This window comes from Staphylococcus sp. HMSC13A10, from assembly GCF_001808005.1.
Lineage (GTDB): Bacteria > Bacillota > Bacilli > Staphylococcales > Staphylococcaceae > Staphylococcus > Staphylococcus pasteuri.
The window spans coordinates 1-57671 of record NZ_KV791823.1; the positions used below are offsets into that span (position 1 = coordinate 1).

Sequence of the window (57671 nt, forward strand, 5' to 3'; positions counted from 1 at the left end):
GCATAACTCCCTCTAACGAATCAATTCGTAAGAGGGAGTAAAAAAAAGTAGTAAACCTCAAGTGTCTAAAGGTTTACTACTTTATTTGAACGTCGTTTCCAACGTTAGTCTTTTACGGGCATATAAAAGGGGATTATAAAAATGACCAATACATAAGAACGAAATATATGTGGGGGGAAAGTTCTTTTTGGTATTGATAATCATTTTCAAATATTATTATACACGACTGAGAATCGTTGTCAATTAGAATCCTGAAAATTTTATGATTTATTATTAAAAGGATTAAGAAATCCCTCAACCAAAGCATTTTTGCTTAAATATCCCTACAAAAATAGTTCTCAATACTGATAATAACACCATTGAAAGTATGATAAAATTTAGTTAACAACATAACTCGTTATGACAATACATAATAATGCGTTGAACTCTTTCAATTTACCTAAGATTATTACGTTTTAAAGTAGGATGTATAAACAATACTTTTATATTTTACTTAATAACAAAAGACATTGAAATGAGGCCACTTTGACATAAACAAAAATAATCACATTAACTTTTACATATTTATTAATTTATGATACATATTTATAACATACAAAATATTTATTTCAAACATATATAGTCATATTAAGAGGTGCAAAAATGACAAATATTTTATTAGTAGAAGATGAACAAAATTTAGCTCGGTTTATCGAACTTGAATTAACACATGAAAATTATCAAGTTGATATTGAAAATGATGGTGCCACTGGTCTCGAAAAAGCACTAAATAAAACATATGATCTTATTATCTTAGATTTGATGTTACCAAACATTAATGGACTTGAGATATGTAGACAAATTCGTCAAGAACAAACCATACCTATAATTATTATTACAGCTAAAAGTGATACTTATGATAAAGTCGCTGGACTGGATTATGGCGCCGATGATTATATTGTTAAACCATTTGATATTGAAGAATTACTTGCTCGTATTAGAGCAATTCTGCGACGCCAACCTCAAAAGGATACTATTAATATTAATGGTATTGTTTTAGATAAAGAAGCATTCGAAGTAACAGTTGATGGTACACAACTCGACTTAACTAAAACTGAATATGATTTATTTTATATCCTGGCAGAAAATAGAAATCACGTATTACAACGTGAACAAATATTAGATCATGTTTGGGGTTATAATTTTGAAGTTGAAACCAATGTAGTAGATGTTTATATCAGGTATTTAAGAAATAAACTCAAACCTTTTGGTAAAGATAAAGTGATTGAAACCGTTCGCGGTGTTGGGTACGTGATACGATGATGAAACAACGAAAACTCAAATACAAATGGATGTTAATTACAACTTTAATTACGTTTGTCACAATTGTTCTATTTTGTTTAATCATCATCTTTTTTCTGAAAGAAGCACTACATAATAGTGAATTAGATGAAGCAGAGAAAAGTTCCAATGACATTATCAATTTATTACACTCTAAGCCACCAGAAGATATATCTGCACTAGACTTAAACGCGTCACTAGAGAATTTTCAAGAAGTGTCTATATTTGATGATAAAGGTAAAAAATTACTTCAAACAACTAGTGAAAATTTACCTACAATACCTTCAAATGTAGGACTATCACATCCAGAACGTGTAAAAGTCGTTAATTATAAAGGCGTTGACTACTTAGTCATCACCGAACGCATTCATTCCAAAAAGTTCGATGGTTATAGTATATTGGTTCATTCATTAGAAAGTTATGAACATCTTGTTCAATCTTTATATATTGTTGCAATAGCATTTGGTTTAATTGCGACATTTGTCACAGCTATGGTGAGTTACATTTTCTCATCTCAAATTACAAAACCAATTGTCACAATGTCTAATAAGATGAATCAAATTCGACGTGATGGCTTCCAAAACAAACTAGAACTAACTACCAATTACGAAGAAACAGATAATCTAATATGCACATTTAATGAAATGATGTTTCATATTGAAGAATCTTTTAATCAGCAACGTCAATTTGTGGAAGATGCGTCTCATGAACTTAGAACGCCACTACAAATTATCCAAGGTCATTTAAACTTGATTCAAAGATGGGGGAAAAAAGATCCTGCAGTATTAGAAGAATCTCTTAATATTTCACTTGAAGAAATGAATCGTATTACTAAACTTGTAGAAGAATTACTTTTATTAACAAAAGATAATGTAAATAGCGGACAATCTCAAGAAGAACTTGTAGATATTAATTCTGAAATATTATCTAGAGTTAAATCTTTAAAACAATTACATCCTGATTATACTTTCGATATCGATTTAGATGAGAAGCCGATTAAACTTCAAATGAATCGACATCAATTTGAGCAACTCATTTTAATTTTTATTGATAATGCGATGAAATATGATAATGAAAATAAATATATCCAAATACGCACTCAATTAAAAAATAAACAAACGAGTATTGAAATCACTGACCATGGTCTTGGTATTCCTAAACAAGATTTAGAATTTATATTCGACCGTTTCTACCGTGTTGATAAATCACGTGCACGTAGTCAAGGTGGTAATGGCTTAGGCTTATCAATTGCTGATAAAATTGTTCAATTAAATGGTGGATTCATTCAAGTCGAAAGTGAAGTCAATCAATTTACAACCTTTAGAATTATCTTCTAAAAACAAATCATTAAACGTTGACTTTATATCATTGATTCTTATATTTAACTATTTAAATTCAAAATGTATATTAAGCAACCGTTCACCCAATCAATTCATATATTTCAATTAATTCAGAACCAAAATTATCTTGGTTCTGTTTTTTTACAATAATAGGTAAATCCACTTTAACAAAATTTGAAATAATGCTATTATTGTGTTGTAAGCGTTTCAACATTTTTGTGGAGGGTGGAATATGACAAAGGACAAGAGAGAAGTTACAGAGGCACCTGTAAACTTCGGCGCAAATCTAGGGTTAATGCTAGATTTATATGATGATTATCTACAAGATCCTTCATCAGTACCCGAAGATTTACAAGTCCTATTTAGTACAATTCAAACAGGGGAAGCTCATATCGAGGCTAAACCAGCCGCAAATGGCGGTGGTTCACAATCTGGTGACAGCACAATTAAACGTGTCATGAGATTAATCGATAATATTAGACAATACGGACATTTAAAAGCAGATATTTATCCAGTCAATCCTCCAGAGCGTAAACATATTCCTAAATTAGAAATAGAAGATTTCGATTTAGACCAAGCCACTTTGGAAAACATTTCAGCTGGAATCGTATCAGAACATTTTACTGATATTTACGATAATGCTTATGAAGCCATTGTTCGTATGGAAAAAAGATACAAAGGACCAATTGCGTTTGAATACACGCATATTAATAATAATAAAGAGCGTGTATGGTTAAAACGCCGTATCGAAACACCTTACAAAGCTACATTAAATAATCAACAAAAAACAGAATTATTTAACAAATTAGCTCATGTAGAAGGATTCGAAAAATATCTACACAAAAACTTTGTAGGTGCTAAACGTTTTTCAATCGAAGGTGTTGATACGTTAGTTCCAATGTTACAACAAACAATCACTCGTGCTGGTGAAGAAGGTATTACTAATATTCAAATTGGTATGGCACACCGTGGTCGATTAAATGTATTGACTCACGTTTTAGAAAAACCTTATGAAATGATGATTTCAGAATTCATGCATACTGATCCAATGAAGTTCTTACCAGAAGACGGTAGTTTAGAACTAACAGCTGGTTGGACAGGCGATGTTAAATATCACTTAGGCGGTATTAAAACAACTGACTCATACGGTATTGAACAACGAATTGCTCTAGCAAATAATCCAAGTCATTTGGAAATTGTAGCACCCGTTGTTGAAGGTCGTACGCGTGCTGCCCAAGATAATACTCAACAAGCCGGTGCACCACAAACTGACTTCCATAGAGCGATGCCAATTATTATTCATGGTGATGCTGCATATCCAGGTCAAGGTATTAACTTTGAAACAATGAACTTAGGAGATCTTGAAGGTTATTCTACAGGTGGTTCATTGCACATCGTTACAAATAATAGAATTGGTTTCACTACTGAACCAACAGATGGTCGCTCAACAACATATTCTACTGACGTTGCAAAAGGCTATGACGTGCCAATTTTACATGTCAATGCTGATGACGTAGAAGCAACAATTGAGGCGATTGATATTGCAATGGAATTCCGTAAAGAATTCCACAAAGATGTCGTTATTGATTTAGTTGGTTACAGACGTTATGGACATAATGAAATGGATGAACCTTCTATCACAAATCCATTACCATATCATAATATCCGCAAGCATGATTCTGTAGAACTTGTTTATGGTAAGAAATTAGTCGAAGAAGGCATTATCAGTGAAGACGAAATGAATCAAATCATTGATAACGTTCAAAAAGAAATGCGTGCAGCGCATGACAAAATCGACAAATCAGATAAAATGGATAATCCAGATATGGAAAAACCTGAGGCATTACAACAACCATTGCAAAGTGATGATAAAGAATTCTCATTCGATCACTTAAAAGAAATCAATGATGCAATGTTAACTTATCCTGAAGGTTTCAACGTTCTGAAAAAACTAAATAAAGTTCTTGAAAAACGTAGAGAACCATTTGAAAAAGAAGATGGCTTAGTTGATTGGGCTCAAGCTGAACAACTTGCTTTTGCTACAATTTTACAAGATGGAACGTCAATTCGATTAACTGGTCAAGATAGTGAAAGAGGTACATTCAGTCACCGTCATGCGGTACTACACGATGAAGAAAATGGGGACACATATACTCCGTTACATCATGTACCTGACCAAAAAGCGACATTCGACATTCATAATTCACCATTATCAGAAGCAGCAGTTGTAGGTTTCGAATATGGTTATAATGTTGAAAATAAAGGTAGCTTTAATATTTGGGAAGCACAATACGGGGACTTCTCAAACATGGCTCAAATGATGTTTGATAACTTCTTATCAAGTGCGCGTGCAAAATGGGGCGAACGTTCAGGTTTAACATTGTTCTTACCACATTCTTATGAAGGACAAGGTCCAGAACATTCATCAGCACGACTTGAAAGATTTTTACAACTTGCAGCTGAAAATAACAGTACTGTAGTTAATTTATCTAGTGCAAGTAACTACTTCCATTTATTACGTGCACAAGCAGCAAGTTTAGATTCTGAAGAAATGAGACCATTGATTGTAATGTCACCTAAAAGTTTATTACGTAATAAAACAGTGGCTAAACCAATTAATGAGTTTACATCTGGTGGTTTCCAACCAGTTCTTGCTGAAGAATATGATGCAAATAAAGTGAAAAAAGTTATTTTAGCGTCAGGTAAAGTATTTATAGACTTAAAAGAATATTTAGCTAAAAATCCAGATGAGTCTGTATTACTTGTAGCTGTCGAAAGATTATATCCATTCCCAGAAGATGAAATTAAAGCTATTTTCGATGAATTACCAAACCTTGAGACAGTGTCTTGGGTACAAGAAGAACCTAAAAACCAAGGTGCATGGTTATTCGTTTATCCATACCTTAAATCACTTGTTGGCGATAAATATAATTTAAGTTATCATGGAAGAATCCAAAGGGCAGCACCAGCTGAAGGTGACGGTGAAATCCACAAACTTGTTCAAAATAATATTATTGAAAGTAGCATTACTAAATAAATAGGGGGAAATTTAAAATGCCAGAGGTTAAAGTTCCAGAATTAGCAGAATCAATTACAGAAGGTACCATTGCAGAGTGGTTAAAAAATGTTGGAGATAGCGTAGATAAAGGTGAAGCTATTCTTGAATTAGAAACAGATAAAGTTAACGTAGAAGTTGTATCAGAAGAAGCAGGTGTATTATCAGAACAACTTGCTAACGAAGGCGACACAGTTGAAGTAGGTCAAGCTATCGCAGTTGTTGGTGAAGGTAGTGGTAATGCATCAAGTGGTTCATCAGATAATCAAACTCCACAAAATAATGATGAAACTAATAAAGACGATCAACAAGCTAAAGAAACAACTCAACAATCAAATGATAATAATCAATCATCTGATCAATCACAAGATGATTCATCTAATAACCAATTTGTTAAAGCAACACCTTCAGCGCGTCGTCATGCACGTGCAAATGGCGTTGACTTAAACGAAGTGGCTGGAAAATCAAACGACGTTGTAAGAAAAGAAGATATTAATAACAATCAAAACCAACAACAATCATCACAAAGTGATAACAAACCTTCTGGTAATGAAGCTAAAAAATCAAGCGACAAACCATCTAAACCAGTTATTCGTGAAAAAATGTCACGCAGAAAGAAAACAGCTGCTAAAAAATTATTAGAAGTATCTAATAACACAGCAATGTTAACAACTTTCAATGAAGTTGATATGACTAACGTTATGGATTTACGTAAACGTAAGAAAGAACAATTCATTAAAGATCACGATGGTACTAAATTAGGTTTCATGTCATTCTTCACTAAAGCTGCAGTAGCTGCACTTAAAAAATATCCTGAAGTTAACGCTGAAATTGATGGCGAAGACATGATTACTAAACAATACTATGATATTGGTATTGCCGTTTCTACTGAAGATGGATTACTAGTACCATTCGTAAGAGATTGTGATAAGAAAAACTTCGCTGAAATCGAAGAAGAAATCGCAAACTTAGCTGTTAAAGCACGCGACAAAAAATTAGGCTTAGACGATATGGTTAACGGTTCATTTACTATTACTAATGGTGGTATCTTCGGTTCAATGATGAGTACACCAATTATTAATGGTAGCCAAGCTGCAATTTTAGGTATGCACTCAATCATTACACGTCCAATTGCAATCGATAAAGATACAATTGAAAATCGTCCAATGATGTACATTGCTTTAAGTTATGACCACAGAATCATCGATGGTAAAGAAGCAGTAGGATTCCTAAAAACAATTAAAGAATTAATTGAAAATCCTGAAGATTTATTATTAGAATCTTAATTTTATATTCGTAAATTGAATAAAATAAAAACAACGGGGATTCGTTTCTCCGTTGTTTTTTTATAATTAATACTATAGTTGTATATCACTTTTAAATGTTGAATGATAATATGATTTTAATAATGAAATTAAGTAATGAATGATAAGGTGAAAATGATGAATACAGATGCTATTGTTGCGGATAAAATATATAAAACGATAAATCATAAAGAAATAATAAAGGGGATATCTATGTCTATCCCTCAACATACGATTACGCTTATACAAGGACATAATGGAACAGGCAAAAGTATTACTTTGAAAATGATTGCCCAACTTTTAAAACCTTCAACTGGATCAATTAATGTTAATGGTACTGTGAGTTATGTTCCAGATGCATTTCCTCCTTATCTTAATTTAACGATAGCTGAATATATTAAATATCTGATTCATACATATAACTTAAACAAAAATGACTCATTTCTTAATACTGCATTAGATAAATTTCAATTAACTCCATTTTTAAATCAAAAAATTAAAGATTGTTCAAAGGGAACTCAACAAAAGGTTAATATATTACAATGTTTATTAGCGGAAGCAGATGTATACATTTTAGATGAGCCTTTTAATGGACTAGATGATAGTTCTCTAAACTATTTAATTCATATATTGAATAAATTAAAACATACTGCAACAATTATTTTAACTTCACACGAAGCGCATATTCATAACAATATTATCACTCATATTTACAATATCGAGACCAATCAATTAACAAAGCTTAGTGACAAACAATATCATTATAAAATTATAACTATTCAAGCAAGTGATGAATTAAAATTCAAGCAATTCTATAGTGAAATCGCTCAACAATTCAAATTAACAACACTAGAAAATGATAAAGATGATATTTTCAATATTAAAATTGAAGATAAACAAATGAATGCAATACTTTTGGAATTAATCAAAGCTGGCTTTCCAATTAAAAAGGTAAAAGAGGAGAGTGACATTTAATGACAATGTTCAATTATCAATTTAAGAAATTGATACGATCTTATACCTATATTCCTCCTTATGCATTATTTATCGTTTGGATTATTCTGTTATATGTATATAGTGGGCAACCTGTACTTTCAGCATACGCTTCAGCCACTATCATATTGTTACCAGTTGCCGCTTGGTTAACTATTAATAATTTTAAATTAGAGTCAAATACTGAAAGACAATTACTATTTATTCAAAATCAATCTAAATTAAAGTATCTAACTAACAAATTGATATTCAGTTTTATTATTATGATTCCACTGATTTTGTTTTCTATAATATATCCAATAATATTGCACAGTTTTTCTGAACATCTAACAATATCCAAATTATTTTTAGGTCTTTATCTACATATACTTGTCATAATTATAGGAATGATCATTGGAGCCGTTATTAATACTCAAAACATATTATCAAAAAGATATAGTTGGTTACTTTTAATATTGATTGTTTTATTATCAATATTAAGACAAACAGTAATTCAACATTATCCAATATCAAAATTCATTTTATGGATAATCCCACCAATTGGTGATGTTATACAATATTATCAACTATCCTTAACTGAAATTTTATCAACTGATTTTTTATTATTAAATATATGGTTTGTGATATATATTATTTTAAGCTCTACCTTACTTTATTATATTTTCTCTAAAACCGAGTATCTATAAAAGAACGTCCTAATACTGTTTGAATTTAACTGTTAAAAGCATAGCTTACTATGTCGCTATTAACATCATTCAAAGATTAGGACGTTTTATAATTATATTTTAATAAAGCATGAAGACTTCAATAATTGCTAAAATAAGAAACACAACAAAAGCAATTAGAAAATATTTAAAACTTGGTTTTTGTTTATTTTGTAAATTTGTAAAAACTTGTATACCTGAATAAACAGCAATTAATACAGTAATTGCAAATATAATCCACATACTGGACATATGATATGCCTCCTTCACTAATCTCTATATTTACATTTTAATATACTTTCTCGATAATACCAAAATGAATTTTTGTTCAAATATGAAAAATTAATTACAAACAACTTTACACTTGGTGAATATTTTGAATTTTATACACGTTTCAAGTTATTTTCTAATAGAGTTCATCATATAAATCATGGTTAAAATACGTTATAATAATAGAGTAAAGATAAATGATTAGGGGTGTCAGTAGATGAGCGGAATTAGAAGCGTCACGTTAGGTACAAGTGACTTATCTAAAACGAAAGAATTATTCGAAAATATATTAGGTTTAAATTCATCTGAGAAAGGCGACAACGCATTAAGATTTGGCGATGCTGATTTAAATCCAGGAACACGTATACATTTTGTTGAAGTTCCAAACAATGACTATCAAAATTCACATATAGATAGTGTAGGATTAAGAACACCGTCAGATTCTGGTTTGGATGAATATCAAGATATATTAAATCAACATCAAATATCTTTTAGCTCAATTACTGAACTCAATGGTAATATGCATTTTAACTTTGAGGATCATAACCAACAATTGTTTGATATCTATTCTAACGAACATAATACAGGTGTCCCTTTAGGTATGCCATCATTTGAAAGTACTGTAAATCCATTACATCAAATTCAAGGTTTAGGACCTGTTATTCTTAAAGTGAATGAATTATCTATTACAGCTTCAATTCTTAATAAAGTATTTGGTTTACATATATTTGCTGAATATCTTCCTTCTGAAGAAGCTACTCAAGCCATTCAAGTATTTAAAATAGGTGAAGGTGGACTTGGAGGCGAGCTTCATTTGTATGAAGCAGAGAACGAAATTACTAATCAAGAAAATGAAATGATAGAACAGGTTGAATTTTCAACAAATAGTAAAGCTGATTTTGAAAATGCTAAACAAACTTTAAAAGAAATTGGCATTCCATATCAAACATTACAACAAGATGATTCCGAATCATTAAGAATCACGGAAAATAGTGGTATTTCTTTTATATACACACTAGATAAATAATTTAAATATTCATAAAGGTAGGGAACAATAGATGTTACATGAAACGTGGAAAGAACGCACACCAATTAAAAAAGTTGAGGTTACGAATACAGATGCTAAAAAATTTACTGTATCTGATATGTTAACTGTTGGTAAGCAATATGATGTAATAAATGAAACAGAAGAATATTATCAAATCATTGATAATTCTGGTTTAGTTGGTGGCTATTATAAAACATACTTTAAAGAAGTTTAATTTCCTAATATTTTAAAGTTAACTTTACTAAAAGTAGATAAAACAATAGTCAACAAGACTAAGACAATTGGAAAGTACAACCCACATGTCTTAGTCTTTTTCATATTAAAAAGGAGCATGCAAATAATGGCACAATCACAATATAAAAACTCAGATGTTTCCGTATTTAACGATGCGAAAGCACTATTTGATTTAAATAAAAATATATTATTAAAAGGGCCTACAGGTTCTGGTAAAACTAAACTTGCCGAAACATTAAGTGAAGTTGTAGATACACCAATGTATCAAGTTAACTGTTCAGTTGATTTAGATGCTGAAAGTTTATTAGGCTTTAAAACAATTAAAACTAACGAACAAGGTCATCAAGAAATAGTATTTATAGATGGACCAGTAATCAAAGCAATGAAAGAAGGCCATATTCTATATATTGATGAAATTAACATGGCTAAACCTGAAACATTACCAATTCTTAATGGTGTATTAGACTATCGTCGTCGAATTACGAATCCATTTACAGGTGAAGTGATTCAAGCTAAACCTGGATTCAACGTTATTGCAGCAATTAATGAAGGCTATGTCGGTACATTACCGATGAACGAAGCACTTAAAAACCGTTTCGTAGTTATCCAAGTTGATTATATTGATGGAGACATTCTTAGCAACGTTATTAAAGAGCAAAGTCGTTTACAAGATGATGCCATCATCAAACAAATTATTAAGTTCAATGAAGATCTACGCATAATGTCAAAACAAGGTCAAATCTCTGAAGAAGCAGCAAGTATTCGTGCCCTCATTGACTTAAGTGATTTAATTACAGTAATGCCAATTGAACGTGCCATCAAACGTACAATCATCGATAAACTTGAAGATGAAAGAGAACAACAAGCAATTATTAACGCAATAGAACTTAACTTTTAGAGAGGGATTATTATGAGCGACCGTTTCATAAAATTTAACGATGAACAATTAGATGCTAAACAAGTTATGATGTTGCAAGACTTAGCACGTTTACTTTTAAAAAATGAACAAACGCAAGTCAAAATTCAAAAATTCCCTTTTTATAATCCATTTAACAATACATTAATTACTAGTTGGTTTTGGTCTCATCGCTCAAAACCCGTTGAAGAAGCAGGTCTAAAAACGGATGTTATGTTAGCTGCTTATGGATATTATATGATGGATGTAGATATTACTAATGAAGTACTTCATAACGATGAATTTAATCATCCTAAATTTTTCCAACAATTATTCAAATTATTGGAAGATATGCGTATTTTTAATGAAATCAAAACTATGCGACCAAGCACAGCAAAATATATTGATTTACGCTTGAAAACTAGACTCACATTTACTGAATCACAAATTAATGTATACAAAACAAAAACACTATATACAGACTTATTATTTTTATATTTAGAACACGCTTTTATAAAGCAAAATTTCTATGATGTTCCATCAATTCACCCTAAATTCGATGATGTATTAGTAAATATGTATCAATATTTACCTAATTTTTTCCAAAACAAATCTTCAGAAGACAATATGTATTTAGCAGAACGTATATTATATCAAGTTGACGACTTACTAAAAGAAGATATGTTAAACGAATATTATTATATTCCTAAAAATTTATACGAAGATATTCAAGCTGAAACATTCGAAGATTTGAAACGTACAGATGCAGCAAATACTGATGGCCACGATCAAACGCAAGAAGATACTGATGCAGTTACGGCAGAAGCTGAAACTAAATCTGCAGACAGTCAATCTGAAGGTGGCGCTTATTTAGAAATGGAACTTCATGAAGGTGAAAATAGTGATGTTATGGCAGATAATGATACTGCTAGAGAAGGCGACTCGTCTGATGATATGACAGACATGATGACCAAAAAAGGGAAAGGGTCACAAAATACATTAGACCGTGAAGAAGGCGGGTTTATTGGACAAAATAGTGCATTCGCATTAGAAGGTATCAATCAAAATGTCGAAATTGAGTGGAAAGTCCCTGATATTTTACCTGAATATCTTCAATTATATGAAGACGTCAAACATGATGTTCAATTTGAAATTAAAGATTTAATAAAAATTATTAAAAAGACAATCGAAAGAGAACATCAAGATGAACGTCATAATTTAACTAAAGGTCGACTACAAAAAGACTTAATTAATTGGTTTATAGATGATCAATACAAATTATTTTATAAAAAACAGGACTTAAGTCAATCGTTTGATGCAACGTTCACTTTATTAATTGATGCTTCTGCAAGCATGCATGACAAAATGGATGAAACGATAAAAGGCGTTGTACTTTTCCATGAAACATTACGAGAATTAAATGTTAAACATGAGATACTTGCATTTAATGAGGATGCTTTCGACTCTGATGATTCTAAGCAACCCAATATTTTTGATGAAATCATTCATTATGACTATTCTACAATGAAAAAAGATGGTCCTCGTATTATGGCACTAGAACCACAAGATGATAATCGTGATGGTGTAGCCATACGCGTTGCTAGCGATAGACTGATTCGACGCAGTCATAACCAACGATTTTTAATTGTCTTTTCAGATGGGGAACCTTCTGCATATAATTACAGTCAAGATGGTATTATAGATACTTATGAAGCAGTGGAAAATGCAAGAAAATACGGTATTGAAGTCTTTAATGTATTTTTAAGTCAGGAGCCAATAACAGAAGATATAGAACAAACGATTCATAATATCTATGGTCAGTATTCTATATTTGTTGAAGGTGTAGAACATCTTCCTAGTTTATTATCTCCATTATTGAAAAAACTCTTACTTAAATCTTTTTAAAAATTTGTCTAATTATGAAATTTAAATGAAGTAAGTGTTTAAATTTTCTGAAATTATATAGACTTACAAATTATATTTATGCTAGAATATTTAATGTTGCATATTTAATTATAAAGGAGCAGCATTATGAATAAGAATACATGGATTGTAGGGTTCATGCTATTTGCTATGTTCTTTGGTGCAGGTAATTTAATCTTCCCAACGAATTTAGGTTTAGATAGTGGACACTTTTTCTGGCCTGCGATTCTCGCTTTTGCATTAACTGGGATAGGATTGCCTTTACTTGGCGTCGTGGTTGGTGCACTTGATAAACAAGGTTATATTGGCGCATTTAATAAAATTTCACCTATATTTTCAATTATTTTTTTAATTGTTATTTACTTAACTATTGGACCTTTGTTTGCCATACCTCGTACGGCATCAACATCATTTGAGATGACAATAACTCCAATTGCACATTCACATGGTAATCTAACATTATTTATTTTTACGTTAATATATTTCATTATCGTATTATATTTATGTATCAATCCTAATAAAATGGTTGATCGTATAGGTTCATTATTAACACCTTTATTATTAATTACTATATTAGCTATGATTATTAAAGGGTTTATTGATTTTAGTAGTCATTCTTCAAGTCATGGGAAAACAGAACTGTTTAACAATAATATCGGTAGTTTTTCACAAGGCTTTACACAAGGTTACTTAACTATGGATGCTATTGCTGCAATAGCATTTTCTATGATTGTAGTTAATGCGATAAAAGCCACTGGTGTTAATCACGCAGATAAAATTTTCAAACAAACGTTAATTGCTGGATTAATAGCAGCTGTAGCATTAGTTTTTATTTATATATCACTTGGATTTATCGGAAATCATATCGATGTCTCAGATGCAAAATTAAAAGCATTAGCCGCGAAAGACCAAAATGTAGGTACATATTTATTAACTACTATGGCATCAACAGGTTTCGGAACATTTGGTAAGTATTTATTAGGTATTATTGTTGCATTAGCTTGCTTAACAACGGCATGTGGATTAATTGTAGCTGTTAGTGAATATTTCCATCGAATTATTCCTAAAATATCTTATAAGACATATGTTGTGTTCTTTACAATTGTTAGCTTTATTATTGCTAATCAAGGTTTAAATGCAGTGATTACGATGTCACAACCCGTTCTTAGTGTCATCTATCCAGTAGCGATTACAGTAGTTTTATTAATATTATTAGCTAGATTTATTCCAACAAAGCCAATTACACAACAAATTACTGTTATAGTAGTTGCAATCGTATCGATTTTAAGTGTAATTCACACACAAGGGTGGTTAAAACTTAACTTTATGGATTATCTTTGGTTAAAAGATTATTCATTAGAATGGTTCCCAATTGCTGTTATTACAACAATTATTGCATATATTATCGGTGCATTTATTAAACAACAACCTATCGTCTATCAAAAAGAATAAATCATAGAAAAATAGCCAGTAAAATGAGTTTTAAAATGACTCATTTTACTGGCTTCTTTATTTATCATGCTTTGTGCTATTCTTTTCTCATTGATAATAGATGTTGTTTTAAATCATTTTCTAAGCCTGATAGTTCTTTTTCGGCAGCTTGTCGTTTTTGTCGACCATCATGCTGAATTTGCAATGTTTGCTCGATTGTATCAATAATATCACTTTGAGTTTGTTTTAATGTTTCAATATCTACAACACCACGTTCATTTTCTGTGGCTGTTTCAATAGCATTTTGTTTTAACATCGCGGCATTTTGAGTTAGTAGATCATTAGTAGTATCAGTGACTGCGCGTTGAGCAGATACTGCATTTCTTTGTCGCATGAGCGTTAGGGCAATAGCCATTTGATTTTTCCAAAGTGGAATACTTGTTAAAATCGAACTTTGAATTTTTTCAGCTAAGGCCTGATTAACATTTTGAATCATACGAATTTGTGGGGCAGTTTGTATTGCAATTTGTCTTGAGAGTTGTAAATCATAAATTCTTTTTTCTAATCTATCCACAAATTGTTCCATATCTGCAACTGCTTGTATATCCATTTGATTACCTGATTGTTCTGCTTTATGTTGTAAATTGGGAATCGTTGTTTGTCGTATCTCTTGTTTTTTACGTTGAGCAGCTGCAATATATAACGTTACTTCATCAAAATATTGTTTGTTTTGGTCATATAATCCATCTAATAAATCGATATCTTTTGTTAAATTACCTTTATGCTTTTCCAATTGAATTGTTATACGATCAATTTGAGAACTAACAGATTGCATTTTGGAAAATATTTCATTAATTGAGGCTTGAGTTCTTCTAAAGATACGTTTTAATTTAGATTGTTTGCTTGGGTCTAAATCATTTGGATTAACTGATTTTAACTTACTCATCAATTGATTTAATGAGTCACCGACAGGTCCCATGTCTTTAGATTGAACATCATCTAACATTTGATGAGAGAATTGAGACATATTTTGTTGTAAATTAGTACCAAATGATAATAAGCCATCATGATCTAGCGGTTTAATTTGCTCGCTAATTTGATTGATTTTTTGTTGGTCTTTCTCAGTAAATTGATGTTCAAAATCTTCGACAACTGTATTTGATTGCCCAGTTTGATTATTAATATACTGATCAAGAGGATGTGAGGCCTCACGTTCTAGTTCATTTGACATAGCCATTAATGCTCCTTTCTATATTATTTTTGTCTACGTTGTTGCTCTAATTTGTTTAATTCCATTTCAACATCTAATCGTTCATAATCTTCTTCATTTAATTGTTTTAAGTCTGCTACTAATGTGCGTTTAACCTCATCAAGAGTAATACGCGTTTGTTCTAACTTTTGCTTTTCTTCATGTGATTTCTTAGGCATTTTCGTTAATCTAGTATACGAATCCACTAAATTCAAAGCATTATCTATATGTGAATAGAAAAATCCTTCTACTTTAAAAAACATACCTGGACGTTGTTTCACACTCATATAAATAGAGCGAGATATTCTATAGATATGATTTACTTGTCTGAAGTCTTTAATAGATCGAATATTAATAAATGATTTTAAAATCATTCGAATTTTAGCCTGCGCTTGATTCAATTGACCTCTAACATATCTATATTCTCTTCTAGTTAAACCTATTTCATTTAAATACTTCCGTGATGTTAGCCGTTGGGTAGGGAAGTATGACACTATAAACCCACCCAAACCAATAACAGCATCTATGATAAATGACAGATCTAATCCAAAGATACTAATCATCCAAGCAATAATCGCTACAGGAATACCTACCATCATTCCAAATATTCTTGAAATATTATATCTCAACTGCCATCTTCCTTTTTAAATTAGTTTAAATCGTTTTAAAATCTTTCAATGATTCATCAACATCAAGTGTTTCAATATCATAATTGGTTACATTTGAGGCAGGAGAAGCACCTGAAACAACACTATTAATAAATTGATCTAAACTTTCTGTATCTCCTTGTGCATATATATCTACATAATCATCAACATTTTGTACTGTTCCTTTAATATCATGTTGATTTGCTATTTTCTGTGTATAAAATCTAAAACCGACACCTTGAACTGTGCCGAATACTTGTATATGTTTGCGTTCCACCATAATCACCTCTTAATATCATTATAAGGATAAAACGTTAAAAAAACTAATAATAACTACACTACGTATCGGCCAAAAGTATGAGTCTTCAAACTTGATTTTGTTATACAACAAGTTAAAATTAACATATAGAATTATACAAAGAAGGGGATACATATGTGGACAGTTGCAAAAATTAGAGCTGACTACGAGGGTTGGTGGTTATTTGAAGATTGGCCAGAAAAAATCGTAAAGCAATCTGAGTTTTCATCATATGATGAGATGTTAGAAGAATATCAAGATTTAATTAAAGCTTGCCAAGCCTATTATGATAACTGTGTAATGGGAAAATATAATATGTACGCATTTTACAATAATTGTGATTTAAATTTCTGCGAAGATTGTGATGAAGATTTACAAATATTTTATAGTTTTATTGTTTTAAAAAATAATGAAGTATATTATAATCTTCCAAAAATAGTTTAAATGATAATTTCCTATAATTGTATTGCAATTTTGCTATTTTTAAACTATAATATTAATTAAGCAATAGTTTTATTCCATATTGCAAAAAGTATTTGCTATTATCGTTATGACTAATTAGACCATGTATTTTTTGTAATATGCGAATAACGCATATTGAATGAATTTTAGTCTTGGAGGTTTCAGATTATGAAACAAGGTACAGTTAAATGGTTTAACGCTGAAAAAGGATTCGGCTTCATCGAAGTTGAAGGAGAAAACGACGTATTCGTACATTTCTCAGCAATTAACCAAGATGGTTACAAATCATTAGAAGAAGGTCAATCAGTTGAATTTGAAGTAGTTGAAGGCGACCGCGGACCACAAGCTGCGAACGTTGTAAAACTATAATAAATAGATTGTAACAATTGACTTTATTAACTAACACCTTACCAAGATGTAAGGTGTTTTTTATTGGAGTTTTTATATAAAATTAGCGGTTAGTGATCATAGGGTCACTAACCGTTTTTTATTTGAGGAATAGAAGTATATTAAAGAATAATAATGTAGACAATTTTATATAAATATTATACAATAATTATAACAACTAAAGGGAGGGATTAAAATGGAAAGTTTATTCAAATTATTACATGTATCAATTGGACGCTTTCATATTGGCTATAGAGGCAGACGTGTTAAATGGTAATTAATACACCTACTTTAGAGAATAAGATAAAAATCATCTTATTCTCTATTTTATTAGTAATATTTTCCTCTGCTTCATTAAGTATTTCCATAGGCATTTTTTCTATATTAATAAAAAATGAATTTGTACTTCAACTATGTGCACTACTATCATTTATAATAAGTTTTATAATAATACCAATTCTTTTTATTAAACTTTTTAAGTTAAATAGTGTTGAAGGTTTATCTATTAATGTGAACAAATGTCTGTTAATATTTTTATGTTTTATTTTTATGTCATTTATTACTAAAGACTATTTAATAACATTTTATTTCCTATGTGTAGCTATTGGAGAGGAATATTTATTTAGACATATAATATACAAAATACTTAGTAAGGAATTTAATATAGTACTTATATCGATAATTGGTTCAATTTTATTTGCTTTTTTATTACATCTAAATGAACCTTTTTTAATTAATTTGATTAATAGGTTTCCAAGCAGTATAATATTATATTTTATTCGTTATAATATAAATTTAAGTTTTAGTATAATTACACATTGGATTTATAATTTACTATTAACTTATTTGGGGTGAATTAATGAAATATTATTTTTCTACTTTTATTTTAATTTCAATATTTTACGGGATAATGTGTTATTTTCAATTCAATATTAATGTTTACCTTGCATCAATATTAACGCTTTTAATTCCTACTATTATTACGGGTGTTTTTATTTTTTACTGTAACAAACACTATCAATTTATGATTACAAATAGTCTGTTTAATTTATTATGTTATATCTTATACAGTCTTTATATAATGAATTTACCTAATTATGATTCTTATATTTTAAATTCTAAAAAAACGAATGATCAATTTGAAATTTCTATTGATGAGAATATGATAGCTATACCTCAATTAATTTTTATATTTTTATTTATGACTTCCGTTTTATTTTTATTAATACTTATCAAAAAAAGGAGGGGTTTTAAATGCTAAAATTACAGAATATTAAAAAAACTTATGGTTCTACAACTATCTTAAATAATATTAATTTTGATATGAATAATGGCGATATTATTGGTTTAATTGGTAAAAATGGTTCGGGTAAAACCACTCTAATGAAATTAATTGCTAAAATGCAACGACCTTCTGAAGGGACTATTTCATACAATAACCAAGATATACATATAAATGAAAATATATTTACTGACTTTGGTTTTATGATTAATCAAGTATATTTTCCTAATTATAGCGCGCGTCAAAATTTAGAATTTTATTTAAAAGTAAACAATCAAAATCAATATCTCGATAAAATAAGTGATATTTTAACTTTTGTTGCTTTAGAAGACAATAAAAAGAAGGTTAAAGACTATTCATTTGGTATGAAGCAAAGACTATGTTTAGCAATGTGCTTAATTACAGAACCTAAAATAGCAGTTCTAGATGAACCGTTTGTTGGTTTAGATCCAGTAGGTATTGATCAATTAATTCAACTTTTACAACAATATGCTGCAAAATATCAATCTATATTTTTAATTTCTAGTCATCAGATTAATGAATTAAAACAAATATGTAATCGTTATTTGTTCCTTAACAATGGTGAAATCAAAGAATTAAAATCTACACAATTTGAAAATCGACAATTACTTACATATACAAATCCAATAAAAGATATGCAATCAATCAAACAACAATTTGATTTTATTACGCATATAGATGGCAATACTATAGAAATTATTGACCAAGAAGATAATCTGAAATTAATTCAAAATTACATAGGTAATGATAATACTTTACTCAACATCAAAAATATTGAAGCAGATTATATATCATTATTTAAATAGTTAGGGGATTAAACAATGTTAAACGAAATTTTTAAATTTACAGTAAAGTTAAAGTCATTTTGGGTCTTATTATTAATCAGTTTATATCCATTACTTATTTTTATAGCAGAACTAACACATAGTGATTTTGTTTCATTATCATCAACTGAAAAAAATAGTGTCTCGTTTGCAGAATTACTGATTGCTATTTCTGATACAGAACTTAAATTTTTATTACCCATTGTATTAATAGGTATGATGATTGGTCAAAATTTTAATGATGATATTAAATCAGGCCGCTTAATCTTATTTAAAGATCAAAATAGGGATAAGATATTTAACTATAAATTTTTATCTATTTTATTATTAGTTATTATCTCACGAATAATATTAATCATTTCTAGCATTATCGTATATCTATTCTTTGTTAATAAACACGACTATTCTTCACACTCATTATTCTTAAATGATACATTAGTGAATAAAAGCTTTATATTATCATTAGTAGGTATTTTCAGTACGATTATTATTTTGTTATTTTTAGGAATTTTATCATCAATTAAATTTAATTCAGCTTATACAATTATGATTATGGTAATTGGATACATATTAACTAAAATCGTAGAAATGCTACCTAAATTTAAAGTTCTACCAGTATCTTTTATAAAACTAGAACATGTTCAAGATTTTAATTTTCAGTTAGGTATGATGATAGGGCTAACATTGCTCTACATTATTATTTTTTACGTCATCGCTCGTACATTATTTAAAAAATTACAGTATTAATACAAAATTAAAGGTTCAATACAAGACAATCATTAATTGGTTGTCTTATATTGAACCTTATTTTTTAACTATTTTGTATCATTAATAATCAATTGTCTTAATGATTGACGTTTAATGACTTCACGTGCTTTGCCATCTTTAATAAAGAACACTGATGGCTTTTGCATTTGGTTATAATTTGAAGCCATAGAATAGTGATAAGCACCAGTTGATAATATCGCTAAGTAATCTCCACGTTGTACTGAACTTGGAAGCTTAGCATTTTTAATAATAATATCTCCCGATTCGCACAATTTACCTGCAATTGTCATAGTATCATCCGCTTCTTCATGACGATTAACGAGTAACGCTTGATACTCGGCATCATATAACGATGTTCTAATATGATCACTCATACCACCATCAATAGATACATATTTATTGACTCCAGGAATAACTTTTGTTGTTCCTACTTCATATAGTGTTATACCAGCTTCACCAACAATTGAACGTCCTGGTTCGATGCCTATTTCAGGTGTATCCATATTTAACTTGTTAACTTCTTCTTTAATGGCATCTGTAATTTCAGCAATACCAGTTTCAATAGGGAAGCTAACATCGCCTTCAACATATTTAATTCCAAATCCGCCACCGAGGTTAAGCAATTCAATATCAATATTGTTGTCATTTAACCAATTCAACACAATTTTAGCTGTTTCAATCATTGCTTCAGTACCTTCGATTTGTGAACCAATATGGAAGTGAATACCTTTTAAATGAAGGTGTTTAGTTTGTTTAATTTTATCTACCGCTTCATTAGCTAATCCATAACGGATTGAAAGGCCAAATTTACTATCTTCTTGACCTGTTTGGATAAATTCATGTGTATGTGCTTCTACACCAGGATTGACTCTTAATACTACTTGTACAGTATCATTAGCATAGCGATCAATTAAATCAATTTCTTCTAAAGAATCTATAACAAAATAGCCAATGTTATTTTCTAAAGCATATCTAATTTCATGTTTCGTTTTGTTGTTACCATGGAAGTGGATTCGACTTGGATCAAAACCTGCTTCAAGTGCTGTATATAATTCTCCTTCAGACACTACATCTAAATGTAAATCTTCTTCTTGAACAAGTTTAACCATTTGTATACATGTAAATGCTTTAGAAGCATATGAAATATTATATTTTAACCCGCTTTGTTGAAATGCTTGATGATAACGACGCATTTGATTACGAATTTGATCTTCATCATAAACAATGGTACGGGTACCAAAACTTTGAGCCACTGTTTTAAGACTTGTACCTCCTAATGTTAATTCGCCGTACTCGTTATATTCTACTGTCATATTTATCTATACTCCTTTATAAGAGAATCATGATTCATTGCGCTAAGTTGTTCTGAATTTGCTCCCACACCCTTAAATGTGTATTCGTCTATGCGCATATCTTCATTATATAATACAACTTGGTCTTGTGCATGTACGTTATCGTCAACTTCCACAAACATATGACTCATCATTAATGCACGAATAGGGTAGCGTTTTCCATTAATAAGTGCTTCATGTTGTGCTCTCGTTCTTAAAATACCATCACCATAACCAACATCTACTACTGCAAGTTTCGTATTATCATTTTGAGTTTCAAATGCCCAACTATAACCACAATAATCGCCTTGCTGAACATCACGCACTTGTATAACATTGGCTTTCACTGTTAGTGATTGTTGAATCACTTCTTCATCTAAACTACTATATGGGCGTGAACCATATAATGCGATACCAACTCTTGCATGTGTATGATGGGGAAGAACGACTTGACCTTCACGATAATAACTTGCACTGTTTTGAGCATGGATTAAATCAAAATGATGACCTTCATCTAATAAAGTGTTCAATACTTCTAGCCATGCTGCACGTTCATGGTCATATTCAGGTACACCGAATTCATCTGCATAACCAAAATGAGTCCATAAACCAGAAATAATCATTTTATCTTGATTTGAATTTTGTTGGTGATCTTGTAATACTTCTTGTATTTCGTCTAATGTTTTAAAACCAGAACGATGTAACAAATTTTCAAATTCTAAATGCACATGAATACCATGCAAGTCATTCTTATGTTCATAATAATATTTTAAAGAAGGTAACGTCATATGAATTTCATTTTCACGAACAGTATCAAAATCATACACTGCATTCATAAGAAATACTGTAGCATTAGGCGCTAATTCACGTACTCTTACAGCTTCTTTTAACGAAGTCGTACTGAATGTATCAATTCCTGCTTTTAAAAATTGCTTTACTGCAAATTCTAAACCATAATGATAGGCATTATTTTTAACAACAGCCATAATAGGTTGTTGATTTTTTACTTTCTTTGCATTTTCTAAAAAAGCGTCTGAATCGACTGACCAAATTGCTGTCAATGGTTACACCTCTTTGTAATTTAGTAATAAATGTTCATAATAGTTAGCTACATCAATTAATACTTTTTCATCAAAATTTAAATGAGATGTATGTAATCCTGTTACATAGCCTTTATCTTTATTTCGTGTACCTACAAACACAAAATAAGCTGGTGCTAATAATTGACCATAGAAACTAAAGTCTTCGCCAAATAAAAATGGCGTTGGTTTTTCAATGACTTCTAAGTGAGCATCTTTAAGCGCTTGCTCTACAGGTTTGCGTAATTTAGGATTATTAATTGTGGCAGGGTATCCTTCTTCAAATTTCACTTCACAATCCACATTAAATAGTAGTTTCACACTGTCAGCTATTTTTTGCATTTGATTTTTAACAATAGTTAAATCATCAACATCGTATGTACGAATAGTACCTTCTAGATAACCATGACTTGGTACTGTATTAATCGCTTCACCAGCTTCAAAATGTCCCATATGTACGATATTACGTTTTAAACCATTTAAATGATATTGTTGAATTTGAGCAACTTGGTTTAACACATGTTGTAATGCTTCACCACATGAATATCCTTGTTCTTTATCAGCAACATGACTAGATAAACCTTTTAAATAAAAGCGATATTCAGTTGCACTAGCTGTGATTTCTTCATCTCTAATAACTACTGTGCCTTCATCTGAGAATGGATTCACATGAACACCAAATACTGCTTCAATTGGGTATTGTTCAAAGGCATTTGCATTAATAAGACGATGCGCGCCTCCACCAGTTTCTTCAGCAGGTTGGAAAATAAATACAACATTATGTGGAAGAGTTCCTTTATCAGCCATTGCTTTACAACGTTGTACAAACAACATAAGGGCAGTTGTATGACCATCGTGTCCACAAGCATGCATCACATTGTCATTTTGACTTCGATAGTCTACATCATTTTCTTCGAATATCGGTAAAGCATCAATATCTGCTCTATAAGCAATCGTATGATTACTATTACCTTCTAAATAGGCGATAGCACCTGTTTCTAGCGGTCTTTCAAATGTCACACCTAAGTCATTTAAAAATTGAGTAATATATTCAGTTGTTTCGTATTCATGTAAACTTAATTCAGGATGTTGATGTAAATGTCTTCTATGAGTAGTTACAAATTCTAATTCATTCATCAAAATCATTCCTTTCTCTAAAAATCCCCTAATGACGTTATCATATTTAATGATAATAAAAAGTCGAAACGAAAGGGTGGGGAGCTATCTGTTCTCTAGAAGTTAATCATTTACTCCTTTAAACTTAAACTGCTCAACCACGTCTTCGTTTCAACTTACTTTCATTTACGATATATTAATCGTTTAATTTTCTTAATGCAGACACAATCTCACGTTTAGAATCTTCAACTTCAGAAGTCTGTTTAATCACTTTAGCAGGTGTACCTGCAACAACTGCACCTGCAGGAACATCTTGTGTCACAATAGCGCCAGCTGCAACAATTGCACCTTCACCAACACGTACACCTTCTAAAATAACTGCATTTGCTCCGATTAAAACATTATCTTCGATGACAACTGGTGATGCGCTAGGTGGTTCAATAACACCTGCTAATACTGCACCTGCACCAACATGTACATTTTTACCTGTAGTAGCACGACCACCTAAAGTTGCATTCATATCTACCATAGTACCTTCGCCAACAACTGCACCGATATTAATCGTAGCGCCCATCATTACGACAGCACCATCTTCAATAATCGCTTGTTCACGAATAAATGCACCGGGTTCAATTCTAGCATTCGTATTAGTTAAATCTTTTAAAGGAATCGCAGAATTACGACGGTCCATTTCAATCTCAACATCTTCAAATTGACCTTGATGTTGTTCATAGAATGGTTTCCATTCGTCTGCTTCTACAAAAATCACTTTAGAATTATCTGAACCAAATACTTTAAACGATTCAGGGAAAGTTACATTGTCAAAATTACCGTTAACATAAACTTTTAATGGTGTTGATTTTTTTGCATCACTAATATATTGAATTATTTCTTGGGCTGATAAATGTTGTACCATAATTTCGCTCCTTCAGTTGAATTATAAATTATCGAAAGTATAAAAACCTTTGTCTTTGTGAATTAATTTTTCAGCAGCGCCAATTGCTCCATTGGCAAAGATATCTTTTGATTGTGCTTTATGTGAAATAGTAATTGTTTCATCAGTACCAGCGAATAATACATCATGTTCTCCGACAATTGTACCTCCACGAACTGCATGAATACCTATTTCATCAGGTGTTCGTTTTTCTGATTTATCATGACGATCATATACAGGCGTTGTTTTTTCACGTAATCCTTCAATGACATCATATAGTTTAACTAACGTACCACTAGGGGCATCGACTTTTTTATTGTGATGCGCCTCGGTAAGTTCAATATCAAAATCTTGTAATAGGGGAACAGCCGCTTCTAGAATTTTGGTAAGCGCGTGTATGCCATAACTCATATTCGCACTGAAAAATACTGGCATGTTTTTCCCTAAATCTTCTAGTTTTTCAACTAATTTTTCTTTTTCACCAGTAGTTGCGATAACTAATGGTAATTTGAACGATTCTTCTAATAATGGGAATAATAAATTAGGATTAGAAAAATCTATCGCAACATCGGCATCTTTTGCGTCAGCAATGTGTTCGTATTGTTGATAAGGTGTTGAATCTTTCGGTGTATGTTCGATAACGCCTACAATTTCATGGCCTTTTTCTTCAGCTAATCTAGCAACTCGTTGGTTCATAGCCCCATAACCAATTAAAAGAATTTTCATTATTTTTCACCTGCTTTAAATGTTTCATAAGCTTGTACTAATTTTTTACGATCATTTTCTTCTAATGGTAGAAGAGGTAAGCGTAGTTCATAGCTTCCAAAGCCTTCATGAGCAGTTAATGCTTTGATTGGTATAGGATTTATGTCTACAGATAGAGCATCTAACAATTGTCCAATTGGTTCGAACGCTTTAGTGATATCGTCCCCGTTTTGTTTAGCGTCATATAAATGTTGGAATTCTTTTGGAATAACATTTGCAATGACAGAAATAACGCCATTGCCACCACGTTCGTAGAAATCAACTACATTGTCATCGTTACCACTGTATATTGCAAATTCATTTTGATTAACTCGTTTTTTAACTTCTTCAAAGTAATCAAAGTCATTTGTAGCATCTTTTAAAGCCACAATATATTGATTTTTACTTAACGTTTCAACTGTCTCTGGTTCAATCGTCATATTTGTACGAGAAGGCACATTATATAATACAACTGGTAATTCAACTGCATTTGCAATTGTTTCAAAATGTTGTACTAAACCGCGTTGATTCGTTTTATTATAATAAGGTGTAATTAACATGACTGCATCAGCGCCTAATTGTCTAGCTCGAACAGATGCTTGAATTGATTTTTCAGTATTATTTGTGCCAGTACCTGCAATTACAGGTACTTGTTTATCTACTAAATTTACTACAGTTTCTAATACATGCTCTTTTTCATCGTCATTTAAAGTAGGGCTTTCTGCTGTTGTACCATTTACAATGATTGCTTGAGCATTATTTTCTAGTAAAAATGAAACGTGACTTCTTAAAGCATCATAATCTACCTCGTTATTTACGAATGGTGTAGTTAATGCTACACCTACGCCTTTAAACATGTGTGTCATATTAAAGAACTCCTTTCAATTTTAAAACTTGTTCTAAAACTTGAACTGCGTTTAATGCTGCACCTTTCAATAAATTATCTGATGTACACCATACATGGAATGTATTGTCTAAAGAATCGTCTCTACGAATACGACCTACAAACACTTCATCTTTACCAGTAGAATGTATTGCAAGTGGATATTCATTATTAGCTGGATTATCTACAAGAACTACTCGATCATCTTTGTCAAATAGTGCTTGTATTTCTTCAACAGTTGTATCTTGATTGAATGTGACATCCATTTCCACGCTATGACTATCTTGAACAGGTACACGAACACATGTAGCAGTTACTTTTAAATCTTTATCATTTAAAATCTTACGTGTTTCATCAATCATTTTTTGCTCTTCTTTTGTATAACCATTTTCTAAAAATACATCAATGTGTGGTAACACATTATTATAAATAGGGTGAGGATATGCTTCAGGTTCTTTACCATTGGCACCCTCAGATAAATCTTTTTTACCCTTAATACCAGATCCTGAAACCGCTTGATATGTTGTATAAGCAACACGTTTTAAACCAAACGCTTCTTGTAATACTTTTAACGGTACAACTGATTGAATTGTAGAACAGTTTGGGTTTGCAATAATTCCTCTAGTGAATTTAGGTTCATTGACTTCTGGAACTACTAAGTCTACATCTTCTGCCATACGCCATTGACTAGAATTATCGATAACAATAGCGCCAGCTTGTTCAAATAGTGGGGCGAAATGTTCACTTGTACCGCCACCAGCACTCATTAATACATAGTCAAAATGTTCACTTGCTGCTTCGTCAGTTAATTCTTGTACTGTATATGTTTGTCCTTGAAATTCTATATTTTGACCAGCAGAACGTGCTGAAGAAAATAACACTAATTCGTCAAAGGGAATTGCTTTTCTATCTAATGTTTCTAACATTTTTGTTCCTACTAATCCTGTTGCGCCAACTACTGCTAATTTTGTCATGTGTAAGTCACTCCGTTTTCAATATTATTAATATTGTGAAAAATTAAGTTAAATCATTTATATATCAAAAGCACCGTATAGTTCTTCGACAGCTTTTTCACCATTTTCAGCATCAATGACATAAGAAATACTAATTTCTGATGTGGTTGTTTGGTAGAAGGGGATTTTAGCATTAATTAAAGTTATAAATGCTTTAGATGCAACACCTGACATATCTCTCATACCTGAACCAATTAAAGAAATTTTTACATAAGCTTCGTTAATTTTATAATCAAGAGCTTCAAAATTAACTGCTAACTGTTCTAAAATTTGTGAGATTTGATGTACATCTGTGTCTTTAATACTAAATGATAATTGTAATCCTTCATGGTTAACGATTTGGGAAATCATATCCACGTTAACTGAGCCTTCTTCTAATTCAGTGAATAATTGTGTTAATAAACGATTATCTGGTAGGGGATATGTGATTGTAACATGCATCATGTGTTTATCTAATGCGACCCCAGTTACTGCTTTTTTCTCTAATAAATCACTTCTAGACATAATCCATGTTCCTTTCACATTTGATAAAGTTCTTCCTAAATATAGTGGAATATTGTAATTTTTAGCCAATTCAACACTGCGCGTCTCAAGCACGCCAGCACCAAGTGCACTCATTTCCATCATCTCTTCATAAGATACATACTCTAAGCGTTTAGCATGACTTAAAATTCGAGGATCTGTGGCATATACACCATCTACATCTGTATAGATTTCACAAGGTATGTTATTGCTAGCTGCTAATGCCACTGCTGTAGTATCAGAGCCACCTCGACCTAATGTAGTTAATTCATGGTTCTCATTAATTCCTTGAAAACCAGCAATCACAAGCACATCATGTTTCTCAAATGCATCAGTGAAGGTTGAAGGGTTAATTTCAGCAATTTTACTTTTTAAGTGATGTCCAATTGTTTTAATTCCAGCTTGGTATCCAGTCATGGCTTTAGCACTAACACCAATATCGTTTAGCACCATAGACAAATACGAAACTGTTTGTTGCTCTCCAGTTGTTAAAAGTAGGGCAAGTTCTTGCTCTTTTGGAGTTGACGTTAAGGTTGATACATTTTCCATCAATTGATCTGTAGTTTTACCCATAGCACTCACTACAACAATCAGTTGTTCATCTTGTTCAACTCGATCTTTTAACATGTTTGCTATATTTTTAATCTTTGTAAAATCGCTGACGGAAGATCCGCCAAATTTCAAAACACTTCTATTCAAAATTTGTCCTCCTCAGTTAGTAGGGAGACCCACCTATTCAATAAAAAAAGAACAAGTCTGGAATGCGACTTGTTCTACATTTATGTACAAGTGATGCACTCCATTATTATCAAATAATGACAAACTCTTAGCTCTTAACCAAAAAGTCCAACAAATGATATCTGCTATTATCATTCGTTTCGGCATTGCCCCCTTTCAATATTAGCTGTTAGCAGACAGTAATCTAATATTTACTCATGTTTAATGCGCCTCATCAAAATCTTATTCAATTGATATGTTTTTATTATACATATCTGACATGTGACTGTAAACCGATAATTGTGATTTTTTCAAATAAACAGAAAATTTTAAAGCCACTTTCTTTTAGCAAAGATTAGTGGCTTTTATGCAAAAGTTTGATTAAAACTTTTGTATTCCTTAAAACCTTATAGCATTTTAATGCTTAGTATCGCTTGTGCAATCGTTAGAAGAACGAGTGTATTCCTTTTTAACTTCTTTCAAAGATCAATAGTTTTTATGCAATCGTTTGTTAAAAATCTTAATAAAATAGGGGACTAAAATCCCATAAAAAACCCTTAAGTGACATCAACATTCACTTAAGGGTAATCAATATAATTTAATTATTGTAATACTCCAATTTCTTGTAAGTACTCTTCATAAGGAATTTCTTTTGAAACAGAACCTTGTGGATTTAAATCAATTACACGGTTAGCAATAGTGTTAATGAATTCAAAGTCATATGACGTAAAAATAAGTGAACCTTTAAATGATTTTAATCCATCATTGACTGCAGTAATACTTTCTAAGTCTAAATGGTTAGTTGGTTCATCTAATAATAATACATTCGCACTTGAAAGCATCATTTTACTTAACATACAACGTACTTTCTCTCCACCTGATAACACGCTTGCTTTTTTCTTAACTTCTTCACCACTAAACAACATACGCCCTAAGAAACCACGTAAGAACGTTTCAGTCTGTTCATCTTCTGGTGCATATTGACGTAACCAATCAACAAGATTCATGTTTACACCATCAAAGTATTCAGAGTTATCTTTAGGGAAGTAACTTAATGAAGTTGTAACACCCCATTTATATGAACCTTCGTCTGGTTCCATTTCACCAGCTAAAATTTTAAGTAGGGTAGTTTTAGCAATTTCACTATCTCCAATTAAAATAGCTTTATCGTTAGGGTTCATCGTAAATGAAATATTATCTAATACTTTTTCACCGTCAATTGTTTTAGAAAGATTTTGAACACTTAACAAGTCATTACCAATTTCTCTTTCTGGAGTGAATTTTACATATGGATAACGTCTAGATGATGGTTGAATATCATCTAATTCGATTTTTTCTAATTGTTTTTTACGACTTGTTGCTTGTTTAGATTTAGAAGCATTTGCAGAGAAACGTGCCACGAAATCTTGAAGTTCTTTAATTTTTTCTTCTTTTTTCTTATTTTGTTCTTGTGCCATTTTTTGAGCTAATTGACTTGATTGATACCAGAAATCATAGTTACCAACATAAACTTTAATTTTACCAAAGTCTAAATCTGCAATATGTGTACATACATTATTTAAGAAGTGACGGTCATGTGATACTACGATGACTGTATTTTCAAAATTAATTAAGAAATCTTCTAACCAACTAATAGCTGGAATATCTAAACCATTGGTAGGCTCATCTAGTAATAGTACATCTGGATCGCCAAATAAACTTTGCGCTAATAATACTTTTACTTTTTGATTATTTTCAAGTTCAGACATCTTTTTGTCTTGTAAAGATGCGTCAATACCTAAACCAGATAGTAAGTTTGCAGCATCTGCTTCTGCGTTCCAACCATTCATCTCAGCAAATTCGCCTTCAAGTTCAGCAGCACGAATTCCATCTTCATCACTGAAATCTGGTTTCATATAAATTTCATCTTTTTCTTTCATTACTTCATATAAACGTTCGTGACCTTTAATAACTACATCAAGTACACGTTCGTCTTCATATGCAAAGTGGTCCTGTTTTAAAATTGCTAATCTTTCATCTTTACCTAGTGATACATGACCAGTTTGTGAATCTAACTCACCAGATAATATTTTTAAGAAAGTAGATTTACCTGCACCATTCGCTCCAATTAATCCATAGCAATTACCATCAGTAAATTTAATATTTACATCTTCAAATAGTTTACGATCGCCAAAACGTAAACTTACATCAGTTACTTGTAACATGCATTTGCTCCTTTTTATATCGTTATTCTAACGGAAGAATTATATCATATTATTAAGATACTTTCGACCACCTACAACTTGTAATGATAGATTACTCCGCTCATGTTATACTATAAAAGAATAAATGACTCGAAGGAGAATATAATGGCACTAGAAAAAGATATCGTAGGTTCAATTGAATTTCTTGAAGTTACCGGCTTACAAGGTTCGACTTATATGTTAAAAGGACCAAACGGAGAACAAGTTAAACTGAATCAATCAGAAGTAAATGAAGAAGATGAATTACAAGTAGGTGAAGAATATAGTTTCTTTATCTATCCAAATAGATCAGGAGAATTATTTGCAACGCAAAATATGCCTGATATCACTAAAGATAAATATGATTTTGCAAAAGTATTAAAAGTAGACCGTGATGGTGCACGAGTTGATGTAGGTTTACCAAGAGAAGTATTGATACCATGGGAAGATTTACCAAAAGTTAAAACACTTTGGCCAGAAGCTGGTGACAAACTACTTGTTACTCTAAGAATCGATAGAGAAAATCAAATGTTTGCTCGTTTAGCAAGTGAAGGTATTGTAGATAATATGTACACGCCAGTTCATGATGATAGTAAGCAAAATGAAATGTTAGAAGCTAGACCTTATCGTGTCTTACGTGTAGGTAGTTTCTTATTAAGTACGGAAGGCTACAAAGTCTTCGTACATGAATCAGAACGTAAAGCTGAACCTAGACTAGGTGAGTTAGTTAAAGTACGTATCATTGGCCATAATGAACAAGGTGAGCTAAATGGTTCATTCTTGCCATTAGCACATGAACGACTAGACGATGATGGACAAGTCATTTTTGATTTATTAGTTGAATACGACGGTGAATTACCATTTTGGGATAAATCAAGTCCAGAAGCCATTAAAGAAGTGTTTAACATGAGTAAAGGTTCATTTAAACGTGCTATCGGACATTTATATAAACAAAAAATCATCAATATTGAAACAGGTAAAATTAGTTTAACTAAAAAAGGTTGGTCTCGCACTGAAAACAACCAAGATAATTAATACAAAATCTTATTTCTTCTATTAAAAAGGTAAAAATAATTTAATAACAACTATGTATTGCGTTGATTGAAACTTATATTTCAATCGACGCTATTTTTATGTTAACGATACTTACTTTAATATTTCCTCTTCTACTGAATTTCTCCTAAATCTTTGAATAATCTCAATACGATTAAAGTCTAAAAAGCTGATATATATAAGAATTTCTAATAACTTAACATAACTAAATCTAAACTTAACAAAACATTTACATTAACATAGTTTTTAATTAACAATGATTCGTTAATATTAGAACTGTAAGAAATACATATAACATTTGGGTTATTTATATTAGGAGGATGTTTCAATGAAAAAGTGGCAATTAGTCGGTACGACTGTATTAGGAGCTTCAGTACTTTTAGGCGCATGTGGCGGCGGTAACGGCGGTTCAGGCGAAGGTAAAGATGTAAGTGGTGAAGTAAAAGGTGACGGATCTTCAACAGTCGGTCCTATCATTGAAAAATTAAACGAAAAATTCGCTAAAGATTATCCAGACGCTACAGTATCATCAGGTACTTCAGGAACAGGTGGCGGATTCGAGAAATTCATTTCTGGAGAAACAGATTTCTCAAATGCTTCAAGACCTATTAAAGATGAAGAAAAGAAAAAATTAGAAGACAAAGGTATTAAATACAAAGAATATAAAATTGCTCAAGATGGTGTAACAGTAACAGTAAACAAAGATAATGACTTCGTAAAATCATTATCTAAAGACCAACTTAAAGAGATCTATTCTGGAAAAGCTAAAACTTGGAAAGACGTTAACTCTAAATGGCCTGATAAAAAAATCAAAGCGTTCTCTCCTGACCAATCACATGGTACATTCGACTTCTTTACTGAAGAAGTAATGGATAAAGGCGATATCAAAGCTGAGAAAAATGCTGATACTAACGTCATCGTACAATCAGTTCAAAAGAACGAACAAGGTATTGGTTACTTTGGTTATAACTTCTATCAACAAAATAAAGACAAATTAAAAGAAGTTAAAGTCAAAGATGATAAGGGCAAAGATACTAAACCAACTAAGAAAACAATCCAAGATAACTCTTATGCTTTAAGTAGACCATTATTCATCTACGCTAAAGAAAAATCATTAAAAGAAAACAAAGCTTTCCAGGAATTCATGAAATTCACACTTAAAGATGAAGGTAAATCTGCAGAAGATGCTGGTTATGTAGCACTTCCTAAGAAAGATTACAAAGATGAACTTAAAGAATTAAAAGATTACATTAAGAAAAACAGCAAAGACTCTGATAAAAAAGAAGATAAATAATTAACAATAGAGTTTGGGAATACAACGAAAATCAATACAAAGTAGGTTAATTCAGCCACTTTGTATGATTTTCTTTTCAGGTTAGCACATAAATATCATGAGTCTTTACTCTTATCAACCTGAAATATTCCCACTCTTTTTTTATAATTGGGAGATTTAAGAAGAGAGGTTTTCATATGGTTTCAAATACAAACATTAGAGAAATGATTGCTAAAAACAATGCCAAAAAGGGTGGCATGAGCGATAAAATAGTGCCAATCATTTTAGCTATCATTTCAGCAATTTCAATTTTAGTAACTTTAGGGATTTTATTTACATTACTAACTGAAACAATCACTTTCTTTACACGTGTATCAATCACAGAATTTTTATTTTCTACAGATTGGAACCCGTTCTCAGCTAAACCTTCATATGGTATTTGGGCATTAATCATTGGAACACTTAAAATCACAATTATTGCAGCTTTATTCGCAGTTCCAATTGGATTAGGCGCAGCTATTTATTTAAGTGAATATGCTTCAGATAGAGCTAGACGCATTATTAAACCAGTACTTGAGGTGTTAGCAGGTATACCAACTATCGTGTTCGGTTTCTTCGCATTAACATTTGTTACACTGATTTTAAGATCTATATTTCCTGACTTAGGTAGTTTTAACTCAATTAGTCCTGGATTAGTAGTAGGGGTAATGATTATCCCACTTATTACAAGTATGAGTGAAGATGCAATGGCATCAGTTCCAAACAAAATTCGTGAAGGTGCATTAGGGTTAGGTGCTACAAAATTAGAAGTTGCAATAAAAGTTGTTTTACCTGCAGCAGCTTCAGGTATTTTAGCATCAATTGTCTTAGCTATTTCAAGAGCAATTGGAGAAACAATGATCGTATCTCTAGCAGCTGGTAGTACACCTACAGCTTCATTAAACCTAACTGGGTCAATCCAAACAATGACTGGTTATATTGTTCAAGTTGCTACAGGAGATGCTACTTTCGGATCAGACGTTTACTACAGTATCTATGCGGTAGGATTCACGCTATTTATTTTCACATTAGCTATGAACTTACTATCACAATGGATTTCTAAACGTTTCAGAGAGGAGTATTAAAATGTCTACAACAACTACTAACGTAGCAAATCATAACAAAACATTAGTCGATCAAAATAAAGTCGAAAAAAATATTTCTAGTCGTATGACGAAGAATAAAGTATTTAAAGGTATATTCTTAGCTTGTACATTAATAGGATTAATCGTATTAGCAGCATTATTAATAGATACATTAATCAAAGGTGCTGGTCATTTAACACCTTCATTCTTCACTAACTTTTCTTCATCTACACCATCTATGGCCGGTGTTAAAGGTGCTTTAGTGGGAACATTATGGTTAATGATTACTATCATTCCAATTTCAATTATTTTAGGTGTCGGTACAGCAATTTATCTTGAAGAATATGCTCGTAAAAATCCATTTACAGACTTTGTGAAAGTTTGTATTTCTAACTTAGCCGGGGTACCTTCAGTAGTATTCGGTTTATTAGGACTTACATTATTCGTACGTGGTATGGGAATCGAGTCATTATCTCTTGGCAAATCAATTTTAGCTGGTGCATTAACAATGTCTTTATTAATCTTACCTGTCATTATCGTAGCATCACAAGAAGCTATTCGCGCGGTACCCAATTCAGTACGAGAAGCGTCATATGGTTTAGGTGCAAATAAATGGCAAACGATTTACAAAGTCGTTTTACCGGCTGCATTACCAGGTATTTTAACTGGATTTATCTTAGCTTTATCTCGTGCATTAGGCGAAACAGCGCCTTTAATTTTGATTGGTATTCCAACAATTCTATTACGTTTACCAAGCGGCATCATGGATCAATTCCAAGCATTGCCAATACAAATTTATAACTGGGCTAAAATGCCTCAAGAAGAATTCCAAAATGTTGCGTCAGCAGGCATTATCGTATTATTAGTTATCTTATTATTAATGAACGGTTTAGCAATATACTTCCGTAACAAATTTAGTAAGAAATTTTAAAAACAAACGAAATCTTAATATTGGGAAAGCGATATTGATTATTAAGTAGACTTATTTCAACTTAATTATTTAGAAGGAGTTTTATACTATGGCTAACAAACAAGTCGAAGAAAACAAGAAATTAAATGAACTTAAAAGCAATTCAGGGCAAAGCGTTGCTACAATTGTAACTACAGATGATAAAAAAGATTCAATTTCAGATAGCGAAAGAAAAGTAGTATATTCTACTCAAAATTTAGATTTATGGTATGGCGATAACCATGCACTTCAAAATATCAATTTAGATATTCTTGAAAATAACGTCACTGCTATTATTGGACCATCAGGTTGTGGTAAATCAACTTATATTAAAGCATTAAACCGTATGGTAGAACTTGTACCTTCTGTAAAAACAGCTGGTAAAATTTTATACCGCGATCAAAACATATTTGATGCTAAATATTCAAAAGAGAAATTAAGAACTAATGTAGGTATGGTATTCCAACAACCAAATCCATTTCCAAAATCAATTTACGACAATATTACTTACGGTCCAAAAACACATGGTATCAAAAACAAAAAAGTATTAGATGAAATTGTTGAAAAATCACTACGTGGTGCTGCTATTTGGGATGAATTAAAAGACAGATTACACATGAATGCGTATGGTTTATCTGGTGGACAACAACAACGTGTTTGTATAGCTAGATGTTTAGCGATTGAACCTGATGTTATTTTAATGGACGAACCTACATCAGCATTAGACCCAATCTCTACTTTAAAAATAGAAGAATTAGTTCAAGAATTAAAAGAAAATTATTCAATTATTATGGTTACACATAACATGCAACAAGCGGCGCGTGTTTCTGATAAAACTGCTTTCTTCTTAAATGGTTATATTAATGAATATGACGACACTGACAAAATTTTCTCAAATCCTGCTGATAAGCAAACTGAAGATTATATTTCAGGACGATTCGGATAATAGATGGCAGTTATTAGACAAAAATACGAAGATCAACTAGAAGGCTTAATCAAAGATTTACGCCGACTAGGTCTTCGTGTTTATTTTAATATTGAGAATGCCTTAGTGTCGTTAAGTGAAGAGAAGAGAACATTTGCCAGAGAAACTATTCAAAAAGATAAAGAAATCAATCATCTAGATCATGAAATTAATGAAAAAGTGATTATGTTGATTACAAAACAGCAACCAATAGCTACAGATTTGAGAATGATGATGTCAGCATTAAAAATTTCTACAGATTTAGAGCGAATGGGAGACAATGCAGCTAATATCGCTCATATTAGACTTCGAGTCAAAATAACTGACCATTATGTATTAACTAGATTAAAAACAATGGGTAAACTTGCTATGTTAATGCTTGAAGATTTAAATACAGCCGTTAAAAATGAAGATATTACTTTGATTAAAGAAATTATCGAACGCGATCAAGATATTGATGACTTATATATCAATATCGTTAATACTACTTACTTAATTGATAATGATCCTTTCGTTGCTGGACAAGCTCATTTAGCCGCTAGAAACTTAGAACGTGTAGGGGACCATATTAGTAATATTGCTGAAAGTGTATATTACTTCTTAACTGGTAACCGTTATGAAACATCACATTAATCTACCTATATAATCCAAATTAACAAATAAACATATAATAGCCCCTCAAATGAATGGTGATTTTTTCATTTGAGGGGCTTTTATTATAATTATTTTGATTGACCTTCAATCTCATCAGTTAATGCAATTGCTTCATCGACTAATTCAGAAATATAGCGAATAGTATCTTTTAATGGCGCTTCAGTTGTAATATCTACACCTGCTTGTTTAGCTAATTCAACAGGAGATAAACTGCCACCTGATTTTAACGTATTTAACCAAGCATCGACTGCTGGTTGACCTTCATTTTTAATTTTTTGAGAAACAACCGTACCTATTGTTAAACCTGCAGAATAAGTATATGAATATAATCCCATATAATAATGTGGTTGTCTCATCCAAGTTAACTCGGCACCATCAGTCATTTCAACTGCGTCACCGAAAAATGTTTGGTAAACATTTAACATAATATCATTTAGAACTGGAGCAGTTAGAGATTCTCCATTATCTACTTTTTTATAAACTCCCCGTTGATATGCCGCTTCAAGTAAGTGTGTCACCATATTATGATAATAAGTACGTGATAAAATTGAGCCAATCACCCAACGTTTAAAACGCGGGTCATCACTATGGTTAAATAAATAATTGGCCATCAACATTTCATTCATAGTAGACGGGGCCTCTACAAAATACATAGACGCTTCAGATTCTAAGAAATTTTGATGTGTTTGTGCTAATGTAAAATGTCCAGCGTGTCCTAATTCATGTGCTAATACAAATGTTTCAGCCATTTTACCCGTCCAAGAAATAAAGACATATGAATGTGTAAAATATGGACTAGCACAAAAAGCGCCAGTATCTTTACCTTTATTTTGAGCAAAATCTATCCAACGATTCTGATAAGCAGATTCAAGCATTGAAGTATAATCATCACCCAACACATTTAATGCACCATAAATATATTTTTTAGATTCTTCTATTGAAATATCTGGTTCATAAGTAGGATCTATTGAAATTTTCAAATCTTCAAATCGCATTTTATCTAAACCATGAACACGTTGTAATAATTTGGCATATTTTTGCATTACTGGTGCTAAATCACTCATAATTACATCAATTTGTCTATCAAACATGTCTCGTGTCACTTCTTGTTCTTGTAACAGATAATCAATAACAGAATCATAGCCTCTTAAATCTGCTTCAATTTTTTCTTGTTGAACTTGCATATTATAAGTTGCTGCAGTTGTATGTTGATATCGTTTAATAGCATCACTAAATGAATTGAAACTTTTCTTTCTGAATTCTGCATCAGCATGATCTTCATATTCATTTTCAAATGTTGCGTAATCCATTGGATAATCTACATTTTCATGTTCAAACGATTCAAATGCGATATCTAGCATTTTTGTCGTACCATATAAATCATAAGGTTGATTAATAGTAGGGGATAAACTAGCTAAAGTTTGTTCTACTTTAGGATCTAGTTGATATGGTTTACGCTGAATGAGTTGCTGAATATAGTGTGGATATTGTGTTTCAGCTAGTAAGTGTTGTAATTCATCATCATCTAAATCTAATATTTCCGATTCTAAAAATGATAGCTGACTTGCGATTTTACCATATGAAGTATTTAATTTCGCATTTAATTGTTGTGCTTTTTCATCACTAGTATCTACACTTAGACGTAATTCTGAATAGTTTCCTAGACGATCTAATTGTATTAATAGAGTCTCATACTCATGTAATGCTTTTTCAGCAATTTGATAGTTTGTTAGTTGACCAGCAAATCGTTTATTAAAATCTATAGTTGAAGCCATTATTTCTTCTAACGTTTCGTAAAAGGCATCATCATTTTGGAATAAGTCTTTTAAATCCCAGATTTCTGAACTTGATACATCTTTTCTATTAGGTAAGCCTTGAGACAATATGTTTCACTCCCTGTTTGTTAATATACGTCATATTATACATTAGTTATTTTTCTTACGCAGTTGATTCAGATAGGAAAATCAAACTTTAATTAAAAGTGTTATTAATGAGATATACTACTATAGTAGGTTTAGTTGTTAGTTAGAAAATAGTATAATAAAATAGTGTTATTTTAAATAAGGAGAATTCGTATATGACAATTTTTGATATGCCCAATTTCCTATGGATTACTATATTAGCGGTCATCATACTAACAGTGTTTTGCACTTTAGTATTACATAGATGGTTTATTGCGGCAGTAATTTCATTTGTGGTTTTAGGTGTGTTGGCATTCTTAATCCCTAACTTTCAAGATATTACATATCAACCGTTATTAGGATTTGCTGCTTTTATGGCAATAATCAGTTTAATTATTAGTTTCTTATTATGGTATTTCACTCGTAATTGGAGACGTGAAAGAAAGAAAAAACGACTCGAAAAAGATATGCGTAGATATGAACAATTTGAACATGACTATAATGATGATTTCGATAAATATCGTCGTCGTTAAATATAATTTTCATAACCCGATTCTGAATATAACTAACAGAGTTGGGTTTTTAATTTTGATGTAACTAAACATTTTTACAATATAAATATTAGCGTCTATAAACTTTGGCGTTATTAATTTAATATCATCATTTTTATGGAGAGATATCAATGAATATTTTTAAAATAATCACTGCAAAGTGCATAGAAATGATTGTTGTGCTGTTAGTTTTATCAACGATTACTTTTTTATTGATGAAATTATCACCGGGTAATCCAGTTGATAAGATTTTACATTTAGATACTGCACAAGTTTCAAATACACAAATTAAAGCAACAGAGGACAAACTTGGACTAAATGATTCCATATTTATTCAATGGTGGCATTGGATCAATCAAATTTTACATTTGGATTTAGGTGTTAGTTATCAAACAAATGAGCCAGTTACTCAAGAAATCACTAACTATGCACCCCCAACTTTAATTATAACTTTAGGTACACTTGTTGTTTCTATTATTATTTCATTACCATTAGGTATCTTAGCAGCAATCCATTATCATCGCCCAATTGATAAAATAATAAGAATAGGTACTTCATTATTGGTCAGTTTACCTGCATTTTTTATAGGTATACTTTTATTATATATATTTGATTTGAAATTAAACATCTTACCACCAGCTAGTGATGGTCAATTTGTTTCATATATACTTCCAATTTTAACAATGAGTATTGGTATGTGCGCATACCTCATTAGATTAATTAGATCTAATTTGTTAGATTTATATCAAAGTCCGATCGTACAAGTTTCTCGATTACGAGGTATGTCTGAACACTATATTCTATTTCATGATTTATTAAAACCTGCACTTTTACCAACCATTCCATTGATTGGGTTATCAGTAGGTAGTTTAGTCGGAGGTACGGTGGTTATTGAAAATCTATTTGAAATACCTGGTTTAGGTGCTTTTTTAGTCGATAGTATTCGTTCTAGAGATTATCCCGTTATCCAAGGCGTTGTTTTATTTATCGGCACTTTAGTCATTATTATTAATACCTTAGCTGATTTATTAAGTGTAATGTTAGACCCAAAACAACGTTTGGCTTCACACCGTAATACAAAGAAATCGTCTCAAGGATATGAACAAAAGGAGGCGACACCTCATGAAAATTAAATTCAACAAGAAAAACTGGATATTTTATGTATTTTTCATTTATATTTTAATCATTATTCTGATGCAATTTTTTGTAAATGATGAAACTGCTATAAAAGTTAATTTATCTCAAACGTTTGAGCCAATGAGTGGAAAACACTTTTTAGGAACTGATGATTACGGAAGAGATTTATTTACACGTTTAGTTGTTGGTGCACGTTCAACTTTATTGGTAACAGTATTAACACTTATCATTACAGTCACAATTGGCGTTCCACTTGGTTTATTAGCAGGTTATAAAAAAGGTTGGACAGACAATATTATTATGCGTGCAATCGATATCGGATTAAGTATTCCAGAATTTGTTATTATGATTGCTTTAGCAAGTTTCTTTCATCCAAGTATTTGGAATTTAGTTATAGCTATTACAGTTATAAAATGGATGAATTATACAAGAGTCACAAGAGGAATAGTTAACAGCGAGATGCATCAATCTTATATACGTATGGCACAACTTTTCAAAGTACCTACATCGAAGATTCTTTTTAAACATTTATTGCCTAAAGTATTACCATCAATATTAGTATTAGTCATTGTAGACTTTGGGAAAATTATTTTATATATTAGTTCGTTATCATTTTTAGGTCTTGGTGCTCAACCACCTTCACCAGAATGGGGCGCGATGTTGCAAGCAGGACGTGATTTTATAACTTCTCATCCTATTATGATGATTGCACCTGCAACGACTATTGCTATTACAATCTTAATATTTAATTTAACCGGTGATGCTTTACGTGATCGTTTATTAGAAAGGGGAAATCGATAATTGAATACTATAGACATTAAAAATCTCTCAATTGAAGACGAACATAGAAACCAACTAATAACAAATGTCGATTTAACTATATATGATAAACAAGTAAATGCCATCATTGGTGAAAGTGGGGCAGGAAAAACGCTATTGATGCGTTTTATATTAAATCAACTACCGTCGCATTTTCGAGTTAATTGTGATCATTTTCATTTTAATGATCACTCTCATGGCACTATTCAATACCAATTAGGTAAAGATATCGGGTATATTTCTCAAAATTATACACAAAGTTTCAATGACCACTCTAAACTAGGCAAACAACTTGTTGCTATTTATCGCACCCATTACGATGTAACAAAACAAGAGGCTATTTCTAAAGTAAATAAAGCATTAGGATGGGTGAACTTAGAAGGTGAATTTATATTACAACGTTATAGCTTTCAATTATCAGGAGGGCAGTTAGAACGTGTATATATCGCTAGCGTACTTATGCTTGACCCGAAACTCATTATTGCTGATGAACCGGTTGCATCTTTGGACGTTGTAAATGGACAACAAATTATGGATTTATTACAACATATTGTTAAAGATCATCATCAAACCCTTTTAATTGTTACTCATAACATGAGTCATGTTTTAAAATATGCAGATTATATTAATGTTATGAAATTTGGACAAATCATAGATTATGGCGACCTTAACTATTTTCAAAGTCACCATATCAATCCTTATTCTCAACAATTATTACATTCTAGAAGTCATTTAAAGAGGGATGAACATGATTAAATTAGACAATGTTTCTTTCAATTACCATAAAAATCTACCTGTGTTGAAACATATTAATTTAACAATACAAGATAATGAAATCGTTGGTATTGTTGGGGAAAGTGGGTCAGGGAAGAGTACACTTGCCTCATTATTAATGAATGAACACAGCCCATCAGAGGGATTTATTAAGTCAGATACTCAAGACATACTACCTGTATTTCAACATGCTTCAGAAAGTTTTAATCCTAATATGACTATCCAACAGTCATTGTCTGAACCTTTGATCTACTATAAAAAGTATAATGATAATGATATTGATAAAATCATCAACGATACAACACAATCATTTAATTTACCGTTATCTTTACTAACAAAATATCCAAATGAATTAAGTGGTGGTCAGCTACAACGTTTTAACTTGATGCGTACGTTACTCGCAAAACCACAAATATTAATTTGCGATGAAATTACATCCAATTTAGATGTTATCGCAGAACAACACATGTTAGATATTTTAAAAGAAAATTATCAAAAACATATACAAACTTTAATTATGATTTCACACGATTTGTCTGTCATTCAGCGGATGTGTCAACGTATGATTGTATTACAAAATGGCGAAATTGTTGATGATTTTGAAACTGGATTGTTATTTAATGAGGACCGACATCCTTATACTAAACAACTTGTTCAAGCATTTGAATAAATAAGTTAAAAAGTGAGTGGGGAAGGCATTACATTGCCAACCTCACTCACTTTTTTATTGTTTTATTGAATGTTACTTTTTATTTTTAAAGGCATCTTGTATATGGTCAAGTTGATCAATTGTAAGTTGATGTCCACCTTCACCAAAGTACCATGCATTTGATTCAAATTGATATACTTCATCATTTTCAATTGCTTTAACATTTTTAATGACTTTATTATTTAATTCTTTAGGTATAGTTTTGTCATTACCATCTTTAGTACGGTTAATTACGAATATTTTATCAGGATTAATTTTATTTAAGTATTCATAACTCACTTGATTTCCCGCTGAATTTGCTTTCATATTGTCATCAGCATGTTGAATACCTAGATCTTTATTTAAAAAGCCACCAAAACGACCAGTATTAGCAAATGCTTTCATACCTTTATCATCAACCAACAATAATAATACTTTGTCTTTAGTAATTACACGTTGTGTTTCTTTAACTTTATCTTTCAATTGTTTATTTAAAGATTTGGCTTTTTGCTTTTTATCAAATATTTTACCAAGTTGATTTGTCGTATTTTCAATTGAAGAAATATAGTTATCGTTATCGGGGCTTACAAATAAAATTTTAGCATTAGGTGCTGCCTTCTTCATTTCATCAACCGTTTTCGTATGTGCTTGTCTGAAAGAAGCAAGTATTAAGTCTGGTTTTGCTTTAGCTAAATTATCATAATTAGGTCGCCCAGGGTTTCCTAAATTAATGTATTTTTTATCTTTGAATTCAGATAAAGAGTGGGGCAAAAAGCTATTACCTTGACCTTTCGCAATTGCTTTAATATGACTTTGAAGACCCATTTGTTGCATAATATCTAAAGCACCGTAGTCCATAACTGCGACATTTTTAGCATTTTTAGGTACCTTGACTGTCTCAGTTTTCTTATCTCCTTTAGAGTGGGTATTGTTTTTATCTTTAAATTCATATGTATTCTTTATAGTAACTGTGTCTTTATTTTGTTCCTTTGATTTATGAGAACCTTGACTACAAGCTACTAAAATTAATCCTATCATTAAAATAAATAATAATTTACATGTATTTTTCATAATAATCCTCCTTATCAATATTATAATTGAAAATGAGAATCATTATCAATAGAAATTTTACTTATTTTACAACCATTTATCTATTACTTCACATACGGCTTCATTAGTATTTTCAATTAATGTAATATTAGTATTATTGATGAATGTTGTATGGTCCATATGTTCATTTGTGACAAAGTAGCCTTGTGTAGCATGTTCTAGCATTTGAATATCGTTATGATCGTTACCAAAAGCTATATATTCAGTGGTATTACCAATGAGTTTTTGGATAGTAGTATGTTTATCAATACCTTGAGCTGTAATATCAATATATCGTTCATTAAGATGATGTATAAGTTCAACTGATTTAGATTTTTCAGCTAAAATCGTAGCAATTTCTTCAAAATCATCTTTACGAATTTCTAATATAATGGCTTTAATTGGTTGAGGAATGTCATTCATATCTAAAGCCTTTGCAGTATTATTAGGGTCAATTCGTTGAAATAATTCATTTGTAGTATCTAAGTTCGTTGAATAGTTGTATTTATCATCAAATATGTATTTTAGTTGGTATGCATTTACAATATCTTTAATTAATTGCAAAACATCGAGTGGGATTGATTTAATAACTTCAATACGACCATTTTGAGAAATAATTGAGCCATTGCCACCAATAAGTGTAAAATCTTCAAATTCTGGAATTACTGGTAATAAATCTCTAATTGGACGTGCTGATGCAAATATAACTTGATGACCGTTAGCATGTAGTTTAAATATACGATCGATAATACGTTGATCTACATGTAGACCATCAATATCAAAAACAAAATTCATAAAACAAAACTCCTAAACTAAAATGATGAACTTATTATAGCATAGTGTAAGTTAGCGTTAAAAAACGAAATTCATTTGTAATAAACTGAAAATAGGGTCCCCTGTATCGAATATCTATAACTTCCTATAATATATATTATGTAAACTAAAATTAAAAAACAACTTAGTCTCCTTGGATTATTCTTAAATTCTAAATTTCACTACCGTATTTTATATTTTACAATTCGTTATATTTTTAAGTAGTTTTGTTTTTGTATGACTTATAACTATTAAACCTTAATTTATCCTGTATTGATTTTTATAAGTCTATAGTTAATAATATCCATTAGCTTGTTAATCTCAATATAAGATAAATTATTACTTTGATACAGACCATCAAATAATTTCTATTAAATGCTAACTGTTATAATCTCACAGAAACTAAGACTATTATGTGAGATACCAATAAATGCTACAAACTTCAGCTTATGTCATATCGCATAACTGACATATCTATTGATATTATCAATTAATCATCTATATGAATTCTTTTTACACATATATTATTAATGAAATTTAACATATAAAATCATATAACTCTAAACTTCGGTACACGATTATTAACACAAATCTATTTATACATATTTGTAAATTAAATAATAGTTTTAAACATTCCTGTACGTAATTTGTTATATTTCCGCTAATATTAGTGATATTCTACTTATAATTAATTTATTAAAAATTTCGCTATAACTATTGTTGTTAAGCGATTCTATTATGCTATGATTATTTTAGTAGGGTGCAATATGATTATAAAAATTAGAATTTTTATAATATTTATTTGTAGATTTTAACTTTTGAATAAAGTAGATAAATATTAAAAGAGATTGAGACACTGGCCCCAACCTCTTAAATACAATAAATTATTCTATTTAACTTACTTTTTCACTTTTCTACGAATACGATCTAATGTAGTGAATAACCAATATTTCACTTTGTTAATTGGCTTATAAAAATCTCCTATTAACTCTTCAATTTGAACATTAAAGCCTCGTTTAAAGCGATAAACACCGTAGTCCTCACTATTTTCAGTAAAATCACCAGATAAGCCATAAAAATTGTAACGATCATAGCCATTATCGAAGCAATAATTAATCATGAACCAATGCATCATGTATGGACCCATGTATTGATTGAATTTTTCTGATGAACCACCTGAGAAATAGTTAACTTCATAAGCATTAGCAAAGTATACACCTGAAGCAAGATTCAATATTGAACCATCAGTTTGACGAATTTCACTCGCTTGAAGCATTTCTTTTTTGTCATGCTCAATTTGTTTGTCTAACTCACTAATTTTTTTAAGTTGCTTATCACTTTTATTTTCGTTAGCCATCATTTGATCGCGGCGGCTTTCTTTATCATTTAGTGAATGCTGTAATGATTCAATATATTCATCTAAATCAATATATGCTAAAGGAACTAATACTTTATCTCCATAATGGTCTATAAAATTATAAAAGTATTGATCCGTTTTAGAAGCAAAACCAGTTCTTTCTTCAGTTTCACGATAAAGTTCTAAGAAGATATCAAATTCGTCCCTACTTAAAAATCTTACTTTAACTCCGTAGTTTATCGCTTTATTAATATTTCTTTTACGTTGACTATCAAATTCTTTTTTCAATGATGCTGGTGTTTTTCCTTCTAAATTTAATACACCCATCCATCTTACTTGACTGAAATTATCATATGTTGTTGTAAATCCATGATGCTCATAGCCATGTGATTTAAATAAATTAACGAGTGCATCATTTTTTTCATGATTATCTAGAGGTTTAATATCTTTATCATAAATTTGATAAATCCAATATGGATCCATTTTGACATATAAACATTGATGTTGTTGTAAGTATTTTTCTAACTCTCTCAAATAAAAGTCAACTAGTCCTAAGTCAGAATAATCCATAACAGGGCCGCGGTTTGAATAATAAACGTAACTACCCATTGTTGGAATTTTAGAAAATAGACTTGCTGCAATGACCTTATTACTTTCATCTTTTATACCTAATAATACAACCTGAAAACCATCTGTTTCACGAGTAGCAATATTTTCTTTTACTTGAAAATAATGACTTTCTAAAGATGGATTTTGTACAAAGTTCTCAAATTCTTTAACTGTCAACTCTGTAAATTTCATATTTAGATAATTCCCTTCCTAATAAAAATTTATTATTTATGTTTATTTTTTAAGTAATTTCTTTAATGTAGTATAAACAGTGTACATAGGTTTATTTATTGGTTTAAGAAAATCTCCTACATATTCAATGACATCAGCATTATAGCCTTTTTTAAATTTGATTACACCAGCATCTTCTGCATCCTCTGTGAAGTCCCCACTGATTCCATAGAAATTATAACGGTTGATGCCATGTTCTAGTGCATAATTAATCATTGTCCATTGTACAGCATAACTACCTGCGAAGTGTCGATATTTGTTTGACGTACCGCCTGCATAGTAAACAACCTCGAAAGGATTAATAAAGAAGTAACCTGCAGAAATTGGTAATTCATTACCATGTTCTGCTTGAAGTCGTTGTGCTTCATCTAATTTCTGTTGATTAGCAGCTATTTGTTGCTCTAAGTTAGCCTTTTTATTATGTGATTTTTTATTATCTGGGCGCTTTTCAATATCTTTGATGGCTTTATTTAAATCTTTGTTTAGTGTCTCTTTTTCATTATTTAACTCTTCAATATATTCATCAAAATTAATATATGCTAATGGCACTAAAACTCGATCTTTGAAATGTTTAAAACGATCATAATAATAATTATCGTCTCTATCTTGGAATTCTTTAGTTTCTGATGTATCTTCCATAAATGATCTAAATATTGGTAATTCTTCTTCGGATAAGAATTTAACTTTCACACCATTTTTTTGTACCTTTTTAGTATTACGTTTACGTAAATTATCCATTCCGTCTAAAACATCTTTAGCAGTCTTGTCTTTTAAGTCTAATACTGAATGATATCTAACTTGTAATACTGGATGAAAGCCTTTATGAAAACCTTCATGTTTAAACCCTAGTGATTTCATTTTATCAAATATCCAATCATGGCCGGCATTTCCAAGGACTTCCCCATCATGATTTAAATATTGATACGGTACATACGGATCTACTCTTAAATAAAGACAGTTATGTTTTTTAACATATTTAGTTAATTCATTAAAAAAGTAATGAACTAATTCTTTATTATCATAATCAATGACTGGACCTCTATTAGTATAGAAATACTTGAAGAATTTCAACACTGGTACTGCTGTTAGTAAACATGCTGCAATGACTTCATTGTCATTATTCTTAATACCAACTAAATGTGACTCTGTACCTTCAGCAAGTTTCAATTCATAGTTACCTATCATTTGTGTGAAATGGGTGTAAGGCATTTGGTCTGTAAAATCGCCAAATTCCTTCGCTGTTAAGTTTGTAAACTTCATTATCATAACTCCTATTGTTTTTATCTCTATTTTTATCTCTGTTAAGAATTCGATTTAAGTTCAAATTATACTATGTTCAAATGATGTTACTTTCTATGTATATAATATCTAATAATACTTAAATATGTGCAATATAAATATTGCTATTTATGGTGTCCATATAAGTTATTACTGGTACACCTTAAAAATAATTGTTTTAATAATATTAAGAATGCCTTTCATAACCTTTTTCAACTTATTTTGACTAATTGTAATAAATAATAGTATGAGTTAAATATATAAACCCATACTATTAATGTATTATCATCTATTATTTTAATGCATTTACAAACCTATTGCCAATGACTTCCCTTAAAACATTGTAAAATTTATGCAATTTGATTAAGTTCTATCATAATACGTGTATTAAATTACATATATCCTTTATAATTACATTTTTCTGATTTATCATGCTATGAATTAAAATCCATTTAAATTATTGATTTAGTGCATGTCGTATCGAATTGAAATATTTAATATTCTCTTCAGTTGAATCATTAGCGAAGCGTCTTACTATTTCACTACCTATAACTACACCATCTGCTATTTGTGAAATATCTTTAACATGTTGCACATTTCTAATTCCAAAACCAGCGACAACCGGAACTTGAGCAGTTCGTTTAATTAAATTAAGTTTGGATTTTAACTCTGGATGGAATTCACCATTTTTTCCAGTAGTTGCATTCATTGTAACAGTGTAAATAAAACCTTCAGCTTTTTCAGCTATTAGTTTCATTCGTTCTTCAGACGTTGTCATAGCAATTAAAGGAATTATTTTCACATTACTTTCATATGTTTGTTGTTTTAATTTTTGAGCAAGTTCAAACGGTAAATCAGGTATAATCACTCCATAAACACCTGCTCGTTGACAAGCTTCAAAAAATGCTTTTTCACCGTAATTACAAATAATATTATAGTAAGTCATTAACACATACTGACTTTTAATTTCTAATTGATGTAATTCTAGTTGCTCGAAAATGTATTCAATTGTAATACCTTCTTCTATAGCTTTTCCACCAGCTTCCATTATTGTCGGTCCATCTGCCACTGGATCTGAAAATGGTACACCAACTTCAATAATATCTGCGCCACACTGACTCAACACTTTCATATGTTCTATCATTTTAGAATTGCCCATAATATATGGAATAAATAGTTTACTCATTTGTGTCACCTCTTTGTTGTGTGTATTGACGTATCGTATTCATATCTTTATCACCACGACCAGAAAGTGTTACAACAATGATGTCATCTTTATTCATAGTTGGAGCTAGGCTAGTCTTTCTACATAACTTAATGCATGCGCACTTTCAATGGCTGGAATAATTCCTTCAGCTTTAGTGAAACGTATTAAAGCTTCCATAGCCTGTTCATCACTAGCTTCGGTATAAGTTACACGTCCAATGTCGTTATAATAAGAATGCTCAGGACCAATACCTGGATAATCTAAACCAGCTGAAATGGAATGTGCTAATTGCACTTGTCCATGCTTATCTTGAATTAAATACATTTTGGCACCATGTAAAACTCCAGGATTCCCTTTACCAATTGCAAGTGCATGTTTATCAGTATTTTTGCCTTTACCTGCTGCTTCAACACCATATAGTTTCACTTCATCTTGAATAAATGGATAAAATGTGCCGATAGCATTAGAGCCACCACCAATACAAGCAACGATTGCATCCGGTAATCGATTTTCTTTGTTCAATATTTGAGATTTAATTTCTTTTCCTATTACGCTTTGTAAATCTCTAACTATTGTTGGAAATGGATCTGGCCCTAATGCAGATCCTAAAAGATAATGTGTATCTTCAACATGACTAACCCAATATTGCAATGCTTTGTTTACTGCATCTGATAAAGTGCCTTGACCTTCTTCAACCGAAACAACTTTAGCGCCTAACAATTCCATTCTAAAGACATTTAATTGTTGTCTTTGAATATCTTCTTTTCCCATAAAGACAATGAGTTCCATATCGAATAATGCAGCAACTGTTGCACTAGCCACACCATGTTGTCCAGCACCTGTTTCAGCTACCAGTTTACGTTTACCCATACGTTTTGCTAACAGTGCTTGTCCAAGTGCATTATTAATTTTATGCGCACCAGTGTGGTTAAGGTCTTCTCTTTTTAAATAAATTTTTGCTCCACCTAATTGCTCTGTATATGCTTTGGCATAAGTTAAGGGTGTTTCTCTACCCACATATTCTTTTAAATAATATTGAAGTTCATCTTGAAATTTTTGATCATTTTTAGCTTTTTGGTATGCTTGTTTTAGTTCTATGATTGCTGGCATTAATGTCTCCGGTACATATTGTCCACCATATTCTCCAAAGAACCCTAATTCATCTGCTTCCGTTTGTATTTGTTTAATCATAACTCATTCCCCTTTCACTATATTAAAGATTGTTTTCATTTTGCGTTTATCTTTTCGTTCATTTGTTTCAATACCAGAGGCGATATCATAACCTAAATGTTTTAAAGGCATATGTTGAATCGTCTTAATATGTTCATCATTGAGACCACCTGCTATTAAAAATGGTGTATCTTCAATATGTTTTATTAAATTCCAATCAAAAGTTTGACCTGTACCACCATATTCAATAGATGGTGTATCTATAATAAATAAATCAACATACGGTTTATATAAATCAAGTTGACTATTGAGGTCTTGAGTAGCGGGTAACGCTTTAAAAATTTTAATATTTGGATATTGGTGTTTAACCCATTTGATAAGTTCAATGTTTTCATTACCATGAAATTGGATTGTATCAATATTAGTAAGCGTAACTATTTGTTGGATTTGCTGCTTATCTGGATTCACTACAACAACTACACGTTGTATTTTCTCAGGAACAAGCGCTGACAAATGCTTGATTTCATTAATTTCTAGATGACGTCGACTTTTGGAAAAATGAATAAATCCTATCGCATCGATATTACATTCAATTGCCTTTTTCACATCGTCTTCATATCTGAATCCACAAAATTTTAAATACATGATTTCACCTTGTTTAACTTAAGTGTTGGTAGAAATTGACTTAAATCATCACATTTCATTAAAGCTTCTCCAATAAGTAATCCATCGATACCTGAGTTAATAATTTGTTCTATATCAGACTTATTATGAATGCCACTCTCAGAAATATAATAAAATCCATCTTTCCTTTCTGCTAAAATGTCATTTGTATGATTAACATCAGTTACAAATTGCTTTAAGTCTCTATTATTAATTCCTATTATTTCTGGCTGTATTTGATACGCTCTATTAAGTTCATCTTTGTCATGAACTTCTACTAACACTTCTAAATTGAGTTGTGTCGCATATTGGTATAATCGTTGAAGTTGTTCGTCAGACAATATATTAACAATAAGCAAAATAATCGACGCCCCTGCAGTTTTTGCTACATCTATTTGAATTTCATCAATGATAAAATCCTTACATAAAATGGGTAATGTTGTTTGTGGTGCTAACTTTTGTAACCTTTCAAAGCTTCCACCAAAATATTGTTCATCAGTTAGAATTGATATTGCATTTGCCCCATACTTTTCATAGTCTTTAATTTGCTGTGATAAATCTCGTTCTGGTAATTGATTTACAGAAGGACTTTTAGATTTTATTTCTGCAATGATAGAAAGTTGGTTATCATTAGCTAAACTTTCTTTTAATGTTTTTTTCTTTAGGTGTGGCGTGTGATCATTGTTGTATGATTTGAGTGATATTAATTTTTCTTGATAATAATGAGACGATAATAATTTCTTTTTATAACTTACAATTTCATCTAAAATTGTCATTTAATTTCCCACCATTCTTAAATATTGTTTCATTGCTAAGCCACTATCTATTAAGTATTGAGCAAGATTGATACCTGTCTGGATATCATTAACTTTTTCTGCAACATATAAAGCTATACCTGCATTCAACACAACAACATCTCGTTTACTTGTATGATCTTGTCCATTCAATATATTTACTGTAATTGCTTTATTTTCCTCAGGTGTGCCGCCTTTTAAAGTATTGTTAGAAGCATTGCGTAATCCGAAGTCTTTTGCATTAATAGTATATGTTTCTATATCTTTACCTGTGGTTACTTCATAAATTAAGTTTTCTCCTGATAAACTTGCTTCATCCATACCTCCTGCCCCGTGAAGTACGATTGCTTTCTTACGACCTAAGTATTTTACTGTTTGTGCAACATTACCTAATTGATTGGGATCATAAATACCCATTACTTGGTATGTTAATTTAAATGGATTAATTAACAGTCCCACTAGATTGAAAATAGTTGGCTTTGACATCATTTTTCTAATAGGTTGAATATATTTCATAATTGGATAGGATTCTGTAGCGCTGACAAATGCTAAGTTATATTGTTGTAATGTGTTAATCACATCGTTAACTTTTGTAGTATTTATATTTAATTGATTGAGTAAATCTGTGCTTCCAGAATTAGAAGTGATACTCTTGTTTCCGTGCTTCACAATTAAAGCTCCTGCACTAGCAACTATAAATGAAGCGGTCGTCGAAATATTAAAACTTCCTGACTTGTCCCCTCCCGTACCACATACACACATTGCGCCTTCATAATAAGGTTGTTCTTTATACATTGTTTTAATTAAACTTTTAGCTAAAAATGTTAACTCCGTTTGCTGCATTTCTTTATCAGTATATGTTTTTAATGCCTTATATTTAACTTGATTTTCAACTTCTGGATTAATCATTAAATTTATAAATGATTTCATATCTTCTTCATTTAAGTGTTGTTTCTTTTCTAGTTGTTGTAAAATTTCCATCTAATCACCCTTTACTGCTAAATTAATAAAGTTTTTAATAATATCTTCTCCGTGTTCTGTTGCAAAAGATTCTGGATGATATTGAATTCCAAAATGCAATTGATTTTCGTGTTCAAATGACTGGATACAATCATTTGTTGTTCCAGTTATAATTAGTGACTTAGGAAAATGTTTTGCGTCACTAACTAATGAGTGGTATCGCATGACATTAAAGTTTAGAGGTAAGTCTCTATATAGTATGGAGGTACCATTTTGCTTTATTTCATCTACTTTTCCATGCATTACAGTTTCACCTTGTATTACTTTTCCGTCGTAATAACACGTGAGTGCTTGTGCTCCTAAACAAACGCCAAGTATGGGTTTATCTTTATAACGTTCAATAATATTAACTAACCATTTATTATCCAATGGATGGCCTGGTCCAGGTGAAATAATGACACCATCTACATCTTGATTCATTACCTTTTCATCATCTGGATATAATACAGTGACATCATCTTCGTTTGGCATATACTGCGTGACGATATCAACTAAGTTATAAGTAAATGAGTCATAATTATCGACAATTAATATCATGGTGACACCTCCAATAAACTTTTAGCTTTTAATTTAGTTTCTTCTAATTCCTTCTGTGGTTCAGAATCATAAACAACGCCACAACCTGCTTCTACATTGATATATGTGTCATCAATCATCATTGTTCGTATTGCAAGTGCAAAGTCTAAGTTGTGATTACAATTGATATAACCAATGCCACCACTGTATACACCACGTTTGTTGGGCATAACTTCATAAATTCTTTGTATTGCTCTTAGTTTTGGTGCACCAGAAACTGTTCCGGTTGGTAATAAACTTGCTATCACAGACATTGGTGAAATATCTTTTTTAATTTGCCCTGTGACTTCGCTTACTATATGCATTACGTGTTCATATTTCTCTATTTCCATCAATTTCTTAATATGAGACGTTCCATTTCGGCATATCCTGTGAATATCATTTCTACCTAAGTCTACTAACATACTATGTTCGCTGCGTTCTTTTTCGTCATTAATGAGCTGATGTGCATTAGCTTCATCTTCTTCTAGTGTCCGTCCTCTTTTGATAGTTCCAGCAATTGGGTTGCTTTCAACTAAACCATCATGCACTTTTACAAAACTTTCAGGCGAACTACCTACAATAATTGGTTCACTCATATTGATGTAATACATGTATGGACTTGGATTTTGTCTTTTTAAATTTTGATATAACTGAAATGATAATGATTGACGTTGATTTTCAAAATGATGTTTATAGCGATAAATCCTTGAAGGTACCACTTGAAACATGTCCCCTTCAGTTATTTTCTTTTTAAAATCACTGACAATTTCCATGAAATGTTGTTCACTTATGTTGGTTTCTATTTGTTTGTCCTTAGGTTTAAATTGAATACTTGGTTGATATACTTGAATCGTTTTGAGTTGATTGATTCTTTCCTTTACACGTGTAATTAATTTTTCTCGAGCTACTTGAGAGAATAGATTTGTACTAATGACATATAATTCTTCTTTGTAATGATCAAATATATAAACGTCTTCTATCATGTGAAAATTAACATCATGTTGTGGATGATCATCTAAATTTATGTTTTGTAATTTAGGAAATTCATGTCTTACTAAATCAAAACTGCATGTTCCAATAAAACCTGAGATAAAAGGTAATTCTTGTAAACTTTTATCTTCTATATCTTCATAGTACTGATTAACAAATTGTTTTAAATATTGATATGGTTTCTCTGTTATAGATTCGTTTTTGTGTTGAGTACTAATATGAACTTGATTGTTATCTAGCGTGATTTGTCCATAACTATCAAATACAACAATGGAATACCTTCCCTTAAGTTTATTCTGACTCGAACTTTCTAAAATGATTTTTCGGTTTTTGAGTTGAGCTAAAGTTTCTGGTGTTATATTGGCTTGTAGCTTTTCATAATATATTTCCACTTTTGAATACTCCTTTATGATTAATATTGCTTTCTTACTCATGTTTATCTTTTAGTTTGTTTTATTAGATTGCTTATTTCTGAAGAATGATTTTTATGCAAATAAAAATCAGCCTCCTATAAAAGGACGCTGACGCGTGGTACCACCTTAATTAACGTAATATTCTTAACATTCAGAATATTAAACGTTCACTCATTTTCTTTATTTAATTATTTGTCTTTATTTGCAAAACCCAATTTCATTTATAGAGGTGTTAGTTCTCATCACACACTAACTTTCTGTCACTACCTTGCTACAAACTACTACATTTTGCACCAATGAAAAAAGCACCACGAAACGCGTAAAATCAATAAGGACGCGTTACCGTGGTGCCACCTTAGTTAACAAATTATTATTGCTCACTTTTATACTATTTAATTTTATATTCGAAAGCCCAATTCACTGAATATGTTGTGCTAATTTACATTAACCATTAGCTTTCTATTTGCTACAAATCACATTCGCTACTTTATCTTCCGAATTGTTTAACAATTCTAATTATTTAGTATAATACATTCCACTCTAATATTTGTCAACGTAAAATCAAAATTTATTTTGAAATTTGCGACATACAATACGCATACAAAAGATTCTGTGTTGCTTCAATAGATTCAATATGTGTTATTTCTAATGCATGTGAAGATTCTATTCCAGCTCCAAATAACCCGTGGCGAATATCAGCTCCTGCTTTCAGTGCTGTTGTAGCATCAGAAGTATAATAAGGATAAATATCTACTTTATATGGTATGGCATTTAATTTGCATAATTGTACTAATTGAGATCTCAATCCTTTATGGTATGGGCCTGAGCTATCTTTTGCACATATTGAAACTGTATATTCATCAGATGATTGTCCATCACCTAAAGCGCCCATATCTAACGCAATAAAATCCACAATGTTATTTGAAAGTGACGCATTTGCACCATAGCCAATTTCTTCATTATTAGAAATATAAAACTGTGTAGTATGAAGTAAATTAATATTATCTTGCTTAATTTTTTTCAATAACTCAATAATCATTGCTACACTTGCTTTATCATCAAGATGGCGTGACTTAATGAAACCAGATGTTGTAATTTGTGTTCTAGGATCAAAGCTAACAAAGTCCCCTACTTCAATACCTAAATCTTTAGTTTCTTGAACTGAATTTGTCTTTTCATCTATTCTTATTTCCATATGTTCTAAATCTCTCGGTATTTCATGATTATCTTTATATACGTGTACACTCGTTTCGTGTAAACATATCGTTCCTGTATAGACATCACCAGATTCTGTTTGGATTTCACAATACTCACCTTCTATAGCATTAAAATGAAATCCTCCAATTAAATCTATAGCTAATCTTCCATTTTCTTTTATTTCTTTAACCATTGCACCTAATGTATCAACATGAGCTGTAATACATCGCTGTTGACTTTGATTGTCTCCATCTACTGTTATAATCAAAGCACCTTTGTTAGTGAGTTCAGTTTGATAACCTAAATCTTCTGCTATATCCTTTACAAAATTTATTGCTTTTTCAGCATTGCCTGATGGACTATTAATTTCTGTTAATGTCTTTATAGTTTGTAAAATATTACTCATCTTATTTACCCTTTCCTGCATAATATTTTTAGTTTCAGTTTAGACTATTTAACTAATATATTCTAATATATATTTCTATTGATTCCGTTGCTCTCGTCTTTTACAATATTAGTATTCTGAAAATTTCGAAATAGGTGGTCATTCATGAAAAACATATTATTCGTAGGACTTGGTTTGATTGGTGGGAGTTTAGCAAGTAATTTAAAATATTATCATCAAGACATTACTATTACAGCTTTCGATGCAGACGAATCACAGTTAGATAAAGCACTATCAATTGGTATTATCGATAACAAAGCTATTCATTATACCCAAGCTGTTGAAAATGCTGATATGATCATTTATGCTACCCCTGTTGAACAAACTGTCTACTATCTTAAACATTTAACTAAATTAAATACTAAACCCCATTTAATTGTTACAGATACTGGTAGTACTAAATCAACAATTCAATCTTTTGAAAATGAGTTGTTAGAACATGATATCCATCTAGTTGGTGGTCATCCAATGGCTGGTAGTCATAAATCTGGCGTATTAAATGCAAAAAAACATCTTTTCGAAAATGCCTATTATTTACTTGTCTTTAATCAAAAGGAAAATAAGAAAGCTGCTGAGAAAATCCAAGAATTATTAAAATCAACGTTAGCTAAATTTATATTCACTGACGCTAATGAGCATGACTTTGTTACTGGTATTGTTAGTCACGTACCACATATAGTCGCGTCCAGTCTAGTTCACTTAAGTGCCGACCACGTAGAAAAACATCATTTAGTACAACAATTAGCTGCAGGAGGATTCCGTGACATAACTCGAATTGCTAGTAGTAATGCAGAGATGTGGAAAGATATCACATTAAATAATAAAACTTTCATTCTAGATATTTTAGAAGATTTACAAAATCAAATTAGTTCTGTTATGACAATGATTTCATCTTCAAAATCTGAAGATATTTATCAATTTTTTGCTAATGCTA

54 protein-coding genes, 1 pseudogene and 1 riboswitch (1 of these 56 running past the window's edge) are annotated in these 57671 nt (G+C 31.0%); of the genes and pseudogenes, 29 read left to right on the plus strand and 26 right to left on the minus strand.

The features are described 5' to 3' along the window. The first annotated feature begins 642 nt into the window (after positions 1–642). The 6 genes from HMPREF3125_RS00010 (at position 643) to HMPREF3125_RS00035 (ending at position 8698) form a co-directional block, all read left to right on the plus strand. Complete coding sequence (locus HMPREF3125_RS00010; protein ID WP_070451174.1) at positions 643–1302, plus strand: response regulator transcription factor; 660 nt, start codon at positions 643–645, stop codon at positions 1300–1302. Continuing rightward, a complete protein-coding gene (locus tag HMPREF3125_RS00015) occupies positions 1299–2657 on the plus strand; it encodes a HAMP domain-containing sensor histidine kinase (protein WP_017638001.1) in 1359 nt (452 codons plus the stop codon). The genes HMPREF3125_RS00010 and HMPREF3125_RS00015 overlap by 4 nt, the downstream gene beginning before the upstream one ends. Before the next feature lie 235 nt (positions 2658–2892). Continuing rightward, positions 2893–5697 (plus strand): 2-oxoglutarate dehydrogenase E1 component, encoded by a 2805-nt coding sequence (locus HMPREF3125_RS00020; RefSeq protein WP_017638000.1) that lies wholly within the window; start codon positions 2893–2895, stop codon positions 5695–5697. Between the two features lie 17 nt (positions 5698–5714). Beyond that, positions 5715–7001, plus strand: coding sequence for a dihydrolipoyllysine-residue succinyltransferase (sucB, locus tag HMPREF3125_RS00025; RefSeq protein ID WP_029055355.1), 1287 nt, complete (start codon positions 5715–5717; stop codon positions 6999–7001). Positions 7002–7157: 156 nt separating this feature from the next. Then, a complete protein-coding gene (locus HMPREF3125_RS00030; RefSeq protein ID WP_070451176.1) occupies positions 7158–7994 on the plus strand; it encodes an ATP-binding cassette domain-containing protein in 837 nt (278 codons plus the stop codon). Continuing rightward, complete coding sequence (locus tag HMPREF3125_RS00035; RefSeq protein WP_046466675.1) at positions 7994–8698, plus strand: hypothetical protein; 705 nt, start codon at positions 7994–7996, stop codon at positions 8696–8698. Before HMPREF3125_RS00030 ends, HMPREF3125_RS00035 begins: the two co-directional genes overlap by 1 nt. Before the next feature lie 99 nt (positions 8699–8797). On the opposite strand, the gene HMPREF3125_RS00040 is transcribed toward HMPREF3125_RS00035, so the two are convergent. Continuing rightward, on the minus strand, positions 8798–8968 hold the full coding sequence (locus HMPREF3125_RS00040; RefSeq protein WP_029055356.1) for a hypothetical protein: 171 nt from the start codon (positions 8966–8968) through the stop codon (positions 8798–8800). A 235-nt stretch (positions 8969–9203) separates the two neighbouring features. On the opposite strand from HMPREF3125_RS00040, the gene HMPREF3125_RS00045 reads away from it, so the two are divergent. From HMPREF3125_RS00045 to brnQ, 5 genes are all read left to right on the plus strand, one after another. Beyond that, entirely contained in the window at positions 9204–10013 is an 810-nt protein-coding gene (locus tag HMPREF3125_RS00045) for a VOC family protein (protein ID WP_070451179.1), read from the plus strand. A 31-nt stretch (positions 10014–10044) separates the two neighbouring features. Continuing rightward, on the plus strand, positions 10045–10248 hold the full coding sequence (locus HMPREF3125_RS00050) for a DUF6501 family protein (protein WP_002451189.1): 204 nt from the start codon (positions 10045–10047) through the stop codon (positions 10246–10248). A 126-nt stretch (positions 10249–10374) separates the two neighbouring features. Beyond that, a complete protein-coding gene (locus HMPREF3125_RS00055) occupies positions 10375–11166 on the plus strand; it encodes an ATP-binding protein (protein WP_070451183.1) in 792 nt (263 codons plus the stop codon). A gap of 12 nt (positions 11167–11178) precedes the next feature. After that, entirely contained in the window at positions 11179–13068 is a 1890-nt protein-coding gene (locus HMPREF3125_RS00060) for a vWA domain-containing protein (RefSeq protein ID WP_070451185.1), read from the plus strand. A gap of 126 nt (positions 13069–13194) precedes the next feature. Next, positions 13195–14538, plus strand: a complete 1344-nt coding sequence (gene brnQ / locus HMPREF3125_RS00065) for a branched-chain amino acid-like transporter carrier protein BrnQ3 (protein ID WP_017636525.1) — start codon at positions 13195–13197, stop codon at positions 14536–14538. Between the two features lie 76 nt (positions 14539–14614). On the opposite strand, the gene HMPREF3125_RS00070 is transcribed toward brnQ, so the two are convergent. From HMPREF3125_RS00070 to HMPREF3125_RS00080, 3 genes are read right to left on the minus strand one after another with little or no spacing between them, the layout of a single operon-like run. Beyond that, entirely contained in the window at positions 14615–15748 is a 1134-nt protein-coding gene (locus tag HMPREF3125_RS00070; protein WP_070451425.1) for a toxic anion resistance protein, read from the minus strand. 23 nt (positions 15749–15771) lie between these two features. Further along, entirely contained in the window at positions 15772–16395 is a 624-nt protein-coding gene (locus HMPREF3125_RS00075) for a 5-bromo-4-chloroindolyl phosphate hydrolysis family protein (protein WP_070451188.1), read from the minus strand. A gap of 25 nt (positions 16396–16420) precedes the next feature. Beyond that, the gene (locus HMPREF3125_RS00080) at positions 16421–16690 is read right to left on the minus strand and encodes an acylphosphatase (protein ID WP_026083438.1); all 270 of its coding nucleotides are present in this window, start codon (positions 16688–16690) and stop codon (positions 16421–16423) included. 156 nt (positions 16691–16846) lie between these two features. Between HMPREF3125_RS00080 and msaA the strand changes: the two genes are divergently transcribed. The 6 genes from msaA to HMPREF3125_RS00110 all read left to right on the plus strand — a co-directional run bounded on the left by msaA (position 16847) and on the right by HMPREF3125_RS00110 (position 20434). Next, positions 16847–17155 carry a regulatory protein MsaA gene (msaA, locus tag HMPREF3125_RS00085; RefSeq protein ID WP_017636529.1) on the plus strand — a complete coding sequence of 103 codons (309 nt, stop codon included), beginning with the start codon at positions 16847–16849 and terminating at the stop codon, positions 17153–17155. A 186-nt stretch (positions 17156–17341) separates the two neighbouring features. Then, positions 17342–17542, plus strand: coding sequence for a cold shock protein CspA (gene cspA / locus HMPREF3125_RS00090; RefSeq protein WP_002433901.1), 201 nt, complete (start codon positions 17342–17344; stop codon positions 17540–17542). A gap of 567 nt (positions 17543–18109) precedes the next feature. Then, entirely contained in the window at positions 18110–18415 is a 306-nt protein-coding gene (locus tag HMPREF3125_RS13165) for a CPBP family intramembrane glutamic endopeptidase (protein ID WP_186803558.1), read from the plus strand. Positions 18416–18419: 4 nt separating this feature from the next. Further along, positions 18420–18821 carry an Msa family membrane protein gene (locus tag HMPREF3125_RS13170; RefSeq protein ID WP_046466669.1) on the plus strand — a complete coding sequence of 134 codons (402 nt, stop codon included), beginning with the start codon at positions 18420–18422 and terminating at the stop codon, positions 18819–18821. Beyond that, complete coding sequence (locus HMPREF3125_RS00105) at positions 18815–19669, plus strand: ABC transporter ATP-binding protein (protein ID WP_070451191.1); 855 nt, start codon at positions 18815–18817, stop codon at positions 19667–19669. The genes HMPREF3125_RS13170 and HMPREF3125_RS00105 overlap by 7 nt, the downstream gene beginning before the upstream one ends. 15 nt (positions 19670–19684) lie before the next feature. After that, on the plus strand, positions 19685–20434 hold the full coding sequence (locus tag HMPREF3125_RS00110) for a hypothetical protein (protein ID WP_052728880.1): 750 nt from the start codon (positions 19685–19687) through the stop codon (positions 20432–20434). A 68-nt stretch (positions 20435–20502) separates the two neighbouring features. Here the strand turns inward: HMPREF3125_RS00110 and lysA are convergent, their stop codons facing one another. The 9 genes from lysA to HMPREF3125_RS00155 form a co-directional block, all read right to left on the minus strand. Next, on the minus strand, positions 20503–21768 hold the full coding sequence (lysA, locus tag HMPREF3125_RS00115) for a diaminopimelate decarboxylase (RefSeq protein ID WP_070451193.1): 1266 nt from the start codon (positions 21766–21768) through the stop codon (positions 20503–20505). Between the two features lie 2 nt (positions 21769–21770). Next, positions 21771–22847 carry an alanine racemase gene (locus HMPREF3125_RS00120; protein WP_070451195.1) on the minus strand — a complete coding sequence of 359 codons (1077 nt, stop codon included), beginning with the start codon at positions 22845–22847 and terminating at the stop codon, positions 21771–21773. A gap of 3 nt (positions 22848–22850) precedes the next feature. Continuing rightward, positions 22851–24002, minus strand: coding sequence for an amidohydrolase (locus HMPREF3125_RS00125; RefSeq protein ID WP_070451197.1), 1152 nt, complete (start codon positions 24000–24002; stop codon positions 22851–22853). A gap of 175 nt (positions 24003–24177) precedes the next feature. Further along, the gene (gene dapD, locus HMPREF3125_RS00130; RefSeq protein ID WP_017636968.1) at positions 24178–24897 is read right to left on the minus strand and encodes a 2,3,4,5-tetrahydropyridine-2,6-dicarboxylate N-acetyltransferase; all 720 of its coding nucleotides are present in this window, start codon (positions 24895–24897) and stop codon (positions 24178–24180) included. A gap of 21 nt (positions 24898–24918) precedes the next feature. Continuing rightward, complete coding sequence (dapB, locus tag HMPREF3125_RS00135; protein WP_017636969.1) at positions 24919–25641, minus strand: 4-hydroxy-tetrahydrodipicolinate reductase; 723 nt, start codon at positions 25639–25641, stop codon at positions 24919–24921. After that, a complete protein-coding gene (gene dapA, locus HMPREF3125_RS00140) occupies positions 25641–26525 on the minus strand; it encodes a 4-hydroxy-tetrahydrodipicolinate synthase (protein WP_070451198.1) in 885 nt (294 codons plus the stop codon). The genes dapB and dapA overlap by 1 nt, the downstream gene beginning before the upstream one ends. 1 nt (position 26526) lies before the next feature. Beyond that, on the minus strand, positions 26527–27516 hold the full coding sequence (locus tag HMPREF3125_RS00145; protein ID WP_070451200.1) for an aspartate-semialdehyde dehydrogenase: 990 nt from the start codon (positions 27514–27516) through the stop codon (positions 26527–26529). A 57-nt stretch (positions 27517–27573) separates the two neighbouring features. Then, positions 27574–28779: an aspartate kinase gene (locus HMPREF3125_RS00150; protein ID WP_141738031.1), complete on the minus strand. Its 1206-nt coding sequence runs from the start codon at positions 28777–28779 to the stop codon at positions 27574–27576. Positions 28780–28861: 82 nt separating this feature from the next. After that, a riboswitch (Lysine riboswitch) is annotated at positions 28862–29038 on the minus strand. Positions 29039–29396: 358 nt separating this feature from the next. Then, on the minus strand, positions 29397–30998 hold the full coding sequence (locus tag HMPREF3125_RS00155; protein ID WP_017636973.1) for an ABC-F family ATP-binding cassette domain-containing protein: 1602 nt from the start codon (positions 30996–30998) through the stop codon (positions 29397–29399). Positions 30999–31142: 144 nt separating this feature from the next. On the opposite strand from HMPREF3125_RS00155, the gene cvfB reads away from it, so the two are divergent. The 6 genes from cvfB to phoU all read left to right on the plus strand — a co-directional run bounded on the left by cvfB (position 31143) and on the right by phoU (position 37012). Further along, positions 31143–32051, plus strand: a complete 909-nt coding sequence (cvfB, locus tag HMPREF3125_RS00160) for an RNA-binding virulence regulatory protein CvfB (protein ID WP_017636974.1) — start codon at positions 31143–31145, stop codon at positions 32049–32051. Between the two features lie 346 nt (positions 32052–32397). Further along, on the plus strand, positions 32398–33363 hold the full coding sequence (locus HMPREF3125_RS00165) for a PstS family phosphate ABC transporter substrate-binding protein (RefSeq protein ID WP_070451205.1): 966 nt from the start codon (positions 32398–32400) through the stop codon (positions 33361–33363). A 176-nt stretch (positions 33364–33539) separates the two neighbouring features. Next, positions 33540–34466 (plus strand): phosphate ABC transporter permease subunit PstC, encoded by a 927-nt coding sequence (gene pstC, locus HMPREF3125_RS00170; RefSeq protein WP_070451206.1) that lies wholly within the window; start codon positions 33540–33542, stop codon positions 34464–34466. Position 34467: 1 nt separating this feature from the next. Further along, positions 34468–35397: a phosphate ABC transporter permease PstA gene (pstA, locus tag HMPREF3125_RS00175; RefSeq protein ID WP_017636977.1), complete on the plus strand. Its 930-nt coding sequence runs from the start codon at positions 34468–34470 to the stop codon at positions 35395–35397. 88 nt (positions 35398–35485) lie between these two features. Next, positions 35486–36361 (plus strand): phosphate ABC transporter ATP-binding protein PstB, encoded by an 876-nt coding sequence (gene pstB / locus HMPREF3125_RS00180; protein WP_070451208.1) that lies wholly within the window; start codon positions 35486–35488, stop codon positions 36359–36361. Between the two features lie 3 nt (positions 36362–36364). Next, positions 36365–37012, plus strand: a complete 648-nt coding sequence (phoU, locus tag HMPREF3125_RS00185) for a phosphate signaling complex protein PhoU (RefSeq protein ID WP_017636979.1) — start codon at positions 36365–36367, stop codon at positions 37010–37012. A gap of 89 nt (positions 37013–37101) precedes the next feature. On the opposite strand, the gene pepF is transcribed toward phoU, so the two are convergent. Further along, on the minus strand, positions 37102–38916 hold the full coding sequence (gene pepF / locus HMPREF3125_RS00190) for an oligoendopeptidase F (RefSeq protein ID WP_070451210.1): 1815 nt from the start codon (positions 38914–38916) through the stop codon (positions 37102–37104). 194 nt (positions 38917–39110) lie between these two features. Here pepF and HMPREF3125_RS00195 point away from each other — a divergent pair, with 194 nt between their 5' ends. The 5 genes from HMPREF3125_RS00195 (at position 39111) to HMPREF3125_RS00215 (ending at position 42885) form a co-directional block, all read left to right on the plus strand. Beyond that, on the plus strand, positions 39111–39467 hold the full coding sequence (locus tag HMPREF3125_RS00195; RefSeq protein ID WP_029055375.1) for a hypothetical protein: 357 nt from the start codon (positions 39111–39113) through the stop codon (positions 39465–39467). 149 nt (positions 39468–39616) lie between these two features. Further along, on the plus strand, positions 39617–40618 hold the full coding sequence (gene nikB, locus HMPREF3125_RS00200) for a nickel ABC transporter permease (RefSeq protein WP_070451212.1): 1002 nt from the start codon (positions 39617–39619) through the stop codon (positions 40616–40618). After that, on the plus strand, positions 40608–41423 hold the full coding sequence (nikC, locus tag HMPREF3125_RS00205) for a nickel transporter permease (RefSeq protein WP_070451213.1): 816 nt from the start codon (positions 40608–40610) through the stop codon (positions 41421–41423). The genes nikB and nikC overlap by 11 nt, the downstream gene beginning before the upstream one ends. Next, positions 41424–42197 carry an ATP-binding cassette domain-containing protein gene (locus HMPREF3125_RS00210; RefSeq protein ID WP_070451216.1) on the plus strand — a complete coding sequence of 258 codons (774 nt, stop codon included), beginning with the start codon at positions 41424–41426 and terminating at the stop codon, positions 42195–42197. It begins immediately after the preceding gene. After that, a complete protein-coding gene (locus HMPREF3125_RS00215) occupies positions 42190–42885 on the plus strand; it encodes an ABC transporter ATP-binding protein (protein ID WP_017636985.1) in 696 nt (231 codons plus the stop codon). The genes HMPREF3125_RS00210 and HMPREF3125_RS00215 overlap by 8 nt, the downstream gene beginning before the upstream one ends. A 72-nt stretch (positions 42886–42957) precedes the next feature. On the opposite strand, the gene HMPREF3125_RS00220 is transcribed toward HMPREF3125_RS00215, so the two are convergent. From HMPREF3125_RS00220 to HMPREF3125_RS00275, 12 genes and pseudogenes are all read right to left on the minus strand, one after another. Beyond that, positions 42958–43974 (minus strand): siderophore ABC transporter substrate-binding protein, encoded by a 1017-nt coding sequence (locus HMPREF3125_RS00220; protein WP_046466655.1) that lies wholly within the window; start codon positions 43972–43974, stop codon positions 42958–42960. Positions 43975–44040: 66 nt separating this feature from the next. Continuing rightward, on the minus strand, positions 44041–44787 hold the full coding sequence (locus HMPREF3125_RS00225; protein ID WP_070451217.1) for an HAD-IIB family hydrolase: 747 nt from the start codon (positions 44785–44787) through the stop codon (positions 44041–44043). Positions 44788–45703: 916 nt separating this feature from the next. Beyond that, the gene (locus HMPREF3125_RS00230) at positions 45704–46963 is read right to left on the minus strand and encodes an aminoacyltransferase (protein WP_070451219.1); all 1260 of its coding nucleotides are present in this window, start codon (positions 46961–46963) and stop codon (positions 45704–45706) included. A 42-nt stretch (positions 46964–47005) separates the two neighbouring features. Continuing rightward, a complete protein-coding gene (locus HMPREF3125_RS00235; protein WP_029055383.1) occupies positions 47006–48262 on the minus strand; it encodes an aminoacyltransferase in 1257 nt (418 codons plus the stop codon). 475 nt (positions 48263–48737) lie between these two features. Beyond that, positions 48738–49466 carry a tryptophan synthase subunit alpha gene (gene trpA / locus HMPREF3125_RS00240; protein WP_029055384.1) on the minus strand — a complete coding sequence of 243 codons (729 nt, stop codon included), beginning with the start codon at positions 49464–49466 and terminating at the stop codon, positions 48738–48740. Next, positions 49459–50678 (minus strand): annotated as a pseudogene (trpB, locus tag HMPREF3125_RS00245) (tryptophan synthase subunit beta). The gene trpA and the pseudogene trpB overlap by 8 nt, the downstream one beginning before the upstream one ends. A 3-nt stretch (positions 50679–50681) precedes the next feature. Next, positions 50682–51302 carry a phosphoribosylanthranilate isomerase gene (locus tag HMPREF3125_RS00250; protein ID WP_037555468.1) on the minus strand — a complete coding sequence of 207 codons (621 nt, stop codon included), beginning with the start codon at positions 51300–51302 and terminating at the stop codon, positions 50682–50684. Further along, positions 51293–52096: an indole-3-glycerol phosphate synthase TrpC gene (gene trpC / locus HMPREF3125_RS00255; RefSeq protein ID WP_029055386.1), complete on the minus strand. Its 804-nt coding sequence runs from the start codon at positions 52094–52096 to the stop codon at positions 51293–51295. Before trpC ends, HMPREF3125_RS00250 begins: the two co-directional genes overlap by 10 nt. Then, a complete protein-coding gene (trpD, locus tag HMPREF3125_RS00260) occupies positions 52097–53095 on the minus strand; it encodes an anthranilate phosphoribosyltransferase (protein WP_070451221.1) in 999 nt (332 codons plus the stop codon). It lies immediately after the preceding gene. Further along, the gene (locus tag HMPREF3125_RS00265) at positions 53096–53671 is read right to left on the minus strand and encodes an anthranilate synthase component II (RefSeq protein ID WP_070451223.1); all 576 of its coding nucleotides are present in this window, start codon (positions 53669–53671) and stop codon (positions 53096–53098) included. After that, on the minus strand, positions 53668–55074 hold the full coding sequence (locus HMPREF3125_RS00270) for an anthranilate synthase component I (RefSeq protein ID WP_070451225.1): 1407 nt from the start codon (positions 55072–55074) through the stop codon (positions 53668–53670). Before HMPREF3125_RS00270 ends, HMPREF3125_RS00265 begins: the two co-directional genes overlap by 4 nt. A gap of 589 nt (positions 55075–55663) precedes the next feature. Then, positions 55664–56698 carry a M42 family metallopeptidase gene (locus HMPREF3125_RS00275; RefSeq protein WP_070451228.1) on the minus strand — a complete coding sequence of 345 codons (1035 nt, stop codon included), beginning with the start codon at positions 56696–56698 and terminating at the stop codon, positions 55664–55666. 144 nt (positions 56699–56842) lie between these two features. Between HMPREF3125_RS00275 and HMPREF3125_RS00280 the strand changes: the two genes are divergently transcribed. Next, positions 56843–57671, plus strand: the 5' portion of a protein-coding gene (locus HMPREF3125_RS00280) for a prephenate dehydrogenase (protein ID WP_070451230.1). Its footprint extends 263 nt past the window's final position; 829 of the gene's 1092 nt are visible here — the first part of the coding sequence; it begins with the start codon at positions 56843–56845; its stop codon lies beyond the right edge, outside the window.

What these genes read in the sequence shown, in the direction of transcription:
- HMPREF3125_RS00010 (WP_070451174.1), top strand. Translation starts at nt 643, where the DNA reads ATGACAAATATTTTATTAGTAGAAGATGAACAAAATTTAGCTCGGTTT.
- HMPREF3125_RS00015 (WP_017638001.1), top strand. Translation starts at nt 1,299, where the DNA reads ATGATGAAACAACGAAAACTCAAATACAAATGGATGTTAATTACAACT.
- HMPREF3125_RS00020 (WP_017638000.1), top strand. Translation starts at nt 2,893, where the DNA reads ATGACAAAGGACAAGAGAGAAGTTACAGAGGCACCTGTAAACTTCGGC.
- sucB (WP_029055355.1), top strand. Translation starts at nt 5,715, where the DNA reads ATGCCAGAGGTTAAAGTTCCAGAATTAGCAGAATCAATTACAGAAGGT.
- HMPREF3125_RS00030 (WP_070451176.1), top strand. Translation starts at nt 7,158, where the DNA reads ATGAATACAGATGCTATTGTTGCGGATAAAATATATAAAACGATAAAT.
- HMPREF3125_RS00035 (WP_046466675.1), top strand. Translation starts at nt 7,994, where the DNA reads ATGACAATGTTCAATTATCAATTTAAGAAATTGATACGATCTTATACC.
- HMPREF3125_RS00040 (WP_029055356.1), bottom strand. Translation starts at nt 8,968, where the DNA reads ATGTCCAGTATGTGGATTATATTTGCAATTACTGTATTAATTGCTGTT.
- HMPREF3125_RS00045 (WP_070451179.1), top strand. Translation starts at nt 9,204, where the DNA reads ATGAGCGGAATTAGAAGCGTCACGTTAGGTACAAGTGACTTATCTAAA.
- HMPREF3125_RS00050 (WP_002451189.1), top strand. Translation starts at nt 10,045, where the DNA reads ATGTTACATGAAACGTGGAAAGAACGCACACCAATTAAAAAAGTTGAG.
- HMPREF3125_RS00055 (WP_070451183.1), top strand. Translation starts at nt 10,375, where the DNA reads ATGGCACAATCACAATATAAAAACTCAGATGTTTCCGTATTTAACGAT.
- HMPREF3125_RS00060 (WP_070451185.1), top strand. Translation starts at nt 11,179, where the DNA reads ATGAGCGACCGTTTCATAAAATTTAACGATGAACAATTAGATGCTAAA.
- brnQ (WP_017636525.1), top strand. Translation starts at nt 13,195, where the DNA reads ATGAATAAGAATACATGGATTGTAGGGTTCATGCTATTTGCTATGTTC.
- HMPREF3125_RS00070 (WP_070451425.1), bottom strand. Translation starts at nt 15,748, where the DNA reads ATGTCAAATGAACTAGAACGTGAGGCCTCACATCCTCTTGATCAGTAT.
- msaA (WP_017636529.1), top strand. Translation starts at nt 16,847, where the DNA reads ATGTGGACAGTTGCAAAAATTAGAGCTGACTACGAGGGTTGGTGGTTA.
- cspA (WP_002433901.1), top strand. Translation starts at nt 17,342, where the DNA reads ATGAAACAAGGTACAGTTAAATGGTTTAACGCTGAAAAAGGATTCGGC.
- HMPREF3125_RS13165 (WP_186803558.1), top strand. Translation starts at nt 18,110, where the DNA reads ATGTCATTTATTACTAAAGACTATTTAATAACATTTTATTTCCTATGT.
- HMPREF3125_RS13170 (WP_046466669.1), top strand. Translation starts at nt 18,420, where the DNA reads ATGAAATATTATTTTTCTACTTTTATTTTAATTTCAATATTTTACGGG.
- HMPREF3125_RS00105 (WP_070451191.1), top strand. Translation starts at nt 18,815, where the DNA reads ATGCTAAAATTACAGAATATTAAAAAAACTTATGGTTCTACAACTATC.
- HMPREF3125_RS00110 (WP_052728880.1), top strand. Translation starts at nt 19,685, where the DNA reads ATGTTAAACGAAATTTTTAAATTTACAGTAAAGTTAAAGTCATTTTGG.
- lysA (WP_070451193.1), bottom strand. Translation starts at nt 21,768, where the DNA reads ATGACAGTAGAATATAACGAGTACGGCGAATTAACATTAGGAGGTACA.
- HMPREF3125_RS00125 (WP_070451197.1), bottom strand. Translation starts at nt 24,002, where the DNA reads ATGAATGAATTAGAATTTGTAACTACTCATAGAAGACATTTACATCAA.
- dapD (WP_017636968.1), bottom strand. Translation starts at nt 24,897, where the DNA reads ATGGTACAACATTTATCAGCCCAAGAAATAATTCAATATATTAGTGAT.
- dapB (WP_017636969.1), bottom strand. Translation starts at nt 25,641, where the DNA reads ATGAAAATTCTTTTAATTGGTTATGGGGCTATGAACCAACGAGTTGCT.
- dapA (WP_070451198.1), bottom strand. Translation starts at nt 26,525, where the DNA reads ATGACACACATGTTTAAAGGCGTAGGTGTAGCATTAACTACACCATTC.
- HMPREF3125_RS00145 (WP_070451200.1), bottom strand. Translation starts at nt 27,516, where the DNA reads ATGACAAAATTAGCAGTAGTTGGCGCAACAGGATTAGTAGGAACAAAA.
- HMPREF3125_RS00155 (WP_017636973.1), bottom strand. Translation starts at nt 30,998, where the DNA reads ATGTTACAAGTAACTGATGTAAGTTTACGTTTTGGCGATCGTAAACTA.
- cvfB (WP_017636974.1), top strand. Translation starts at nt 31,143, where the DNA reads ATGGCACTAGAAAAAGATATCGTAGGTTCAATTGAATTTCTTGAAGTT.
- HMPREF3125_RS00165 (WP_070451205.1), top strand. Translation starts at nt 32,398, where the DNA reads ATGAAAAAGTGGCAATTAGTCGGTACGACTGTATTAGGAGCTTCAGTA.
- pstC (WP_070451206.1), top strand. Translation starts at nt 33,540, where the DNA reads ATGGTTTCAAATACAAACATTAGAGAAATGATTGCTAAAAACAATGCC.
- pstA (WP_017636977.1), top strand. Translation starts at nt 34,468, where the DNA reads ATGTCTACAACAACTACTAACGTAGCAAATCATAACAAAACATTAGTC.
- pstB (WP_070451208.1), top strand. Translation starts at nt 35,486, where the DNA reads ATGGCTAACAAACAAGTCGAAGAAAACAAGAAATTAAATGAACTTAAA.
- phoU (WP_017636979.1), top strand. Translation starts at nt 36,365, where the DNA reads ATGGCAGTTATTAGACAAAAATACGAAGATCAACTAGAAGGCTTAATC.
- HMPREF3125_RS00195 (WP_029055375.1), top strand. Translation starts at nt 39,111, where the DNA reads ATGACAATTTTTGATATGCCCAATTTCCTATGGATTACTATATTAGCG.
- nikB (WP_070451212.1), top strand. Translation starts at nt 39,617, where the DNA reads ATGAATATTTTTAAAATAATCACTGCAAAGTGCATAGAAATGATTGTT.
- nikC (WP_070451213.1), top strand. Translation starts at nt 40,608, where the DNA reads ATGAAAATTAAATTCAACAAGAAAAACTGGATATTTTATGTATTTTTC.
- HMPREF3125_RS00215 (WP_017636985.1), top strand. Translation starts at nt 42,190, where the DNA reads ATGATTAAATTAGACAATGTTTCTTTCAATTACCATAAAAATCTACCT.
- HMPREF3125_RS00220 (WP_046466655.1), bottom strand. Translation starts at nt 43,974, where the DNA reads ATGAAAAATACATGTAAATTATTATTTATTTTAATGATAGGATTAATT.
- HMPREF3125_RS00225 (WP_070451217.1), bottom strand. Translation starts at nt 44,787, where the DNA reads ATGAATTTTGTTTTTGATATTGATGGTCTACATGTAGATCAACGTATT.
- HMPREF3125_RS00230 (WP_070451219.1), bottom strand. Translation starts at nt 46,963, where the DNA reads ATGAAATTTACAGAGTTGACAGTTAAAGAATTTGAGAACTTTGTACAA.
- HMPREF3125_RS00235 (WP_029055383.1), bottom strand. Translation starts at nt 48,262, where the DNA reads ATGAAGTTTACAAACTTAACAGCGAAGGAATTTGGCGATTTTACAGAC.
- trpA (WP_029055384.1), bottom strand. Translation starts at nt 49,466, where the DNA reads ATGAGTAAACTATTTATTCCATATATTATGGGCAATTCTAAAATGATA.
- HMPREF3125_RS00250 (WP_037555468.1), bottom strand. Translation starts at nt 51,302, where the DNA reads ATGTATTTAAAATTTTGTGGATTCAGATATGAAGACGATGTGAAAAAG.
- trpC (WP_029055386.1), bottom strand. Translation starts at nt 52,096, where the DNA reads ATGACAATTTTAGATGAAATTGTAAGTTATAAAAAGAAATTATTATCG.
- trpD (WP_070451221.1), bottom strand. Translation starts at nt 53,095, where the DNA reads ATGGAAATTTTACAACAACTAGAAAAGAAACAACACTTAAATGAAGAA.
- HMPREF3125_RS00265 (WP_070451223.1), bottom strand. Translation starts at nt 53,671, where the DNA reads ATGATATTAATTGTCGATAATTATGACTCATTTACTTATAACTTAGTT.
- HMPREF3125_RS00275 (WP_070451228.1), bottom strand. Translation starts at nt 56,698, where the DNA reads ATGAGTAATATTTTACAAACTATAAAGACATTAACAGAAATTAATAGT.